Here is a 57,671-nt window from a genome sequence, read left to right as displayed (position 1 = left end):
TTACGATTTTCTAAAGATCAGATTCGAAGTATTGGAAGAATACATGAAAATTACGCCCGGCTACTTACTACGTTTTTTTCTGGTCAATTGCGAACGTATGTAAATATAGCTGTTGCATCTGTTGATCAAATTCCATACGAAGAATTTATTCGTTCGATTCCGAAAATGACCATATTAAATGTATTTAGTATGACGCCATTAGATGGACGGGTCATTATGGAAGTAAACCCCAATATCGCCTACACAATGATGGATCGTGTGCTTGGAGGTAAAGGTGGAACCGAAAATAAAGTAGACGGTTTAACGGAAATTGAAACAATGCTTATGACGCAGTTGTTCGAAAAAACAGGCACAAGTTTACATGAAGCATGGGCTTCATTAATTGACATACAGCCTGAATTGGAGGATTTTGAGGTTAATCCACAGTTTTTACAAATGGTATCCCCAAATGAGACAGTTGTTGTCGTTTCGTTAAATACAACGATTGGAGAAGTAAGCGGGATGATTAATATTTGTATCCCCCACATTGTATTGGAACCAGTTATACCAAAACTATCTGTACATTATCAAATGCAGACAGCAACTAAGAAGCGAGATCCAGATGCTTATGAAAAGCTTACTAAAAATATTCAAAATGCAAAAATCCAAGCAAATGCAATATTAGGACATGCACAAATGACGATACATGAATTTTTGCATCTGAAACAAAATGACGTCATTACTTTAAATCAGTCTATAGATGACCCGTTAATATTGATGTTGAATAAGGAACCGAAGTTTTATGTTCAACCAGGTAAATATAAAAATAGAACTTCTGTTCAAATTCTGGAGGAAATAAAGGGGGGAGATGAGTATGACGAATGATGGAATGCTCTCACAAGATGAAATTGATGCGCTTTTAAATATTGGATCGGATGAAGCGGAAGAAGTAAGTACTGATTCAGCTGAGGAATTAACAAACCTTGAAGAAGACACATTAGGTGAAATTGGTAATATTTCATTTGGTAGTTCCGCTACTACACTATCGACATTATTGAATCAAAAGGTAGAAATTACGACTCCAACCGTTTGTATTATGGATAAAAATAAGCTGATTGAAAAATTTGAAGATGACCATATCAGTGTTGAAGTTAATTATATTGAAGGTTTTATTGGTACAAATGTTTTTATGATTAAGGTGCAAGATGCAGCCATTATTTCCGATATTATGCTCGGAGGAGATGGTTCAGCGCCATCAATGGATTTAAATGAAATCCATCTTAGTGCTGTACAAGAAGCTATGAATCAAATGATGGGTGCAGCTGCAACGAGTATGTCGACTATCTTTAATAAACGGGTTGATATTTCACCACCTAACATTTTAAGTAAAGAGATTGAAGAGGAATTCTTTCAAAAGCAGTTTGCCGATGAACACACCTATGTAAAAGTATCATTTCATTTAAAAGTAGGGGAACTTATCGACTCTAATATTATGCAAATTATGCCATTAGAGTTTGCGAAGGAACAAGCAAATCAATTACTTCGTTTATCTGAAGAAGAAGTGAGTAGTACCATGGTAGTTGAGGAGATTGAACCAATGGAGCAGACGAATATGTATCATGAAAATCAAGTGAAACAAGCGCCGGTTCATGAAGAACCACAATATATCGGTAATCCAGTTGATAAACATCATGCTGTCATCCAAGAAGCGGCATTTTCAGACTTAACACAAGCAGAATTAAATAATAGCGAAAAACGTAATTTAGATATGTTATTGGATATTCCATTAAAAGTTACAGTGGAGCTTGGACGTACAAATCGAACAATCAAGGATATTCTTGATTTAACATCTGGTTCAATTGTTGAATTAGACAAATTAGCTGGAGAGCCGGTTGATATTCTTGTTAATGAAAAGCTTATCGCTAAAGGTGAAGTAGTTGTTATAGATGAAAACTTTGGTGTTCGTGTAACAGATATTGTAAGTCAAATCGACCGTTTGAAAAATCTAAAATAATGAATAAGAGGTGCTTTATTTATGGGAAATAAGATTTTGATTGTAGACGATGCAGCATTTATGAGAATGATGGTTAAAGATATTTTAATAAAAAATGGTTTTGAAGTTGTAGGAGAAGCACAAGATGGTGCCCAAGCCGTTGAAAAATATAAAGAATTGACTCCAGATCTTGTAACGATGGATATTACAATGCCTGAAATGGATGGAATTACGGCATTAAAACAGATAAAAGAAATTAATCCAAGTGCAAAAATTATTATGTGTTCTGCAATGGGTCAACAAGCAATGGTTATTGACGCAATCCAAGCTGGCGCAAAAGATTTTATCGTCAAGCCATTCCAAGCCGATCGTGTTATTGAAGCCATTCAAAAAGCACTTAATTAGGACTGTGACATATGATGAAAAAAATTGGCGTATATTGTTTTGCTATCGTCATTATATTTAACATTTTACCAATTGTTGCACATGCCCAAGATAAAAATATAACGGATTGTTTTAATGATGAGAAAAATTGCGATGACCTCAATCAAGTTCCTGCAAAAGATGATGTTCAGGATAAGGAAAATGCAAAGAGTGAGCAATTTTCTTCTAATCAATCATTGGGATTCGATTTAGTGAAAATGGTATTTGCGCTATTATTTGTTTTAGCACTCATTTATGGTTTGCTAAAATTCCTGAATAAGCGTAATAAAATGTATCAGCAAGTAAAAATGCTTGATAACATAGGTGGTATTTCGTTAGGGGCAAATAAATCTATACAAATTATTCGTATTGATTCAAAGCTATTTTTAATCGGAGTTGGCGACAATGTCGAGTTGTTACAAGAGATTTCGGATGAAGCAGTGAAAACTGCTCTTCTAGAGCAAAAAGAAGAGGAAGTAAGGCAACCGAGCTTCATTTCTTCTTTGCTGTCCCGAAAAAAACCGAGTATAGAAGAAAAGCAAGCGAATAAGTTTTCAAATATATTTAAAGATGAGTTAGATCAAATGATGCATAATCGACGTCAATTAATGACACAGCACAAAGATGAGGTGGATCGCCATGAATGATTTAATAAATACATTTTCCACTACTGATCCATCCTCTGTATCAACATCTGTTAAGTTATTACTCGTATTAACCGTTTTGTCATTAGCCCCTAGCATTCTCATCTTAATGACAAGTTTTACACGTATTGTGATTGTTTTATCCTTTGTTCGGACATCGCTGGCTACACAACAAATGCCACCGAATCAAGTTCTTGTTGGACTAGCACTCTTTCTAACCTTTTTTATTATGGCGCCAACATTTCATCAAGTTTATGATGAAGCTTTACAACCTTTATTTGATGAAAAGATAACATTAGATGAAGCTTACGACAAAGCGAGTGAGCCTATGAAAGAATTTATGGCAAAACATACAAGGCAAAAGGATTTAGCTTTATTTATGAATTATGCACATTTAGATAAGCCTGATTCGGTACAAGAAATTCCACTAACTGCTTTAGTTCCAGCTTTTGCTATTAGTGAATTGAAAACAGCGTTTCAAATGGGCTTTTTAATTTTTGTGCCTTTTTTAATTATTGATATGGCGGTTGCAAGTGTCCTAATGTCAATGGGAATGATGATGCTTCCACCAGTAATGATTTCATTGCCATTTAAAATTTTATTATTTGTCCTGGTAGATGGTTGGTATTTAATTACAAACTCGATATTGCAAGGATTTTAATAATGCTAAATAAGAGGGTGTTTTGCATTGAGTACAGAATTTGTTTTAAGTTTGGCTGAAAAAGGAATTTTTACCATCATTATCATAACTGGTCCATTACTTATTCTCGCCTTAGCAGTAGGACTATTAGTAAGTATTTTACAAGCAACAACTCAAATTCAAGAACAGACACTAGCGTTTATTCCTAAAATAGTTGCTGTTCTCGTTGGGCTAGTATTTTTTGGACCTTGGATGCTGACTAAAATGGTTGAATTCACTATCAATATTTATTCCAATCTCAATCAGTTTGTAGGGTAAAAAATGGAGAATTTATTTAACTTAAGTACCTTTTTACTATTTTTACTCATATTTATTCGTATTCTAGCATTTTTTGCAACACTCCCTTTATTTTCTTATCGAACGATTCCATTACCATTTAAAATTGGGGTAAGCTTCTTTTTAGCATTTATTATGGCACAGACACTAAAAGATTCATATCTCTTTGTGTTTAATGAAACATTTGTACTGCTCATTGTAAAAGAAGCAATTGTCGGTCTATTAATAGGTCTAATTGCTTATATGATACTAGCTGCTGTACAGATTGCAGGTGGATTTATTGATTTTCAAATGGGATTTGCAATAGCAAATGTAGTTGATCCACAAACAGGCGCACAAAGTCCAATTATTGGTCAATATTTTTATATATTTGCACTGCTATTTCTATTATCGGTTGATGGGCACCATTTATTAATAGATGGAATCTATTATAGTTTTCAATTTGTGCCAGTGGACACATTTATACCGTTTGAACATGGTTCTATTATTGATTTTGTTATATCTACATTTAGTAAAATGTTTTTAATTGCATTTCAAATGTCCATCCCAATTGTCGGGTGTTTATTTTTAGTTGATGTGGCATTAGGAATCGTCGCAAGAACAGTTCCACAACTAAATGTATTTGTAGTTGGATTGCCTTTAAAAATAATCGTTAGCTTTTTCGCTTTATTTATCTTTTTTAGTTTATATATCGTGTTAGCAAAGAACTTATTCGGAACAATGTTTCAAACGATGCATCGACTAATGCAATTATTTGGGGGGGCTTAACTTGCAATTAAAATTAGATTTGCAATTTTTTGCAGGTGAAAAGACAGAAAAAGCAACCCCTAAAAAACGGGAAGACGAACGAAAAAAAGGGAAAGTTGCCAAGAGTCAAGATGTTAATACTGGTGTTTTACTATTGTGTTCCTTTCTAATCTTATTTATATTCGGCTCCTATATGAAAGATGGTTTATTGAATCTATTGCAACGATTTTTTACAGTTTTTATTCATTGGGATTTAAATGAACAAACTGTAAGACAGTTATTAAATGGCGCTACGTTGGAAACAGCTAAATTGTTAGCACCAATCATGCTCATTGCAATAGTCGCTGGTTTAGCATCAAATCTGATGCAAATAGGCTTTTTGCTTACGACAGAACCTTTGAAATTTGACTTAAAAAAACTCGATCCTGTACAAGGAGCAAAAAGGATATTTTCTATCCGTGCACTAGTAGAATTATTAAAATCATTATTAAAAATTTCTTGTATTGGTATTGTTACATTCATGATTATTTGGATGTATAAAGATGATATGATGATGCTTGCTTTTGTTGATGTAGAAGCAGCATTAGCCTTTTTTGGGAAAACAACAATCATAATGGGAATTGCAGCGACGATTGCTTTGCTAGTATTATCAGTCTTCGATTATGCATACCAAAGATATGATTATGAAAAAAATATGCGCATGTCAAAACAAGATATTAAGGATGAGTATAAAAATATAGAAGGTAATCCTTTAATTAAATCGAAAATGAGAGAAAAACAACGTCAAATGGCCATGAGCCGTATGATGAGTGAAGTGCCAAAAGCAGATGTTATTATTACGAACCCAACTCATTTTGCGATCGCTTTGAAATATGATGAAGAAAAGGCTATCGCACCATATGTTGTTGCAAAAGGTACGGATCATATCGCCATGAAAATTAAAGAGATAGCAAAGGCGCACGGAATTGTAACGATTGAAAATAGACCGTTGGCACGTTCTTTATATAGCGAAGCAGAAATTGGTGATGTGATACCGGAACGTTTTTATCAAGAAGTTGCTGAAGTTTTAGCATATGTGTATCGAATGGAAAAAAGGCTTGGGAAATAAGGAGAGACAGGAATGAATGCAAAGGATTTATCAGTATTAATAGGTGTAATTTTAATAATTGTCATGCTCGTTATCCCTTTACCAGGGGCACTTTTAAGTGTACTTATCTTGTGTAACATTTCATTGGCATTAATCGTTATTCTTGTATCCATGAACACACAAGAGCCATTACAATTTTCCATTTTTCCATCATTACTCTTATTACTTACGCTATTCCGATTAGCATTAAACGTATCTACTACACGGTCTATTTTATCAAATGGTGAAGCTGGAGGAGTAGTTGAGACGTTTGGAAGTTTTGTTATCGGAAATAATCCACTTGTTGGATTTGTTGTATTTATTATTTTGATTATTATTCAATTTTTAGTAATTACGAAGGGTTCTGAACGTGTTTCTGAAGTTGCAGCTCGTTTTTCATTAGATGCTATGCCAGGGAAACAAATGAGTATCGATGCAGATTTAAATGCAGGATTAATTTCAGAACAAGAAGCGAGAGAAAGACGGGAAAAGGTAGAGAGAGAAGCGGACTTTCATGGTTCAATGGATGGTGCGAGTAAATTTGTTAAAGGGGATGCAATTGCAGGTATCATTATCGTATTAATCAATATTGTATTTGGTTTGATTATTGGTATCGTGCAAATGGGGATGTCTTTCCAAGAAGCAATTGATACATTTATGCGTCTAACAGTTGGAGATGGACTTGTTAGCCAAATACCTGCATTACTTATATCTACTGCAACGGGTATTGTCGTAACGCGCGTATCAACGGATGGTAATTTGGGTAGTGATGTAACGGGTCAGTTATTACAATATCCAAAATTACTTTTTATTGCTGCTGGTACAATATTTTTACTTGGGTTAACTCCAATCAATTTCTTTTTAACAACAGTCATTGCGGCCTTCTTGGCAATCAGTGGATATCTATTATTAAAACAACAAAATGAACCTGAATTAGTACAGGTTGAAGATGAAGATATATCTGAATCTAGCGCCATGAAGTCACCTGAAAATGTCGTTAGTTTAATTAATATGGATCCGATTGAGTTTGAATTTGGCTATGCGTTAATTCCGCTTGTTGACGCCGACCAAGGTGGAGATTTATTAGATCGAGTCGTCATGATTAGAAGGCAGTTAGCAATTGAACTGGGGATTGTCATCCCAGTTGTAAGAATTCGTGATAATATTCAGCTTGGACCAAATGAGTATCGGTTAAAAATAAAAGGGAATGAAGTAGCAGTCGGTGAAGTACTGCTTGAACATTATTTAGCAATGACACCAGATATGGATGAAGACAGTATTGATGGTATTGATACAAAGGAACCAGCTTTTGGGTTACCTGCTAAATGGATTGGTGAAGATGTAAAAGATGAGGCCGAATTACTAGGATATACTGTCGTTGATGCACCTTCTGTTGTTTCGACACATATTACCGAAATTATTAAACGATATGCACATGAATTATTAGGAAGACAAGAAACAAAACAGCTTATCGATCATTTGAAAGAGTCTTACCCAATATTAGTCGACGAAGTTACACCAGAACCTCTGGCAATTGGGGATATTCAAAAGGTTTTAGGAAAGTTACTAAAAGAAAATATATCAATCAAAAACTTGCCGATTATTTTTGAAACATTGGCAGACTATGGAAAAATGACAACTGATCCTGATCTATTAGGGGAGTATGTAAGACAAGCATTGGCAATGCAAATTACAAGGCAATATGCAAGTGATGATATGCATATGAAAGTAATTACTGTATCTGGGAAAGTTGAAAAGATGATTGCAGAAAGTATTCAACAAACTGAACACGGGAATTACTTATCATTAGACCCATCATCCCAACAAGCAATTATTGAAGCAATACATGCGGAAGCTGAAAAACTATCTTTGGAAGAGGAAACGACTATAGTCATTTGTTCTCCAGCAATTCGAATGTATTTAAAACAATTATTAGAACGATTTTTACCACAAGTTGTCGTACTTTCATACAACGAGCTTGATGCAAGTGTACAAGTGCAAAGTGTAGGAGTGGTGAATGTAGCATGAAAATAAAAAAATATGTAGCAAATTCGATGCCTGAAGCGATGAATCAAATACGTAAAGAATTAGGCCCTGATGCAGTCATTTTAAACTCAAAAGAAATATTGCAAGGTGGTTTCCTTGGCTTGTTTAAGAAGAGGAAAATTGAGGTTGTCGCTGTACACGACCCAGATCCTTTTCAGCAAGTTAACCAAAAGTCAAGTAATGACAAAACTCCCGTTTTACAGAAAGAAAGGGAAAAACCACAAGCACATGTTGAGCAGGGGGACGTATTAATAGAATTAAAACAATTAAAAAGACTTATTCAAAGTCAAGCGTTAAATTCCAAAGATGCATTCCCCCCAGATTTTAATATTGTGTATCAATATTTGTTAAAGCAAGAGGTATCAGAAGACTATGCGGCTGAAATTATGCAAAGTGTTGTAGAAGACAGTAAAAATATGCAAGAAATATCCATTCAAGATATAGTTGTGAAAACAAAACGAGAAATCGTGAAACGTCTTCGCTCTCACACGTTTTCAGGTATACAGGATGACAAGAAAATCATTCATTTTGTGGGTCCAACTGGTGTAGGTAAAACTACAACTTTAGCAAAGGTTGCCGGTAATAGCATGTTACAGGATAATAAAAAAATTGCTTTTATTACAATGGATACGTATCGAATTGCGGCGATTGAACAGTTAAAAACATATGCAGAAATATTACAAGTACCAATTAAAGTCGCCTATTCTGCTCAAGATTATGTGCAAGCATTAGATGAATTTGCAGCTTATGATTTAATTTTAGTCGATACGGCAGGTAGAAACTTTCGTGATGAGCGATATATTGAAGAGTTAAAAAAGAATATGTCGGTGGAACACAATACAGAAGTATATTTAGTTTTATCCCTTACTGCAAAACTAACAGATTTATCCGCAATAAAAGATAAATTTGCAACAATACCTGTTAAAGAGTTTATTTTTACAAAACTAGATGAAACGCGACAATATGGCGGTCTATTAACACTCATGCTAGAAAGTGGTAAAGGCATTGGTTACATGACAAATGGCCAATCTGTTCCGGATGATGTGTTACAACCAACTGCGGAACAGATTGCAGAACTCATAATGGGGGATTTTTTCCATGAGTGATCAAGCCGCAAAACTTCGAAAACAATTACTTGAAGATGAAAATAATCATCGTGCAAAAACAATCTCTGTTGTTAGTGGAAAAGGTGGCGTGGGGAAATCAAATATCTCAATTAATTTATCAATTGAACTATTGAAGTTAGGTAAAAAGGTTTTACTTATCGATATGGACTTTGGCATGGGTAATGTGGATGTTTTATTGGGCTTACAAGCTAAACGTACAATCGTTGACTTATTCCAGCATTACGATACCTTCCAAGAAATAATCGAAATAGGTCCACATCATTTGGCTTATATTTCTGGTGGATCGGGACTAACGAATATATTTTCAATCAAACAAGATAGATTAGATTTTTTCTTTGAACAATTTGAACAGGCAGTAACCGAGTATGATTATATATTTTTTGATATTGGTGCGGGGGCTTCAGAAACAAATATGCCGTTTGTACTTGCAGCAGACGAGTGTATTGTTGTAACAACACCTGAACCAACTTCCATTACAGATGCTTACAGTATGATGAAGCATATTATAAACAAAGAGCAAAAAATGCCGATATATATTGTGATGAATCAAGTAGATACAGTTAAGAGTGGTCGGAAAGTTTTTGAGAATCTCCAGCAAGTTGTATCGCGATTTTTAAATGTCAACATTCAGATGTTAGGCATTTTGCCATACGATCGACTCGTCTCACAAGCAGTTATTCGGCAGACACCTTATGTGTTGCTTGATAATAAAGCTGATATATCGCGTGCAATGCAAAAAACAGCTTTCAACTTTATAACCCAATCATCAAGTCGGATAGTAGAAACAGGTACACCTCGTTCATTTATTCATAAGCTAAGACATTTTTTAAGGAAGAGGTAGACGAGATGCGAGATATAAAGGTAGTCGTCATCGATGACTCAGCATTTATGCGAAAAATGATTTTTGATATTTTACAAAGTGACGAACAGATAGAAGTCGTTGCAACTGCTCGAAATGGACTAGAAGGATTGAAAAAAATCGAGAAGTTTTCACCAAATGTCGTCACCCTAGATGTTGAAATGCCTAAGATGGATGGCATTATGACATTAACGGAGATTATGTCCCGTCATCCATTACCGGTTGTCATGTTGGCGAGTACATCAAATGAAGGTACAACAGATAAAACAATTCAAGCAATGGATCGCGGGGCTGTTGATTTTATAAGAAAACCATCTGGGCAAATTTCTTTGGATATTAATACGATAAAAGCAGAAATCATTGCGAAGGTTAAAGCAGCTTCCCAAATTAATATTCCAGTATATAGCCAAGTGAAACATGCTAAAGAATTCAATATCCAGTTACCAGCAAGGTATCATCATACAATCGTGGCCATTGGAACATCAACTGGTGGACCACGAGCTTTACAGACAGTGCTAAGCAACCTACCAGATACGTTTATACCGCCAATCTTAATTGTGCAGCATATGCCACCAAAATTCACAAAATCTTTAGCAGAACGACTGAATAGTACTTCAAAAATTACGGTGAAAGAAGCGGAACAAGGAGAACTGATTCTACCTAAAACAGCCTATATCGCTCCAGGAGATTTTCACATGACGGTTGTAAAACGCGATTCACAATATGTAATAGATTTAACGAAAGAACCTCCTTGTAATGGTCATCGTCCATCTGTTGATATACTATTCCATTCTGTTAAAAAAATGGAAAATAGAAATAAAGTTGCTGTGATACTAACTGGTATGGGAAATGACGGTGCTCATGGAATGAAGATGATGAAACAATTAGATAATAATACGATAACGGTCGCCGAATCAGAACGAACGTCTATTGTTTACGGCATGCCAAAAGCAGCAAAGCAGACGAATATGGTTGATTATATATATGACTTAGAAGATATCGCACCTGCTTTAACAAATATGATAGAAAATTTAGGGGGGAAATAAAAATGGATACAACGCAATACTTAGATATATTCATTGATGAAAGCACAGAACACTTAGACATCTTATCGAAACAATTGTTAGAACTTGAGAAAAATCCAAAAGAAAAGTCTATTATCGAAGAAATCTTTCGCGCAGCACATACATTAAAAGGCATGTCAGCAACGATGGGATACCAAGATTTAGCAAACTTAACGCATAAACTTGAAAATGTTTTTGATGAAATTCGGTATGATCGTCTACAAGTCGAAGCACATATGATTGACGTATTATTTGAAGCTGTGGATCATCTTACAGCGATGGTAGAGGATATATCGGCAGGTGGAAGTGGAAAACGTGATATACAATCAGTCGCTGCACATCTTGAGGGTATTGAAAAAGGAGAAGTACATGTGCCTGCGGAACAAGAAATAAAACCTGTATCTTTAGATGAAAATGAAGAAGCGATGATAAATGACTTAGATGAATTTGAACGGTCTATTTTAAGTGAATCAAGTGAACGTGGATTTAATAATTTCAAAATTACGGTAACGCTACAAGAAGACTGTTTATTAAAAGCAGCGCGTGTATTTATGGTGTTTGATATATTAGAAAAACATGGAGAAGTAATTAAATCTTATCCTTCTGTTCAAGAGTTGGAAGAAGAAAAGTTCTCCAATACTTTTACTGTTCTACATGTATCTAAAGCATCTGCAAAAGTGATGGAAGAAAAGATAAATAAAGTATCCGAGATTGCCAATGTAGACGTAGTCGCATTTTCACTTCTACATGATCAGGATCATCAAGAGCATACGGAAATTAGCAATGAACCAGTACAAACGGAAGTATCCAATACTCAAGAGAACCAAGTAGATGTAAAACCGAAAGTACATAAAGCTTCTAGTAAAACTATTCGGGTAAATATTGAACGTCTTGATGTATTAATGAACTTATTTGAAGAATTAGTTATTGATCGTGGACGTTTGGAGCAAATTTCGAATGATTTGCATCATAAGGATTTACAAGAAACTGTGGAAAGAATGACCCGTGTATCCGGTGATTTGCAAAATATTATTCTTACGATGCGTATGGTACCTGTCGATCAAGTATTCAGTAGATTTCCACGTATGGTAAGACAGTTAACGAGAGATTTAAATAAAAATATTAAACTAGAAATTATTGGTGCGGAAACAGAATTAGATCGTACTGTTATTGATGAAATAGGAGATCCGCTTGTGCATTTATTGCGCAATGCACTTGACCACGGCATTGAAATGCCAGAAGAACGGGTACGTCAAGGTAAGCCTGAACAGGGGACTATCCAATTGAAAGCCTATCATAGTGGCAATCATGTTTTTATTGAAATCGTCGACGATGGTGCTGGCATAAATAAACAAAAAGTTACTAAAAAAGCCATCCAAAACGGCATTATTAACGAACAAGAAGCATCTAGTTTAACGGACCAACAAATATTTGAATTAATAATGGAAAGTGGATTCTCAACTGCAGATCAAGTTTCTGATCTGTCTGGACGTGGCGTCGGATTAGATGTTGTTCGAAATAAAATTGAATCATTAGGTGGACGTATTTCTATTGATTCGACTGAAGGAAACGGTTCTGTATTTTCTATTCAGCTACCGTTAACATTATCGATTATCTCTGTTTTATTGGTTGATTTAAAGAAAGAAAAATATGCAATCCCACTCTCGTCTATTATTGAAACGGCTATTATTCATAAAAGCGATATATTATCCGCTCATCATAAAAAGGTAATGGACTTTAGAGGTACTGTTGTACCGCTAGTTGACTTAAAAGAAGTATTTCAAGTAGAAACGAATGATGCACAGGAAGACGAATATTGCTCAGTTGTCATCGTGAGGAAAGGCGATAAATTAGCTGGGTTAGTTGTTGATTCATTTATAGGGCAACAGGAAGTCGTTTTAAAATCTCTAGGAAATTATTTGTCAAATGTATTTGCTATTTCTGGAGCAACAATCTTAGGAGATGGACAAGTCGCATTAATTATCGATAGTAATGCACTTATTAAATAAAAATGGACTTAAAGGAGGAAAATAGGATGGAACAAGAAAAAATGAACGATCGAAAAGTAATTGTGTTTCAATTAGCCGATGAAGAATATGCCATACCAGTACAACAAGTTAGTAATATTGAGCGAATGGAACCAATTACGAGGGTTCCACAAACTGATGCCTTTGTAAAAGGCGTAATCAATATGCGTGGAGTAGTGACACCGATTATTGATTTAAGAACGAGATTTAATCTTCCAGAAAAAGAGTATAATAACTCTACAAGAATTATTATTGTCCACGTAAACGATTTAGAAGTTGGCTTAATTGTGGATGCGGCAAATGATGTTATCGATATTCCGGAAAGTATGATTGAACCAGCACCTGAAGTAATTGGAACAATCGATGTTGATTATATCGAAGGCGTAGCCAAATTTGAAAAAAGGCTTTTCATATTATTAAACTTACAAAAAGTTTTGTCATTGGATGAAATTGATGAACTGAAAAAAGTGGAAGGTTAAATATGATGGATCTGCAAAATTTAACCGATTTACAGATGGATGTATTGCGAGAAATTGGAAATGTAGGAGCCGGTAATGCTGCAACCTCTATGGCGAAATTAATGAATAAGAAAGTAGATATGAAAGTTCCTGCTATAAAAGTTATCCAATTTGAAGAAGTAATGGATTTAGTTGGTGGTCCAGAAAAAATGATTGCAGCAATTATTTTTCGGATTCAAGGTGAGGCACCAGGAACAGTGTTTTTTATACTAAATCAGCTTGAAGCTAGCGTACTTGTAGACCAAATTACAAATCATGCAGTAGCGTTATTCGATGAGTATGATCAAGTAAATACGATGGCAATATCAGTATTGCAGGAGATAGGTAACATTTTGACTGGATCTTACCTATCTGCACTTTCTGATTTTACAGGCATAAATATGCAACCATCTGTACCATATTTTGGTATGGATATGGCGAGTGCTATTTTGGTTGAAGGATTATTAACACTTGCAAATGTCTCGGATTATGCTTTGATTGTAGATACGCAAATAAATGGTGAAGAGGATGGAACTGAGGTGACAGGTCAGTTTCTATTACTTCCAGATCCGGAATCATTTCCAAAAATGTTTCATTCATTAGGGATTACTGGGTATGAATAAAATCGATACGGTTGTCAAAGTGGGCATTTCTGATTTAAATATCGTGACAGCTCCTTGTGTTATTCGTACTTCTGGTTTAGGATCCTGTGTTGGAGTTGTTATTTTCGACGCACAAAAGAAAATAGCTGGACTAGCACATATTATGTTACCGGAATCTAAAATGACAAAACAAGACAATAGCAATGCATACAAATACGCTGACACTGCAATAGAAATACTAATTCATAAATTAGTAGAAAATGGAGCAAGAAAATTTGCGTTACAGGCAAAAATAGCTGGTGGAGCACAAATGTTTAAACTAACTACTGCAAATGACATGATGCGTATCGGACCAAGAAATGTTGAAGCAGTAGAAAAAAAACTTCATGAACATAAAATTCCAATTATGGCTGCAGATGTTGGCGGTAATAATGGAAGAACCATTGAATTTAATCCAGATACAAATATGTTGAAAATCAGGACTGTAAATAAAGGTGAAACGTTTATATAAATGTACAGAATCAAATAAAAATATGAGGGAGGAGTACCAGGTTGACACAAAATCAATCTCCTCTGGAAAAAGAGCTGTGGAAACAATGGTTGTCATGTAAAAATAGCGAAGTTGCGAATGAACTAATGCAATTTTATATGTATTTAGTGGATTTTCATGTTGAGAGAATAGCAACCCATTTACCTGCAAGTGTAGGTAGGGATGATTTGAAAAGTTATGGATTGCTTGGGTTATATGATGCATTAAATAAATTTGATCAATCACGCGACTTAAAATTTGATACTTACGCGTCTTTTCGAGTTAGGGGAGCCATCATAGATGGATTACGAAAAGAGGATTGGTTACCCCGTTCTATCCGCGATAAAATGAAGAAGATTGATAAAGCAACACAAGAATTAACACAAAAATATATGCGTGAACCAACAGCCTTAGAAATTGCGGAACATGTAAACATGAGTCAAGAGGAAGTAGAAAATGCAGTGAAAAATTCATTGTTTGCTAATGTTTTATCTATTCACGATAAAAATTCGGATCAAGAAACAAATCAAAAAGAAGGAATTTTATATTCAATACCAGACGAACATACACTACAACCAGATGAAAATCTTATTCAAATGGAATTAAAGAAAGAATTAGTGGAAGAGATTAAATCACTAACGAAGAATGAACAATTGATTATTAGTCTTTTTTACCACGAAGAATTAACACTAACAGAAATAGGCCAAATATTAGGTTTAACAACTTCAAGAATTTCCCAGATTCATAAGAAAGCAATCTATAAATTGAAAAACGTACTACAAAAAACGGTTGGTTAAAAGTGGGAGTTTTCAAAAGGGGTGCAGAAGTTGGAGACAAAAGAACAATGTTTTTTTATTGTGTGCAGTCAAGACCGTATGCGAGCTGAACTTCATTGTATAGAAGGTTATAAACCAGAGATGGATCAATCTACAATTCATGAGATCCAAGCGTTATTAGCAGAAAATAAGATTGTACATGGTATTGATAACGCGAATATCGAGAAATTGATTCATCATGACAAAGGCATAGAATTTCCATTGCTCATTGCTGAAGGAACATATCCTGAGCATGGACAAGATGGTGTCATAACTTACACTTACCAAATAGATAAGGATATGAAAAAAGGTGAGAATTGGAATTTTCGTGAAGTGATGCAAATTCCATCTGTAAAAAAAGGCCAAAAGCTTGCAACAATTACACCACCAACAAACGGAAAGCCTGGAGAAAATATATTTGGCGATACCGTATCACAGAAAAAAGGTACGCCAGTAAGTAAGAAACCAGGTAAAAATGTCGTATATAGTAAAAGTGAGCGGACATTTTATGCCGATGCTGATGGTGAAATAAGCCTGACAGAACATTATATTCATATTCATAGTCTTTATGAAATTCACGAAACAATTTCCATGAAAGTAGGAAATGTTGATTTTGTAGGATCGATAACAATCCACGGTGATGTTCCATCCGGTTATACGATAAAAGCAGGTGGAGATATTAAAATTTTCGGTATGGTCGAAGCGGCCACTATTATTAGTGGTGGCTCCATTACAATTTCGGAAGGTTTATCCGGGATGAAAAAAGGAAATCTGCATGCAAAAGAAAATATATATGTTGGTTATATTAATCAAGGTATTGCTCATGCTGGAAATAATTTATATGTAGAGAACTCTATTTTACATAGTGAATGTTTTGCAAAGAAACAAGTTTTTTGTCAAAAAGGGAATATCATTGGTGGTGCAACATCAGCAGGTAGAGCAATTGAAGCAAAAGATATTGGAAATCGGATGAATACAAAAACGGAATTGTATTTTGGAATTGAAAAAGATAAGTTACAACAAGAAAAGAAATTGCGTTCTGAGAAGGAAAAATTAGAAGATACATTGCGTAAATTAGCGCTTATAAAAGAAAAACTTGCAACAAATATTGAAAAGATGCAAGATCCAAAGATTCGTATTACCATGTTAAGGCAAAGGCATTCTTGGGAAAAAGCGAGGGAACAATTAGCAGGTGTAGAAGAAGAACTCCGGCAGTTAAATAATGAAAATAATCATTTAGATTTAGCGAAACTGCTTGTCAATCATGCATTGTATCCAAATACAATGGTTACATTCGGAAAATATAAACGTCTTATTTTGCAAGATCATAAGCAAGTGAAAGTGTCGTTAAGAAATAATGAAATCATCGTCCAGTCATTGTCTTCTTAACGATACTAAAATGGAGGAAGTGATCAATTGAGCTGGAAATCAATTGAAATGCAAGTTGCACTCCCAAGAACACAGGATGCCGGAAAAATACAAGAGCATATGACAAAGCAGCAACAACAATTCCAAGATACAATAGCGCAAAACCAACTAAAAGAGACAGAGATAAAGCGCACACAAGTTAACGAATTCGAAAAAATTCGCGATGCAAAAATTAGACGTGAAGACCCACAGCATGAGGATAAAAATTTTAATGATGAAGAAAATCAAAAACAAGATAGGGAAAATCATGAAGAGAAGCAAGGATTACAACATCCTTATCTTGGTAAAAAAATAGATGTAAGTAGATAGAAGGGATTGCCATGACAGGATTTTTGCTTACCATTAGTTTTATATTACATGCTATTTCTTTATTCGCCATTTATGTGTTAGTAAAGCGCGGTTCAATAGTAGAAAAGACACCGTCAAAAGAAGAAATAATACAATTGTTTGATCAGTATCTTGCTGAAATTAAAGAAGAGAATCAAAAATTGCAACAAAATATTCAGTATAAAGAGAATGTGCGCAAACATCCTTCTTTTACCCAATCTAAGACATCAGTGCGTCCTACAGAGGAAATAACTTTCCAAGATGAGTTACCTATAGAAGAAAATGTAGATGAAATAGAAACCTCTTTACAAGCTAAAGTATTACAGCTATATAATCAAGGTAAAACAATTGAAGAGATTGCAAGTAAATTAGGTTGTGGCAAAACAGAGGCGGACCTTATTGTAAAATTTAATAAAAAAATGTAAAAAAAACTTGATTGACAATGCTTGTTATGTTATATTAATTTTTGGTGTAATACATAGATACATGAAGTGTCTTTGTAAATAAAACACACGCATGTTAATTTGTAAAATGGGTGCCTCATTATAAGTTGAAGGTCTTTTTACAAAAATGATATATGCGGAGGATAAAACCAGAGGAGGAAGTAATATGTCAGTAATTTCAATGAAACAATTACTAGAAGCTGGTGTACATTTTGGTCACCAGACACGCCGTTGGAATCCGAAAATGAAAAAATACATTTTCACGGAACGTAACGGTATTTATATCATTGACCTACAAAAAACGGTCAAAAAGGTAGAAGAAGCGTACAATGTTGTGAAAAACATTGCAGCTGAAGGTGGTACAGTACTATTTGTTGGTACAAAAAAACAAGCACAAGATTCAGTGCGCGAAGAAGCAATCCGTTCAGGTATGTACTTTGTTAACCAACGTTGGTTAGGTGGTACTTTAACAAACTTCCAAACAATTCGTAAACGTATTAACCGTTTGAAAGATATTGAACGTATGGAAGAAGATGGAACATTTGATGTTCTACCTAAAAAAGAAGTAGTTGATTTATTAAAAGAGAAAGATCGTTTAATTAAATTCCTTGGTGGAATTAAAGATATGAAAAAACTTCCAGATGCATTGTTTGTAGTGGATACTAGAAAAGAAAGAATTGCTATTGCGGAAGCACGCAAATTAAATATTCCAATTATCGGTATCGTGGATACAAACTGTGATCCGGATGATGTTGATTTCGTAATCCCAGCAAACGATGATGCAATTCGTGCTGTTAAATTGCTTACAGCAAAAATGGCAGATGCAATCCTTGAAGTAAATCAAGGAGAAGAGCAAGAAGTTGTTGCAGAAAACGTAAAAGAAGTAACGGATACGAAAGAAGAAGTAGTTGAAAAAGCAGAAACAAACCAAGCGTAATGTGGTATAGATTAGGTGATAAGGGGATATACCTTTTATCACCTTTTTTAAAGAAATGACAGGATACATAAAACAAATCAAGGAGGAAACAAAAATGGCAATTACTGCAAAAATGGTAAAAGAACTACGTGAAAAAACTGGTGCAGGTATGATGGATTGTAAAAAAGCACTACAAGAAACTGATGGTAATATTGAAAAAGCAATAGATTATTTACGTGAAAAAGGAATTGCAAGTGCTGCTAAAAAAGCTGGACGTATTGCCGCTGAAGGTTCAGCATATGTAGAAATCGAGAATAATACAGCAGTTCTTTTTGAAGTGAATTGTGAGACGGACTTTGTAACTAAAAATGACCAATTTAAGCAATTACTTGATCAAATTGGTAAACATCTTGTTAAACACACACCTGAAAATGTTGAAGAAGCATTGCAACAAAAAACAGACAATGGCGAGACTTTAGAAGTAGTAATCAATTCAGCAGTCGCTAAAATTGGTGAAAAATTATCGCTACGCCGCTTTACAATCATGACTAAAACGGATCAAGATGTATTTGGTTCATATTTACATATGGGTGGCAGTATCGGTGCTCTAACATTACTTGAAGGTACATCTGATGAAAGTGTTGCAAAAGACGTTGCAATGCATGTAGCAGCTGTAAACCCTCGTTATGTATCTCGTGATGATGTTGCAGCCTCAGAAGTGGACCGTGAGCGTGAAGTACTTAAAACACAAGCCTTAAACGAAGGTAAGCCTGAGCATATTGTTGAAAAAATGGTAGAAGGACGTTTAGGGAAGTTCTTCGAAGAAATTTGCCTATTAGATCAGAGTTTTGTTAAAGATCCAGATACAAAGGTGAAAAAGTTTGTTGCAAATCATAACGCAACTGTAAAAGCTTTTGCACGTTATGAAGTAGGCGAAGGAATGGAAAAACGTGAAGAAAACTTTGCTGAAGAGGTAATGAGCCAAATTAAAAAATAATGTGAATAGGGAACAAATTTGTTCCCTATTCTTTCAAATGTCGAATGTTTAGAAAAAAATTTGAGTTATTTTTGGAGGTTACTATGACATTAGCTCGTTATCAGCGAATTGTACTTAAATTAAGCGGTGAAGCTCTTAGTGGAAAACAAGGTTACGGGATTGACCCAACAATTATTCAATCAGTCGCTAGACAAGTGAAAGAAGTTGTTGAATTAGACGTAGAAGTTGCTGTCGTTGTTGGTGGAGGTAATATTTGGCGTGGAAAGACAGGCAGTGAAATGGGGATGGATCGTGCGACAGCCGACTACATGGGCATGTTGGCAACGATTATGAATTCCTTAGCATTACAAGATAGCCTTGAAAACATTGGGATTCCGTCAAGAGTTCAGACTTCTATTGAAATGCGCCAGGTGGCTGAACCTTATATTAGAAGAAGAGCCATTCGTCATTTAGAAAAGAAACGAGTCGTTATTTTTGCTGCTGGGACAGGAAATCCGTATTTTTCTACGGACACAACTGCTGCATTACGTGCCGCTGAAATAGAAGCAGAAGTTATTTTAATGGCTAAAAATAATGTTGATGGCGTTTATACTGATGATCCTAAGCTAAATAAGGATGCCACAAAATACGATGAACTATCGTTTATGGACATGTTAAATGAAGGCTTGGGTGTAATGGATGCAACTGCATCTTCACTATGTATGGATAATGATATACCACTTATCGTATTTTCAATAATGGAAGAAGGAAATATTAAAAAAGTTGTACAAGGAGAAACAATCGGTACAACAATAAGGGGGAAATAAAGTATGGTTGCAGATGTAATGAAAGAAATGCGAGACAAAATGGAACAAGCAATTCAAGCATTTTCAAGAAACCTAGCTACGGTTAGAACAGGACGTGCAAATCCTAGCCTATTGGATAATGTATATGTTGATTATTATGGCGCATCAACACCATTAAACCAATTGGCAACTGTTTCAGCTCCTGAAGCAAGAATGTTGCTTATTACTCCTTATGACAAATCTGTAGTCGGTGATATTGAAAAGGCTATTCAAAAAGCAGATCTTGGCTTATCTCCTTCAAACGACGGTAATGTAATCAGAATTAATATTCCAGCACTAACAGAAGAGCGTCGTAAAGATCTTGTTAAAGTTGTAGGAAAGTTTGCTGAAGAATCAAAAATACAGGTTAGAAATATTCGCCGTGATTCGAATGATGATTTAAAAAAGGCAGAAAAAAATGGTGAATTAACTGAAGATGAACTACGTGTATCACAAGATGATGTACAAAAAGAAACTGACAAATATATTGCTGAGATTGACAAATTAATGAAAATTAAAGAAAACGATATAATGGAAGTATAGAAAAACGAATCTAATTATAAAATGAAGGCATTTTTTAGCGCGAAGTTGAATATCATGATACAGCCCTCTTATATAAGAGGGTTTTTCTTTTCTGCACTTCTTTTAGTGGAAAAATAATGAGAGACATGACTTCTTGCTTTGTTGCAATGATCAACTAGCTAGGAATGACGTGTACTGTATTTGTAAGATAATCACTGAATGAAGCTTTTATTTATTTCGCTAAAAACAAAAAGACGTATATTATGACGTTCTTTTTATAAAAAATAGATGTTTGATGATATAATTAATGTTCATTAAAATAATCCTTGCTATGTCGTTACATATTCTTTACTATGATAGTTGTATGTCTTTAGTACAAACATCGATGGAGGACAAATTATGTCAATAAGACTTCCTTTTTTTAAAAGAAAATCATCTACTGAAACTAAACAACAATATAAACTAAAAAATGTGCCAAATCATGTAGCTATCATTATGGATGGTAATGGTCGCTGGGCAAAAAAACGTGGGTTACCTCGAATAGATGGTCATAAAGAGGGGATGGACGCTGTTCAAAATACGGTAAGAGCAGCTACTGACCACGGAATTAAGATATTAACATTATTCGCATTTTCTACTGAAAATTGGAAACGACCAAAATTAGAAGTAGATTACTTGATGCGATTACCTAAAGAATATCTGCAAACCTATTTACCTGAACTAATCGAAAAAAATGTCCGCGTTGAAACGATAGGTGATTTTGATGCATTACCACAACATACGAAAGAAGCGGTACTAGACGCTAAAGAAAGAACGAAAGATAATGATGGATTATTATTAAATTTTGCTATAAACTATGGTTCTAGACATGAAATTGTAGAGGCGCTCAAGCAAATTGTACATGATGTCAACGAGAATAAAATAGATGTTGATCATATTAACGATAATATTTTAGAAGACTATTTATACACAAAGGGATTAGTTGATCCAGACTTATTGATTCGCACAAGCGGTGAAAAACGATTAAGTAATTTCCTGTTATGGCAATGCGCTTATTCTGAGTTTTGGTTTACAGATGTATTATGGCCTGATTTTAATAAAGAAGTTTTTATTCAAGCGTTGTTAGATTATCAAAATAGAGTGAGACGTTATGGAGGTATTAAATAAGGTGATGAACCTAAGATGAAGCAACGAATTATAACTGCAACGATAGCATTACTTGTATTTCTGCCGTTTGTCATCTACGGAAATTGGCCATTTGTTAGTTTTATTTATATACTTGCATCAATTGGTTTATTTGAATTGCTACGTATGAAAAAAATAACAGTCATTTCTTTTCCTACTATAGTAGCTATGATTGCATTATGGGTGTTATTATTACCTAAGTCAATCAAGTTACCAATTGAAAGTACCGACATTATTGTGTTATTCGTTATTCTAATGTTGTCGTATTCGGTATTAAAGAAAAATAAATTTACATTTCAAGATGTTGGATTTGTCGTTTTATCCACAATTTATGTAACAATGGGCTTTTTTTACTTTATCGAAACACGACTTGATGGTCTTTCACAAATTTTTTACGTATTATTTGTTGTATGGGCTACTGATACTGGTGCCTATTTTGTCGGACGGGCTTTTGGGAAAAATAAACTGTGGCCAGAGATTAGCCCAAACAAAACAATTGAAGGTGCGTTTGGCGGTATCCTGATTGCAACAGTAGTCGGTGTTATTTTCCATATCGTTTATCCCTTCCCCTATTCAATAATTATGGTATTATGTATTACAGTGTTAATATCTATATTTGGTCAAATAGGTGATTTAGTTGAATCAGCATATAAACGACATTTTAATGTGAAAGATTCAGGTACCTTGTTACCCGGACATGGTGGGATATTAGATCGTTTTGATAGTTTATTGTTTGTCTTTCCTATCTTACATTTATTTCAATCTTTATTTTTATAAGTTTTGATTGATTTATTTTATTTCATTGTTTGAGTGTAACAGAAAAGCAAAACGTTAATTTGAAGTGAGGAAGGTGCTTAAATTTGAAGACTGTTATTGCTTTTATCTTCATGTTTGGTTTGCTCGTATCAATTCATGAGTTCGGGCATCTCATATTTGCTAAAAGAGCAGGGATGCTTGTTCGTGAATTTGCTATTGGATTTGGTCCTAAAATCTTTTCCTTTGTTAAAAATGAAACGTTATATACGATACGATTACTACCAATAGGTGGATATGTACGTGTCGCCGGAGAAGATCCAGAGATTATTGAATTAAAACCTGGTCAACATATTGGTCTAGAGTTTAATGAAGAAGGTAAAGTATCTAGTCTTATCGTGAATAACAAATCAAAACATCCAGATGCGATGGTTATTGAAGTAGATCACGTAGACTTAGATCATGACTTGGTTGTGACAGGGTTTGAAATCGGAGAACATGAAGAGAAGCTAACCTTTCAAGTTGATCGTAAAGCTTTTTTCATTATGGATGAAAACAAAACTCAAATTGCACCGTATGATCGTCAATTTGCTTCAAAAACGGTCGGACAACGTGCAATGCAGTTGTTTGCTGGCCCCATGATGAATTTTGTACTAGCCATCGTGCTATTCTTTATTCTTGGCATTATTCAAGGGGTTCCATCTGAACAAGCCCTTGTTGGTCAAGTGCAACCGAATAGTCCAGCAGAGCAGGCCGGTTTTGAGGCTGGAGACACCATCATTCAAATTGATGGAACGGCAATCTCAACTTGGGAAGAATTTAGTCAAATTGTACAACAATATCCTAATGAAGAGTTAACAATGGTTGTAAACCGCGATGGAAATACAGAGGAATTGGCCGTAACACCTAAGAAAATAGAACGTCAAGGTGAGGAAGTAGGACAAATAGGTATAAGTTTAGGATTTGAAAAGTCTCTATTTAAAACCGTTACATATGGTTTTGAACAAACGTATACAACTACTAAATTAATACTAACGAATTTAGCCATGCTTGTCACAGGGCAATTTTCAATTGATCAATTAGCGGGTCCAGTGGGAATATATGATATTACTGATCAAGTAGTACAAACTGGATTTAATAGCTTTCTGTTGTGGACTGCTATGTTAAGTATTAACTTGGGTATTGTGAATTTACTTCCATTACCTGCACTTGATGGCGGACGTCTGTTGTTTGTAGGTTTAGAGGGGCTCAGAGGTAAGCCAATTGATCCACAAAAAGAAGGTATTGTACATTTTGTCGGATTTGCCTTGTTGATGTTACTTATGATTATTGTAACATGGAACGACATTCAACGATTATTTTTATAATATTAGTATGAACCCTTGTCTAATAGTTGACAGGGGTTTCCATCTTTAAAATGATTGAGGAATTATCAGGGGGAACATGTAATGGATCTATCTAAGCAGCAAAAAATGATAATCTTGTTGGAACAGATTCAACTACCAAATGATTATAAACTATATTTCGAAGGTAGTGAGTTAAACAAACTTGACATATTCAAACAAGAGAAAAAATGGCATTTTCATATTCAAATAAAAGAAGTATTGCCAGCTCCAGTTTATCAATTTCTCCTTCAACAATTACAAAAATCTTTTACACATATTGCAAAAGTAGATGTATCCTTATATCCAAGCACAAATAGTAGTAATGAGAAACTTATTCAAGAATATTGGCAATTATTCTTACATGAAAATGAATTATCTCCAGCATATCGTGATTTAATACTAAATCAGATACCAGAAATAACCAATCAAAAATTACAACTTACCGCTAGAAATGATGCAGAAGCAAATGCATTAAGGAAGCGGTTGGAGAATCGCTTTCAGGTCTTTTGTAAAAAGATTGGTTTACCACCATTTACAATCGATGTTACTGTGAAAACAGAAGCTTTAGAACTGGAAAAATTCCGGGAACAAAAAGCATTAGAGGATAAACAACTAGTAATAAAGACAATGCAAGAAATGGAAAAGCGAGACACTGCGAAACAGAAGAATGAACAGCATTTGCCATTTATGGTTGGATATCAAATTCAAGATGATATCGTGAATATGGAAAATATTTTAGAGGAAGAACGAAGAATTACCGTACAAGGATATATATTTGCCATCGATATTCGAAAACTCCGTTCTGGTAGAAGCTTATTAATTATTAAAGCAACAGATTATACAGATTCTCTTGCTATTAAAGTGTTCTCGAGAAATGATGAAGATGCGGAAAAGTTTGAACAACTAAAAACAGGAATGTGGGTAAAGGCTAGAGGCTCTATTCAAACGGATATGTATTCCAATGAATTATCGATGATGGCAAATGATATTAATGAAGTAAACATTTCGTTAAGAAGTGATACGGCTCCAGAAGGGGATAAACGAGTAGAATTACATGCACATACGACAATGAGCCAATTAGATGCAGTTGTTTCTCCCGGAAGACTTGTTGAACAGGCTGCTAAATGGGGACATCAAGCAATTGCGATAACGGATCATGCAGGGGTACAAGGTTTCCCTGAAGCACATCATGCAGGCCAAAAACATGGTGTTAAAGTTTTATATGGCGTAGAGGCAAATTTAGTTGATGATGGGGTACCAATTGCTTATAACGAACAAGATATCGATTTAAATGAAGCTACTTATGTGGTTTTTGACGTAGAGACAACGGGACTATCTGCAGTTTACGATACAATAATTGAGCTTGCCGGTGTAAAAATCTATCAAGGTGAAATTGTGGATCGTTTCGAGTCATTTGCTAATCCACATCACCCATTATCTGAAACAACGATTAATTTAACCGGAATCACAGATGATATGGTACAAAGTGCACCAGAAGTGGCGGAAGTATTACAAAAGTTTCATGAGTGGGCAGAAGATAGTATTCTTGTCGCACATAATGCTAGTTTTGATATTGGGTTTTTAAATCAAGGATATAGTCGCATTGATTTACCGAAAGTTAGCCAACCAGTTATTGATACGTTAGAACTTGGAAGGTTTTTATATCCGGAATTAAGAAATCATCGATTAAATACACTTTGTAAATTATTAGATATTGAATTAACCCAACACCACCGAGCAATATATGATGCAGAAGCAACTGGTTATTTACTTTGGAATTTTGTACAAAGTTTACTTAAAAAGGACATCACAAACCACAATAAATTAAATGACCATATGGGTGAAGGGAATGCATACCAACGTTCAAGACCTTTTCATTGTACTTTGCTAGCCAAAAATGAGGAAGGGCTAAAAAATATTTACAAATTAGTATCTTATGCACATATTCATTATTTTTATCGTGTTCCTCGTATACCTCGCTCCTTATTACAGAAACATCGTGAAGGTATTCTAGTTGGAACTGCATGTGATAAAGGCGAAGTGTTTGAAACAATGATGCAGAAGTCGGCTGATGAAGCCGAAAAAGTAGCAGCTTTTTATGACTATATTGAAGTCCAACCACCCACTAATTTTGTTCATCTCGTACAAAGAGAACTTGTTCAAAATGAAGCACAAATCTTAGATATTATTAGAAAAATAGTGGAGATGGGTAAACGGATAAATAAAAAAGTAGTAGCAACAGGTAACGTTCATTATGTAGAAGAACACGAGAAACTTTACCGACAAATATTGATTGCCTCACAAGCTGGTAATCCATTAAATAGGCAACAACTACCAGATACGCCGTTTCGAACAACGGATGAAATGCTTAAGATATTTCAGTTTTTGGGAGAAGATACAGCAAAAGAAATTGTTGTGGCAAATACACAGGCACTTGCTGAAGAGATTGAAGTGATTTCTCCAATTAAAGATGGCTTGTTTACACCTACAATCGAGGGTGCGGATCAAGAAATCCGGGATCTTTGCTATAATCATGCAGCCAAGATATATGGTGAACAAATCCCTAAAATTGTAACAGATCGTTTAGAGAAAGAACTAACGAGTATTATAGGTCATGGTTTTGCAGTAATTTATCTAATTTCACATAAATTAGTTAAAAAGTCATTAGATGATGGATATTTAGTAGGTTCTCGGGGCTCGGTTGGCTCATCCTTAGTTGCAACGATGACGGAAATAACGGAAGTAAATCCTTTACCACCACATTATGTTTGTAAAAGTTGCCACTATCATGAATTTATTACGGATGGTTCAGTCGGGAGTGGATTTGACTTGCCTGATAAGGAATGTCCAAATTGCCACATTATGTTGACAAAAGATGGACAAGACATACCATTTGAAACATTTTTAGGTTTTAAAGGTGATAAAGTTCCAGATATCGATTTAAACTTTTCAGGCGAATACCAACCCGTAGCGCATAACTACACAAAAGTACTTTTTGGAGAAGAAAAAGTATATCGTGCCGGTACCATTGGTACGATTGCAGAAAAAACAGCTTATGGTTATGTAAAAGGTTATGCTTCTGATAAACAATTACAGTTTAAGGGGGCGGAAGTTGAACGACTCGTGCAAGGATGTACCGGTGTAAAACGGACAACTGGGCAACACCCTGGGGGAATCATTGTTGTCCCAGATGACAAAGAAATTTTTGACTTTACACCAATTCAGTTTCCAGCGGATGACCGGAATAGTGAATGGAAAACAACTCATTTTGACTTCCATTCCATTCATGATAATTTATTGAAACTTGATATACTTGGTCATGATGATCCGACAGTCATTCGTATGTTACAAGACTTAAGTGGAATAGATCCAAAGACAATACCGATTGACGATCCAGATGTCATGAAAATATTTTCTAGTACATCATCACTTGGAGTTACGGCTGATCAAATAAACTGTAGCACGGGCACGTTAGGTGTACCTGAGTTTGGTACAAAATTTGTACGACAAATGTTAGAAGATACAAAACCAACGACGTTTGCAGAACTTGTCATTATTTCTGGGTTGTCGCATGGTACGGATGTTTGGCTTGGAAACGCGCAAGAATTAATTAACAATGGTACATGCACATTACCCGAAGTTATCGGTTGTCGTGATGATATTATGGTTTATTTGATGCACAAAGGTCTTGATGCCTCACTAGCATTTAAAATTATGGAGTCTGTTCGGAAGGGGAAAGGACTTCAAGATGAATGGATAGTTGAGATGAATAAGCACGATGTACCAGATTGGTATATTGAATCATGTAAAAAGATTAAATATATGTTTCCAAAGGCACACGCCGCAGCATATGTTTTAATGGCGGTAAGAATTGCTTATTTCAAAGTGCACCATCCGATTCTATTTTATGCAGCATATTTTACAGTGCGTGCAAATGATTTTGAACTTGATACAATGGTAAAAGGGTCTGCGGCAATTAAAAAACGTATTGAAGAAATACAAGCAAAAGGTAATGATGCTCCACCGAAAGAAAAGAGTTTACTTACAGTACTCGAGATATCATTAGAAATGTGTGAACGTGGATTCTCCTTCGGTAAGGTAGATTTGTACCAGTCTAGTGCAACAGAGTTTATCGTTGATGGAAATTCACTTATTCCACCATTTAATGCAGTAGATGGTCTTGGTACAAATGCAGCTATCAATATCGTGAAAGCACGTGAAGAAGGAGAGTTTTTATCAAAAGAAGATTTACGTGAACGAAGTAAGATTTCAAAAACCGTATTGGAATATCTAGATAACCATGGTTGTTTGGAAGGTATGGCAGAGAAAAACCAATTATCATTATTTTAAAAGAACGGGTGAAAATGTTTAACAGTATGTTGCATGAACACTCGTGAAAGTTTTTTTATGTAAGGGATGCTACTTAAAATTTGTAGCATCCCTTTTTATCGTAGGATAACTGGTGGTAGACCTCACACTGATTGAAGTCTCACTTTATTTCAGATAGGATGTTGTATGTACTTTTGTTTTATTAGAAATAATGTAGACAAAATGAAACTTATAAATGAAGCATTCCGTCAAATAAGTGTAATAAAGCAAGACTGAAAGGGGGTTAAAAAAGCTAATGAAACAACCTTCATTCTTTGAAAATGAAAGGATTGATGATTTATTTTACCATTTAGTTCAGGAATATGGTGAAGAATTAACGCGCTTAGCTTATCTCTATGTGAAAGATAAAAATATATCTGAAGATATCATACAGGATGTATTTATGCGAGCATTTGAACGGATAGACCAATTTGCTGGGAAATCGTCTTATAAAACGTATCTTTATAGAATGACAATTAACCGCTGTCACGATTATTTTCGAAGTTGGTCTTACAAAAATACAGTATTAACTGAAAAAGTATCACATGTTTTTCAAAGTAAAGAAGAAACCGAATCGGCTGTACTTTTAAAACAGGACAAAGAATTTATTTTTACAATTGTAACATCCTTACCTATAAAATATCGAGAGGTTATCATTTTGTACTATTACCATGAATTTTCTAACGAGGAGATTGCGCAACTATTAAAATGCTCCATAAACACGGTAAAGACCAGATTACGTCGAGGACGACTAAGGTTGAAAAAAAAGTTAGCTATTTATGACCAGGAGGGAGGACTGGAACATGGATAAGAGGATTAAAGAAGGCCTACATGCTTACTTTCAAGATAAACAATTATTTACCAAAGATCTTGAGGAGAGGATTATGATGAAATCAAAATCTCGTAGTAAGATTCATAAAGGAAAAAAAACGTTTAAATTCACGCCAATTTTTAGCCTCATTGCGACAGTCGTTATATTTGCTGGGCTTACGATGTTTGCTCTAGCGGAAAATCAGACAACTAAACCAAATACTCCAAATAATCAAGATGAAGTAGCTGGAGTTTCCCAATCTGATGAAGTTGAACAGAAAGAAGCGATTCAACAATATAAAGCGGAAATTGAGAAATATAAAACTGAAGTTAATAAATATATCGAGGAAAACGATAAATTGAATCATGAGTTGGTGGAATTGAAATCTGTTAATAAAGAACTGGTAACTGAAAATGAAAACTATATGAAACAGTTAAAAGAAGAAAAAACAAATGCTAGTAACGAATTATTTAACCATACTGAAAAGTTATTAAAGAACGCTGGATATGATGACGGCATAGCAGGAGTTAGAAAAGATTTAATGAGTAATCCAGATATCATTCCATATGAAGGCGTACTCGGTGGTACGATGAACTTTTATAGTGAAGAAGATATTATCGTATTAAGTCATGAGTGGGTATTTGCTAGTTTTGAAGATGGTCATAATATGGGATTTGCTTTATTGAAATACACGATTGAAAATGGGAAAATAGTAAAATGGGAATTAGTTGATTCGTATTTGTGGGAATAACCATATTAATTACAACAATTTTAATGCTGTTTGTTGCATGTCGTGTATGGTTATGTTATAGTTTTATTGTACGTAATGAATCGTTTGAAAAGAGTGGGTGCTCCCCACTCTTTCTTCATACTTAAGCCCATCTTGAGTTTGCTCCCTTGCCTTTTTGGGCAAGGGTTTTATATTGAATTGTTTCGAGTAAACACACGCTGATGTCTGTCTACTTATCAATAGTTTTTCGATATGTTAATGGAAAATCTACGTATCGTACATAATAAACTAAATAAGATTGCAGCAAAAGGAGGAAAAAACATTGAATTCCGATATTATCCAAACAACAGAGCAAATTGTTTTGCCTATCCTAAAAGATAACAACTTAGAATTAGTCGATATTGAGTTTGTTAAGGAAGGAAATGATTGGTTTTTAAGGGTATATATTGATAAAGAAGGTGGCGTCGATATTTCGGAGTGTGGATTCGTGTCAGAAAAATTAAGTGAAAAGCTTGATGAAATCGACCCAATTAAAGAAGCATATTTTTTGGAAGTATCTTCTCCAGGTGCTGAACGGCCTTTAAAAACGAAGAAAGACTTTGACAATCATGTCAATGAAAATGTTTATATCAAGTTGTATGCGCCAATAGAAGGCGAAAAAGAGTATGAAGGTATTTTAAAACAGTTTGAAAATGATGTGGCAACTATATCATATCGCTTCAAATCACGTACAAAAGAAGTTGAAATACCATTTGATAAAATTGCAAATGCGAGGCTAGCAGTTGTATTTTAAAGGGGGAATAAAAAGTGAGCAATCAACTGTTTGATGCAATTGAAATGTTAGCGGTTGAAAAAGGAATAAATAAGGAAGTTTTATTAGAGGCATTGGAAGCAGCACTCATTTCAGCCTATAAGAAAAACTTTAAATCTGCAACGAACGTTCGAGTAGATCTAGATGAACAACAAGGTAAAATGCGGGTATATTCACGCAAAAATGTTGTAGATGATGTGATGGATCATCAACAAGAAATTTCGTTAGAAGAAGCGAAGAAAATCGATCCCAATTATGAATTGGAAGATGTAATTGAGGTTGAAGTAACACCAAAAGACTTTGGTCGAATTGCTGCACAAGCTGCAAAACAAGTTGTAACTCAACGTGTACGCGAAGCTGAAAGAGGTGTCATCTACGAGGAGTATGTAGATCGTGAAGAAGATGTTATGACAGGAATTGTCCAACGTAAAGACCCTAGATTTATTTATGTTGATTTAGGAAAAATTGAGGCAAAATTACCGGAACAAGAGCAAATCCCAACTGAAACATATAACATTCATGATCGAATTAAAGTTTTAGTTACAAAAGTAGAGAATACAAGTAAAGGTCCACAAATCTTTATATCACGTTCTCACCCTGGTTTATTGAAACGTTTATTTGAAATGGAAGTACCAGAAATATATGATGGAACTGTAGAAATTAAATCAGTTGCTCGTGAAGCTGGAGATCGTTCAAAAATCGCAGTATATGCAGAAAATCCAGAAGTTGATCCCGTTGGCTCTTGTGTTGGGCAAAAAGGACAACGAGTACAAGCGGTTGTAAATGAATTAAAAGGTGAAAAAATTGATATTGTGGAATGGTCTGAAGATCCGACCGTTTATGTTTCCAATGCTTTAAGCCCATCAAAAGTGGTTGAAGTCATTGTAAATGAAGAAGAAAAAGCTACAACCGTTATTGTGCCAGATTATCAATTATCTCTAGCAATAGGAAAGCGTGGACAAAATGCACGTCTTGCTGCAAAATTAACAGGTTGGAAAATTGATATTAAAAGTGAAACAGAAGCAAAAAATGAAGGAATATTACATGCTGAAACCATTTTTGCTGAAGATGAACTAGTAGAAGAGAAATCCGATTCATTTGGAGACTTATTTGAATAAGGGGGATTTTAGATGGTACGACAAAGAAAAGTTCCTTTACGCAAATGTGTCGTCACACAGGAAATGAAGCCGAAGCAATCGTTAATTCGTATTGTACGTAATAAAGATGGCGAAGTATCCGTTGACCTTACTGGTAAGATGAATGGACGCGGGGCTTATGTATCTAGGGATTTGCAAACAATATTAAAAGCTGAAAAATCAAATGTATTGGCGCGCCATCTCAATACAGAAATTGATTCCTCTGTCTATGAAGAATTAAAGCAACTGGTTGATAGCGATGAATAGTAACTATTTAAATTTGTTAGGGCTAGTATATCGTGCAAGAAAATGCTCGCTTGGAGAGGGAAATATCATTAAAGACATCCAAAAGAAAAGAGCAAAGTTGGTACTACTAGCAAATGATATCGGACAACAAACGAAAAAGAAAATGATGGATAAATGCCAAACATATGACATACCACTTATCGTCCTAGATGTGGATCGGAATACATTATCACAGGCAATAGGTAAACAACAAAGAGTAGCAATTGCTATCCTTGATGATGGATTTGCAAACAAAGTATTATCGCTGCTCGAGTAATTAAATGTGGGGGTGAACATATGCGTAAAATGCGTGTATATGAATATGCAAAAGAAAACAATGTTACGAGTAGAGAAGTGATTGAGAAATTAAAACAGCTTAATATAGAAGTATCAAACCATATGTCGACAATAGATGAGGACGATATGAAAAAATTACAAGGAAAAGTTACTGAAAATCAGAAAGATACAAATCAAAAGAAAGAAACAAAACAGCAAACCGTGGAAGGAAAGAAACAAAACGATAACCGTCAGGATAAAAAAGGTAATCAATCAAAACAAACTAAACAATCAAAACCAAATTTTCCACAAAAAAATCAAAACGCTAAACATAATAAAAAGCAATCAAAAGGTGGAAGAAAAGGTAAAAAGGAAAATGTAGTTAATTCACAACAGCAAAAAGAAACTAAAATGGAGTCACCAACAAAAATCACGTATAGCAGTACGCTAACAGTTAGTGAATTGGCTAGTAAACTACACAAGGATGCATCTGAAATTATCAAACACCTATTATTTTTAGGAGTTATGGCTACAAAAAACCAAGATCTCGATGATGATGCAATTGAATTAATCTGTAGTGAGTTTAATGTTGAGGTAGAAAAGGAAATTATTTTAGAAGATACGGACTTTGATAAGTACGTACAGGAAGACGATGAAAAAGATTTAATTGAAAGACCTGCTATTGTGACAATTATGGGGCATGTTGACCATGGAAAGACAACGTTGCTTGATGCGATACGTGAATCAAAAGTAACGGCAGGTGAAGCAGGTGGAATTACACAGCATATAGGTGCATACCAAATAAAAGTAGATAATAAGAAAATCACATTTTTAGACACACCAGGTCATGAAGCTTTCACAAGCATGCGTTCTCGCGGAGCCCAAGTGACAGATATTGCTATTTTAGTTGTTGCAGCTGACGACGGTGTAATGCCACAAACTGTAGAGGCACTAAATCATGCGAAAGCTGCTGAAGTACCGATAATTGTTGCTGTTAACAAAATGGATAAAGAAACAGCAAATCCAGATCGTGTCATGCAAGAATTAACAGAATACGAACTTATCCCTGAGGACTGGGGCGGCGAAACAATATTTGTTAACTTATCAGCTTTACAACATGAAGGTATTGATGATTTGTTAGAAATGATTTTACTCGTTGCGGAAGTGGAAGAATTAAAAGCTAATCCGAAAGCTAGTGCATTTGGTACGGTGATTGAAGCAGAACTTGATCGTGGTAAAGGATCAGTTGCTACATTACTTGTACAAAATGGTACACTTCAAGTAGGTGATGCGATTGTTGTTGGAAGTACGTATGGTCGTGTACGTGCAATGGTAAATGACCTTGGTAGACGAATTAAGTCTGCTGGTCCATCAACTCCAGTAGAGATTACAGGATTAAATGAAGTACCACAAGCTGGTGATCAGTTCCTAGTATTTAAAGACGAAAAGAAAGCCCGTCAAATAGGTGAAGCACGTCAACAAAAGTCAATCCAAGAAAATCGTAGTGAACAAACAAAAGTTAGCCTTGATGACCTATTTGAGCAAATAAAACAAGGTGAAATGAAAGAAATTAATATTATTATTAAGGCCGATGTTCAAGGTTCAGCGGAAGCATTGTCATCTTCTCTTCAAAAAATAGATGTAGAAGGTGTCAAAATTAATATTATTCACGCTGGTGTTGGAGCAATTAATGAATCAGATATTATACTAGCTTCTGCATCAAATGGGATTGTAATTGGCTTTAATGTACGCCCAGACGTGAATGCTAAAAAAGCAGCGGAATCTGAAAACGTTGACGTTCGTTTACATCGTGTTATATATAAAGCAATTGAAGAAATAGAAGCAGCAATGAAAGGACTACTTGACCCGGAATTTAAAGAAAAAGTAATAGGTCAGGCAGAAGTTAGAGAAACATTTAAGGTTTCAAAAATTGGTACGATTGCAGGTTGCTATGTAACAGATGGAAAAATAACACGTAATGCTGGTGTTAGACTTATACGTGATGGTGTCGTTCTTTACGAAGGCGAAATTGACACATTAAAACGATTTAAAGATGATGTGAGAGAGGTTGCACAGAACTACGAATGTGGAATTACAATCAAAAACTTTAATGATATAAAAGAAGGCGATGTAATCGAAGCATTTGTGATGGAGGAAATTAAACGAGTATGATTATATACGCAGAAGTAGAGTGTATGTTCTATGATGGTCATTCATTAAAACAAAAACGTGCTGTACTTAAAAAGGTCATGTCAAGACTGCAAAATGATTTTAATGTAGCAATTACAGAACTTGATTATCATGACTTGTGGCAACGTACAAAGTTTGGAATTGTGACTATTTCAAATGAACGATTACATGCAGAAAAAGTGATACAAGAAGTATTGCGTGTAATTGATACGTTTACGGAGATAGAAAGAACAATTACAAACATAGAGCATGTATAAGCGTGAGAGTAAAAAAGTAGATGAAATACAGCAAGTGGTATCATGTGTTATTTTATCGGGCTTTTTTGAACATCATTTTATAGTAGCATATATTTTGCTTCCGCATTTAAACACAAAAAGGAATTTGGGCTTTGATGATAATGAGGTGAAAAGATGGCAAACATACGTTCGAATCGCGTGGCAGAGCAGATGAAAAAAGAGCTAGGGGAAATACTCACCAAGAAATTAAAAGATCCCAGAGTAGGATTCGTGACCGTAACGGATGTTGAAGTAACAGGTGATTTACAACAAGCGACAGTATTTATTTCTGTTTTAGGTAGTGAAAAGGAAAAACAGGATACGTTATTAGGGCTTGCGAAAGCAAAGGGATTTATTCGCTCTGAAATCGGTTCAAGAATTCGTTTGAGAAAAACACCGGAAATTATATTTGAATTTGATGAAGCGTTGGAATACGGTAACCGAATTGACGCCATATTACGTGATTTAAATAAATAAAATGGTTTATCAAAATCTGACTTAAGCTTCTTGCTAAGTCAGATTTTTTAGGTTAGGAAATATATACGACGAGTTGAAAGAAGTGATGATAAAGATGGATGGTATCTTACCGCTATGGAAGCCAAAAGGAATGACATCCCATGATTGTGTCATGAAAGTTCGCAAGTTATTGCATACAAAAAAAGTAGGTCACACAGGAACGTTAGACCCAGAAGTAGAAGGAGTATTACCAATTTGTATTGGACAAGCTACTAAAATTGTCCCTTTTCTAACTGATACAAAGAAAACATATATTGCTGAAATCTGTTTAGGGAGCGCGACAGATACAGAGGATAGCTACGGAAAGGTTATTGCAGAAAAACCTGTTATTCCCTTATCAGATGAACAAATTAACAGCGCTATACAATCATTTCATGGTACAATAACACAAGTACCGCCCATGTATTCTGCCGTCAAAGTAAAAGGAAAAAAGCTTTATGAGTATGCGCGTGAAAATATTGAAGTAGAACGTCCAAAACGACTTGTTACGATACATCAAATTGAAAGATTAGAACAAGCGGAACCATCTATTAACCGGATTAGATTTAAAGCAGTTTGTTCAAAAGGTACGTACATACGAACACTTTGTGTCGATATTGGAAAAAAATTAGGATATCCCGCACATATGTCGTATTTAGTTCGTATAAAGACAGGCTCATTCAGTGAAGAAAATACGGTTAATTTTGATGATATTGTACTTGCCAAAGAAAAAGGACAAATTGGAAATTTATTAATGCCAATTTCATGTGGAGTAGACCATTTACCAACGCTAAAGGTTGATGAGATAACGCAGCAAAAAGTACGGTATGGTCAAAAAATTAAATGGCCAGTAGAAGAACTTCCTTCTACACCATTTAAAGTGGTATTTGGAGAAGGAGAATTACTAGCTATTTATAAAATTGATCCTGAACAGCCAAACCAGATTAGGGCGGTTCGCGTGTTCAATTGATGATAATGAATGAAGGTGAAAAAATGAGAACGATAGAATTAATGTACCCTCATATATTACAACAGCAGGAATTACCAGAAACTGTTGCGGCTATCGGATTCTTTGATGGTATACATAAAGGACATCAAAAAGTAATCAAAACAGCAGTATCTGAAGCGAAGAAACGTGGGATGGAAAGTGCTGTTATTACCTTCCATCCTCATCCATCAGTTGTATTAAAAGCAGACGCAAAAGATGTAAAATACATTACACCAATTCGAGAGAAACAAGAAATATTGCAACAAATGAATGTGGATCGTCTATATTTAATTACATTTAATAAGGAATTATCAGGATTATCACCGCAAGCCTTTCTTGACCATTTTATTATTGGATTAAACATCAAACATGTTGTCGCGGGATTTGATTTTACTTTCGGTCATAAAGGAAAAGGCAATATGCAAACTATTGGTCAATTAACGAGAGGCTTTTTTACGCATACGGTGATTGATAAAGTAGAATATGATGCGGAAAAGATTAGTTCAACCAAAATTCGGGAACTTTTAGCTACAGGAGATGTCACAACGGTACAGCAGCTTTTAGGTCGACCTTTATATTTACATGGCACGGTTATTGATGGTGCAAAGCGTGGTAGAAAATTAGGGTTTCCAACTGCTAACTTGCAATTTGATTCAGAAATACTATTACCTAAAACGGGTATTTACGCCGTTAAGGTTATTTATAAGAATGAGTCCTATGATGCGATGGCTAGTTTAGGGTTCAATCCAACTTTTCATGATGAAAATCAGCAAAGAACATTGGAAGTGAATATTTTAGATTATAGTCATGATATTTATGGAAAAGAGTTAAAATTAGAATGGTATGCCTTTATACGTGAAGAAAAGAAATTTTCTTCAGTTGAGGATCTAATCGAGCAAATGAAAAAAGACGAAGTGCAAATTCGTCAATATTTTAAGGAAAGCCATTAAGTTTTATTTGATAATCATGATTGACTTTATGTAAGGAAGTAGTCAAGTAAATAAATGTTTTATTTACTTGCATTTTTCATCAAAAAAGTGTACGATTAAAAACGTAAAACCATCGCTTGGCAAATCGTAACTCCGACGTTTGCTAGGGGAATGGGGATTCTAAAAATAATTGGAGGTGCAACACATGGCTATTACGAAAGAACGTAAAAATGAGATTATCAACGAATTCAAAGTACATGAAAATGATACTGGTTCTCCAGAAGTACAAATTGCTGTATTAACGGAGGAAATTAATAATCTTAACCAACACTTACGTATACACAAGAAAGACCACCACTCTCGTCGTGGACTAATGAAAATGGTTGGTAAGCGTCGTAATTTACTAACATATTTACGTAATAATGACGTTACACGTTACCGTGATCTTATTCAAAAACTCGGCCTACGTAGATAATTTGTTTAAAAAAGCAGGAGTAATCCTGCTTTTTTTTGCAATGTTTTTAAGTGTTCATAAGCATTAAAATAAATACTTACATAAAAAAACAACACTGTTTGTAAACTAAGAGAAAACGAATCATGTAAGATGAAAGGAGTACTATTTATTCATGTCAGATGATAAACATGTATTTTCCACGGAAATATCAGGTAAAACATTTACAGTAGAAATAGGGGAACTGGCAAAACAAGCTAATGGTGCTTGTATGGTACGTTATGGTGATTCTTCAGTTCTTTCGGTAGCAACTGCTTCAAAAGAACCAAAAGATCTACCTTTCTTCCCACTAACTGTCAATTATGAAGAAAGATTATATGCAGTTGGTAAAATTCCAGGAGGTTTTATAAAAAGAGAAGGTCGACCAAGTGAAAAAGCTATTTTAGCTTCTCGACTCATTGACAGACCATTACGTCCGTTATTTCCAGATGGATTTCGTAATGAAGTACAAGTTATTAGTACTGTAATGAGTGTCGATCAAGATTGTTCAACTGAAATTGCTGCAATGATTGGATCTTCTATTGCTTTAAGTATTTCTGATATCCCATTCGCAGAACCTATTGCTGGGGTTCATGTTGGTAGAATTGAAGGAGAATTTATTATTAATCCAACAATTGAACAACATGAAAAAAGTGATATTGAATTAACGGTTGCTGGAACTAAAGATGCGATTAACATGGTAGAAGCAGGTGCAAACGAAGTACCCGAAGAAGTGATGTTAGAGGCTATCATGTTTGGTCATGAAGCCATTAAGCAACTCGTTGCATTTCAAGAGGAAATTGTTCAGACAGTTCATCAAGATAAAATGGAAGTTATTTTATTTGAGGTTGATGATAAGTTACAAGAGACAGTAGAACGTGCTGCGAAGGATAAACTTATCGAAGCTATTCAAGTAAAAGAAAAACACGCAAGAGAAGAAGCGATTAATCATGTGAAAGAAGAAGTTCTCGCACAATATGACGAAGAAGATACAGATGTCATAAAAAAAGTGAAATCTGTATTGGACCATATTGTAAAATCAGAGGTTAGACGCTTAATTACACAAGAAAAAGTACGTCCAGATGGTCGGAAACCTGATGAAATTAGACCTTTATCATCTAAAGTAAGTATTTTGCCACGTACACACGGTTCAGGATTATTTACACGCGGACAGACACAAGCGTTAAGTATCTGTACGTTAGGCGCTTTAGGTGACGTACAAATTTTAGATGGACTAGATTTAGAAGAATCAAAACGCTTTATGCATCATTATAATTTCCCACAATACAGTGTCGGAGAAACGGGCCCAATACGTGGACCAGGTCGTCGGGAAATTGGACATGGTGCACTAGGGGAACGTGCATTAGAAGTTGTAGTTCCAAGTGAAAAAGACTTTCCGTATACAATTCGTCTTGTTTCAGAAGTATTGGAATCAAATGGTTCGACATCACAAGCTAGTATTTGTGCAAGTACATTGGCTATGATGGACGCAGGGGTTCCAATTAAAGCACCAGTAGCAGGAATTGCCATGGGACTAGTTACAGATGGTAACGATTATACAATCTTAACTGATATTCAAGGCATGGAAGATGCGTTAGGCGATATGGACTTTAAGGTTGCTGGAACGGAAAAAGGTGTAACAGCACTACAGATGGATATTAAGGTAGAGGGTTTATCAAAGGAAATTTTGGCAGAAGCTCTTACACAAGCTAAAAAAGGACGCATGCAAATTTTAGAATCAATGATGCAAACGATAAAAGCGCCAAAAGATGAACTTTCACCATATGCACCAAAAATATTAACAATGCATATCAAACCTGAGAAAATCCGTGATGTCATCGGCCCAAGTGGAAAGCAAATTAACCAAATTATTGATGAAACTGGTGTGAAGATAGACATTGAACAAAACGGAGATATTTTCATTTCCTCTACTGATGAGGCAATGAATAAAAAGGCACAAAAGATTATTGAAGATATTGTGCGCGAAGTTGAAGTCGGTCAAATCTATTTAGGAACTGTAAAAAGAATTGAAAAATTTGGTGCTTTTGTTGAATTGTTCAAAGGAAAAGATGGCCTTGTTCATATCTCTGAACTAGATGAAAAGCGAACGAATAAAGTTGAGGATGTTGTAAAAATCGGTGATCAAATAATGGTAAAAGTGAAAGAAATTGATTCACAAGGTAGAGTTAATTTATCACGAAAGGCTGTTTTAGCCGAGCAAAACCAAAATCAATGATGTTCGTCTTAATGAAGAAGCTGGAAAACCAGTTTCTTTTTTATGTTACGATTCTTTTGAAAGAAATCAAATGTACATACACTTAGAGCAAATACAGTAAGAAAAACATAACATATCTTGTCCAACCCCCTCATACAAATAGAATGAGGGAGGGGCATGTATGAAACGTTATCAAGGAATTATTCATCTTATTGTATTTGTTTTTATTGTAGCTTTAGTTTGGGATATGCAATACAATCCTTTTACAGTCCATGATTTTCAAAGTGGCTCTTTTGTCGAGGTAGTAAATGCAGAAGATCCTCTTTTTAAAGAAATTAAAAATAAAAGTGATCAATATAAAGAAGAACCTACAGATGCGTATATCGATCGAGTATGGAAGAAAACACCTGGACGTAATGGCAGAAAGGTAAATATAAACAAATCGTATGAGTTAATGAAGGGATCCGGTAATTTCGATGAGAAAAAGCTCGTTTTTGACCAGGTAAATCCAGAAACTTCATTAGAAGATTTACCTGCAGCTCCTATTTATCGGGGACATCCGGATAAAGATATGGTTGCCTTTTTAATTAATGTTTCATGGGGGACAGAACATATTCCAACGATTTTAAAAACGTTAAAGGCCAATGAAGTAAAAGCAACTTTTTTTATAGAAGGAAAATGGGCAAAGGAAAATGTTGAATACGTAAAAATGATTGCAGAGGAAGGGCACTCATTAGGTAATCATGCTTATAATCATCCTGATATGGCACATCTTAATAATGAGGAAATTGAAAAACAAATTGTACAGACAAATGAAATTATTAAGGCTATTACTGGGGAAACTCCAAAATGGTTTGCACCACCGAGTGGAAGCTTTACTGATCAAGTAGTCAAGGTTGCGCATGAGCATCAGATGCAAACCATACTATGGACGGTTGACACAATAGATTGGAAGAAACCATCTGTATCTGTTATGATGAACCGGGTAATGAATAAAGTGCATCCTGGCGCAACAATTTTAATGCATCCAACTCCGCCTGTCGCTCAAGGAATGGATCAAATGATAAAGGAAATACTGAGAAAAGGATATAAAATTGGTACAATAGATAAACTATTATCTGAAGAACGTTAATAATTATTCGGATTTTCAAGGTTTAAAGGTTTAAGGAGGTAAACCCGTTATGCTTACAAAACATACATGTAAAAATGGACTACGAATCGTACTAGAACAAATCCCATCAGTGCGTTCTGTATCAATGGGTATTTGGGTATTAACTGGATCAAGAAACGAATCCAAAGAATTAAACGGAATTTCGCACTTTTTGGAACATATGTTTTTCAAAGGAACGAAAACGCGGTCAGCACAAGATATTGCGGAAGCATTTGATTCGATAGGTGGTCAAGTGAATGCTTTTACTTCAAAAGAATATACATGCTATTATGCTCGTGTAATGGATACACATAAAGAGTATGCATTCGACATTTTAGCAGACATGTTTTTTAATTCTACCTTTGATGGAAAAGAAATGCAACGTGAGAAAAAAGTTATTTATGAAGAAATCAAAATGTATGAAGATACACCTGACGACATCGTACATGATCTACTAGCCCGTGCGTCATTCGGAGAACATCCACTAGGCTATCCAATTCTAGGAACAGAAGAGCAGTTAGCTTCCTTTGATGAGGAGACATTACGTGCGTATATTAAGAAGCACTATATTCCAGAAAATATTGTTATCTCTGTTGCAGGTAACGTTGATAGTTCATTCCTTACTTTTGTAGAGGATTTGTTTGGTTCTTTTCAATACGACAATCATGAAACACCAATTGAAAAACCAACATTTATCGGTAACCAAATACAAAGAAGCAAAGATACAGAACAAGCCCACATATGTTTAGGTTATAATGGGTTTTCTGTAGATGACGCACAAATTTATAGTATGATCGTCATGAACAATGTACTCGGTGGAAATATGAGCTCAAGATTGTTTCAAGAGGTAAGAGAAAAACAAGGCCTTGCATATTCTGTTTTTTCTTATCATACATCCTATTTAGACAGCGGGTTATTAACAATTTATGCTGGAACTGGTAAAGAACAGTTATCACACCTTAGAGAAACGATTCAAAATACAGTTCAAACATTTGTTGAAAAAGGAATCACAGAGAAAGAATTAAACAATAGTAAAGAACAATTAAAAGGTAGTCTCATGTTAAGTTTAGAAAGTACGAACAACAGGATGAGTCGTAACGGCAAGAACGAACTACTATTACAACGTCACCGTACATTAGATGAAATGATCCAGGAAATTGACACGGTAAGCGATTCATCTGTTCAAGACGTTATAGATTTTGTTTTCAAACATGATTATTCTACTGCTATCATCGCACCGGAACATACCTAATAGATGATACATATTCCTTCTTTCCTTGAATATATATGTGTACAACATATGAATTGGAGGGAATGCATTGCGATATAGGGATATTAGTGGAAAAGAAATTGTTAATATACACCACGGTACAAGACTCGGAATCCTTGGACAAACAGATTTGGAGATAGATACGACAACTGGACAAATACGTGCATTTATTATTCCGGATTACAAATGGTTTGGGTTGAAAAAACAAGGAGAAGAAACGAAAATCAATTGGAATGCAATAAAGAAGATCGGCGAAGATATGATCATGGTGGATATGAAATAATCTAATAAAAAAGCATTATACAAATAAAAAAGAATAATAATGGATCATGTTGCTTGTAGAGATAGTAGTTTTCTCTACAAGCTTTTTTTATTCCAAAATTACTCCAAAATAAGTCTTAATCAATCATGGAAACGATTATTTTTTACTTACTTAATCACTCTCTTTTCAATATGACATAAGCTATATAGAAAATAATTTTTACGGGGGCTTTCACTATTCGTTAAAACCGATAAGAAACAGCATGGAGGTAGTTATTTGCATGAATCAGATCATTGCGATTATTGGTGGGGATGCAAGATATATTGAGTTAATCCGACAATTAAACGCACTTTCACATATCACAACCATTATTACAGGGTTTAACAAATTAGAACAAGGTTTTACTGGTTCAAAACAAATGGATTTTGAGGATTTAGAGCTTAAAACATTAGACGCTATCGTACTACCGATAACTGGTACAAATGGAGCAGGTAAAGTGGAAACTGTTTTTTCTGATGAAAAGATTAGTTTGTCAAAAGAATGGTTTCAAAAACTTTCCAAACCTACGCCTATTTTTACAGGTATAACAAACGAGTATTTAAATAATATTACGAAAGATACAAACGCCGTTCTTATTCCTTTATTAAATCGAGATGATGTTGCAATTTATAATTCAATCCCTACAGCCGAAGGAACCATTATGATGGCAATGGAACACACCGATTACACCATCCACTCATCAAGGGTTATTGTTGCTGGCTTTGGTAGGGTAGGTCATACTGTAGCAAATAAATTTTCCGCATTAGGTGCAAAAGTATCGGTGGCTGCAAATCATATTCGTGACTTAGCTAGGGTTACCGAAATGGGATTAACAGCAATACCATTAGATAAACTAGCTGATCATACGGGAAGCTGTGATATTTTGATTAATACAATTCCGGCACCAGTTATTCATAAAGAGGCAATTAAGTATCTTCCTCCGCATGCTTTAATATTTGATTTAGCTTCTAAACCTGGGGGAACAGATTTCGAATATGCTGAAAGGCGCGGCATAAAAGCCATTTTGTCAGAAAGCCTACCAGGAGTTGTAGCCCCAAAAACTGCTGGGAAAATATTAGCTGATGTCATTATTCAAATTTTACAAGAGCGAAAGGGTGGATTAAAATGAATTTTGAAGGAAAGAGAATTGGATTTGGTTTAACAGCTTCACATTGCACTTATGAGGCGGTCTTTCCACAAATAGAACGGTTAATGGAATTAGGAGCGGAAGTTTATCCAGTCGTGTCGTATAATGTGAAGAATGTAGATACAAAGTTTGGAAAAGCAAAGGATCATATTGAAAAAATTGAGACAATCACTGGTAAAAAGGTGATTGCAACAATCCCAGATGCGGAACCTCTAGGACCTATTACGCCACTAGATTGTATGGTTATTGCACCTTTGACGGGAAATTCAATGAGTAGGCTAGCCAATGCAATTACAGATTCTCCTCCTCTAATGGCCGCAAAAGCAACGATGCGCAATCAAAAACCAGTAGTACTAGGTATCGCTACAAATGATGCTTTAGGTTTAAACGGGGTAAATTTGATGCGTCTAATGGCTAGTAAATTAGTTTACTTTATTCCATATGGGCAAGATGCACCATTTAAGAAACCAAATTCATTAGTATCCAATATGGAATTACTGTCTGAAACAGTGGACCATGCATTACAAGGAAAACAGTTGCAACCAGTACTCATTCCATTTATTGATTAAGCAATATGTGGTAAAATAAGAACATTGAATGATATAAGTAAAAAAAGCAGAGTGATAGTGAAAGGGAGAATACAAATGTCTAATAAAACATATAACGTCGCAGTAGTAGGTGCTAGTGGTGCAGTTGGTCAAACGATTGTCCGTGTATTGGAGAAACGGAATTTTCCAATTAACACCTTAAAGCTGTTATCTTCAAGTCGTTCCGCTGGTAGAGTAGTAGAATTTGCTGGAAAAGAAATTGTGCTAGAAGAAGCAACTCCTGACAGCTTTGCTAATATAGATATAGCACTGTTTTCCGCTGGTGGGGCAATATCTAAAAAACTCGCTCCAGAAGCAGTAAAAAGAGGCGCGGTAGTCATTGATAATACAAGTGCTTATCGAATGGATGAAGATGTTCCGTTAATCGTTCCGGAAGTAAATGAAATAGATATCAAAAAACATAAGGGAATTATTGCAAATCCTAACTGTTCGACAATTCAAATGGTAGCTGCATTAAAACCAATTCAAGAAGCGTTTGGTCTAAATCGTATTATTGTTTCCACATATCAAGCAGTTTCTGGAGCAGGTTCATTAGCTAGTGATGAGCTAAGAACAGAGTCAATGGACTATTTAACTGGAAAACCAATTGAACCGAAAATTTTACCTGTTAGTGGTGATAAAAAGCATTATCAAATAGCTTTTAATGCACTACCACAAATTGACCTTTTCCAAGAAAATGGATATACCTTTGAAGAATTGAAAATGATAAACGAGACGAAGAAAATTATGCATGCTCCTAACTTAAAAGTTGCAGCTACATGTGTACGAATTCCCGTTTTTACTTCCCATGCAGAGAGTGTATATGTGGAAATAGACAAAGCGGGTGTCACTGTTGCAGACTTCCAAGAAGTGATAAAAAATGGAAATGGCATTACCTTACAAGATCAACCTAAAACACAAACGTATCCATCCCCTTTAGCGGCTGCAGATAAAGATGAAGTGTTTGTTGGTCGAATTAGAAAAGATTTAGATTGTGATAATGGCTTTCATTTGTGGATTGTAGCTGATAACTTATTAAAAGGTGCTGCTTTAAATACAGTACAAATTGCGGAGAGTGTCATCCGAAATAATTGGCTTACATTATAACTTGAGGAGTTTACGTCATCATGCAGATATTAGTACAAAAATTTGGAGGTACTTCTGTTCAAAATGATTCGAACAGGAAACATGTCATCCAACATATAAAAAATGCATTGCTACAAGAATATAAAGTGATAGTTGTCGTTTCTGCATTAGGTAGAAAGCCGGATCCATATGCAACAGATACTTTACTCGATTTAGTAAACTATCCAGCCACATATACCTCAAATCGAGAACTTGATCTGCTTATGTCGTGTGGAGAAACAATTGCATCTGTCGTGTTATCAAATGAGTTACAAAAGAATCACGTGCGTTCAATTGCGTTAACCGGCGCACAAGCCGGTTTTTTAACAAGCGATGATTTTAATCAAGCAAAAATTAAACATGTACATCCGGAACGTGTATTGAAAGAATTCGAAACACATGATGTCGTTGTAGTGGCAGGATTTCAAGGGCAATCAGAGGCAGGCGATATTACAACTATTGGCAGAGGCGGAAGTGATACGACCGCTGCTGCCATTGGTGCTGCTACAAATGCAGAACGTATTGAAATTTTTACGGATGTGAATGGAATTATGACAGCAGATCCACGCGTAGTGGAATCTGCTTGTCCTTTGGATGTTGTAACGTATACGGAAATATGTAATCTAGCATACCAAGGAGCAAAAGTCATTCATCCACGAGCAGTAGAAATTGCTATGCAGGCAAAAATTCCGATGCGAGTTCGTTCCACATATGCAGAAGACGGTGGGACATTGGTAACTTCTTCACGAGCGGCTGAATTAGGTATGGATATTACAGATCGGTTAATTACAGGAATTGCTCACATTGCAAATATTGCACAAATAAAAGTAAACATGAAAGAAGGTTCTAGTCGTCAATCGGATGTCTTCAAGGCGATGGCTGATGCTGGAATTTCAGTTGACTTTATCAACATATCTCCTACAGGTGTTGTTTATACAGTTCCGAATACGCATCGAGAAAAAGCAATATCTATTTTAAAAACATTAGGCTTTGAATCAGAAACGACAGATAATTGTGCAAAGGTTTCTGCAGTAGGTGCTGGGATGACTGGTGTACCTGGAGTAGCATCTCGTATTGTTCAAGCATTAACAGAGGCGGATGTACAAATTCTTCAGTCTGCAGATAGTCACACAACAATTTGGGTTTTAGTGAAAGAAGAAGATTTAAAGACTGCTGTAAACGCACTACATGAAGAATTTGAACTAGGTAAAATAAATAAAAAAGAGCTTCATGAAAGGTAGGAAAAAAATGAACTTTGGTAATGTATTGACGGCCATGGTTACCCCGTTTGATAAAGATGGAAATGTGGACCATAATCGAACGAACGATTTAATTGAACATTTATTAGCGAATGGGACAGACGCTTTAGTTGTTGCAGGTACAACAGGTGAGTCTCCAACCTTATCGCACGATGAGAAAATTGCATTATTTAAACATGTCGTAGCAGTAGTGAACAAACGGGTTCCTGTTATCGCAGGTACTGGAAGTAACAATACGAAAGAATCGATACTTTTAACAAAAGAGGCCGAAGCTTGTGGTGTAGATGGGATCATGTTAGTTGTACCTTACTACAATAAACCAAATCAATTGGGAATGTATGAACATTTTAAAGCAATCGCACAAGAAACAAAACTACCCATTATGTTGTACAACATACCTGGGCGTTCAGCAGTGAAAATGAGTGTGGAAACAATCATAAGGTTAAGTGAAATTGAAAATATTGTTTCAGTCAAAGAAGCAAGTGGAGACTTAGACCAAGTTTCGGAAATAATTGCACATACTTCAGAAGACTTTTCTTTATACTCTGGAGATGATGGATTGACGTTACCAATGCTTGCAATTGGAGCTGATGGAGTTGTTTCTGTTGCATCGCATATAATAGGAAATGAGATGCAAACGATGATTAAGGCATTTCAATCTGGTCAAAATAAAGAGGCTGCAGCGATTCATCGAAAAGTACTTCCGGTTATGAATGGGCTTTTTTCTGCACCATCCCCAACGCCTGTTAAAGCTGCCTTAAAACTATATGGTGTCGACTGTGGTTCTGTACGATTACCTTTAGTTGAATTGACGAACCAAGAGGAACAATTTATTAAATCTTTATTAAATAAGTAAAAAATCGGCGAATGAGCCGATTTTTTTATTTACACTTTTCTTCAAAAGTCAGGGAACCATTAATTTAACGCATGTATCCAGATAATATAGAACATACTAGTTGTAGAGGATGATTATTTGCCATGTTCGATTACCTATAAAAGGTGTGGAACATGAGAAAAGGAGTTGCATGTAGAAATGGAAAAGGATAACGAAAAAAAAGCGGAAGAACAACCGCAGGAAGAATCACCAAATAATGCATCATCTTTAGTAGAAAAAATTCAGCAGCTTGGTCAAACGAACGTACCACAAGCACCTGATTCCAATATTCATGTCTTATCCATTATTGGGCAAGTAGAGGGACATATTCAATTACCTCCACAAAATAAAACTACAAAGTATGAGCATCTTTTACCACAACTAATAGCGATAGAACAAAATCCAAAAATAGAAGGATTAATTATCTTACTTAATACAGTTGGGGGAGACGTGGAAGCGGGATTAGCATTAGCTGAAATGATTGCTTCTATGTCAAAACCAACCGTCTCCATTGTGCTTGGAGGTGGACACTCAATTGGTGTACCTATTGCAGTTGCATCAAATTACAGTTATATTGTACCGACAGCTACGATGACAATTCACCCAATTCGTTTAACTGGATTAGTAATTGGTGTACCGCAAACATTTGAATACTTAGAAAAAATGCAGGATAGAGTTATCCAGTTTGTTGTATCTCATTCCAATATTAAAGAAGATAAGTTTAAAGATTTAATGTTTGCAAAAGGTAATTTAACGAGAGACATTGGAACGAACGTTGTTGGGACAGATGCGGTGGAATTTGGGCTGATTGATGAGGTAGGTGGTGTGAAAGAGGCAATGGAAAAAGTTACAGAATTAATTAATGCAAATAAAGATGGAACAGAGGGGGTTGTGCAATGATTTTGTATACACCTTTATCAGAGTCAGATATTTTTCCGCAAGATGAAAATGAATTTGGCAAGCGACATTGTGTTTCCCACGGTGGGAAAACACTTTATGTGGAAGAACAAGCGGATGGGTCTTTTCAACTATTACAGCTATTATCAACCGATCCGAATGACTTTTTAGATCAACAATACAATCCAGGAACAATATTAAAATAAATTAATCGAGAATAATTTACAATATGGTATACTAAGAAGAGACATCAGTCACCCTTGTCAGAATTACGACAAGGGTTTATGATTGTTTAAAATAGGAATCTATTACATATTGCTATAAACTATATTGATATCACATGTCATATTTAGTGGCTTCAACGGATGCTAGGACGCTCTTTTGCGTGGTAATTTTCCAGCTATCTTCAGAGATAATGAAGGGATTTGCCGTATGATAAGGGGTTAACAGTAATGGATTATGTAAAACAAATAACCATACATATAAAGAAAGAGGCCGACCTGGAGGTGTTTAAGGATGGCAAGAAAGAGAAAAAAACGCAAGAAAAAATTGCAACAAAAAATAAAACTAGAGTTGCTCGGGATATTATGTATCTTTTTGGCGATTTTTGGAAGTGGCGCAAGTGCAATAAGTGAAGGTTTTATTCCAGGTGGATTAGATCATATATTTCGGTTTTTCTTTGGAATATGGTATTTTATCGCATCTATCTTTCTATTGTTTACAGGTATCATTCTCGTTGTAAAACGTCGCTACCCTGATTTTACGCATCGGAAAATGATTGGTATTTATATTATCATCGCTGGATTACTACTGTTGACACACATTCAAACGTTAGAGAGTTTACTAGTATTAACAAAAGACGTTTCGATTATAAAAACGAGCTGGCAGCACTATTTTGCTTTTGTAAATGGACAAGGTACAGCAGTCCAAACCGGTGGTGGAATGGTGGGGGCAATATTACTTGTATTTTGTTACTTTTTATTTTCATCTATTGGTACAAAAATTGTCGCTATATTTTCTATGATTATTGGTATGATTTTTATTACAGAATTATCAATTGGCGATATATTTATGAAGTTAAGTAAAATAGGTAATCAAGTTTATGCAAAGGTAGTAGAAAAGTTGAAACAGTGGAAAACAGATAAATTGAAGGCTGAGGAACCACAAATTGATGTAACGTATCCAACTGATCATCAGGTACCACCACCTATTGAAGCGGAACTGGAGCCCATTATCCAAGACTTTACAGATACTGCATATACTACACATGATGCTAATATGAGTGATGAGCCGAAACAACAACGAACTGAGACATCAGCTGAAGAACTAGTTCATGATGAAGTAGAATCAATGGCGATGGCTGAAACGGAAAATTATGAATACATATTACCATCACCACAATTACTAGCTGAGCCAGTTGTAAACACACAACAGCAGGAAAAATCTCAGCTTCAAGCTACTGTAAAGAAGTTAGAACGTACATTTCAAAGTTTTGGCGTACGGGCGAGAGTGACAAAAGTTCATGTAGGACCAGCCGTTACAAAATATGAAATATATCCTGAAGCAGGTGTAAAGGTTAGCAGGATTGTTAATTTGCATGATGATTTAGCACTTGCTTTAGCTGCAAAGGATTTGCGCATTGAAGCACCAATACCCGGGAAATCGGCAGTCGGTATTGAAGTACCAAATAAAGAAGTCGCGATGGTATCTTTACGTGAAGTAATAGATAATATATCTGGAAATCATCAGTCCAAGTTACTCGTTGCGCTTGGTCGTGATATTTCAGGAGATGCTGTTGTTGCGGAATTAAATAAAATGCCCCACTTGTTAATTGCGGGTGCAACGGGTAGTGGGAAAAGTGTATGTGTCAATGGCATTATTACGACAATATTAATGCGCGCTAAACCCCATGAAGTAAAAATGATGATGATTGACCCGAAAAAAGTGGAGCTAAATGTTTATAATGGTATTCCCCATTTATTAGCGCCTGTTGTTACCGATCCAAAGAAAGCATCACGAGCATTAAAAAAAGTAGTGTCTGAAATGGAACGTAGGTATGATTTGTTCTCAGAAACAGGTACAAGGAATATTGAGGGCTATAATGAATATGTCAGCAAACATAATCAAATTACCGATGACGAACAACCTAACCTTCCATATATTGTTGTAATTGTGGACGAGCTTGCAGATTTAATGATGGTTGCATCAAGCGATGTGGAAGATGCAATTACAAGATTGGCACAAATGGCGCGTGCTGCTGGTATTCATCTTATTATTGCAACACAACGCCCATCTGTAGATGTAATAACTGGTGTCATTAAAGCGAATATACCTTCAAGGATTGCTTTTAGTGTATCTTCACAGACTGATTCACGTACAATTTTAGATGCTGGTGGAGCTGAAAAATTACTTGGACGTGGTGATATGCTCTTTATGCCTGTAGGTTTTTCAAAGCCTGTTCGTGTGCAAGGTGCATTCTTATCTGATGATGAAGTTGAGCGTATTGTACATCATTGCATTGAACAACAAAAGGCTTCCTACCAGGAGGAAATGATACCAGAAGATCATGATGAAGTACTGGAGGAAGTGGATGATGAAATTTATGATGATGCTGTGCAACTCGTAATTGAAATGCAAAGTGCGAGTGTATCGATGTTACAGCGTAGATTTCGAATTGGATATACACGAGCTGCACGTTTAATTGATGCTATGGAAGATAGAGGAATCGTTGGTCCATATGAAGGTAGCAAACCACGCACAGTATTAATATCCCAAAAACCAGAAGAATTAACAGTGAATGAGGGATGAAAAGTAGAGAATTAAATTTTTTGTTTGAACCATGCTATATTAATAAATACTCAGCAGTTGTAACGTGCATAATTTCAATGTCGCAACTGCCTTTTTTTGGTCAATAATCGACATGTTTTGTCACAAAGTATGAAAGAACTTAAAAAAAATGTAGAAACCTATTTATTTATCTGCTTAAGAATGATATATTTAAAATGGAAATGTCAGAGGTCTGATCTTTTAAAGAAAGCGGCAAGGGGGGACGTTATGTCTATAAAGGCTGATTCTCGCCACTTATATTTACAAGTAATTGATAAATTAAAAATGGATATTGAAAACGGTAAATATCAGGCAAAGGAAAAGTTACCGTCAGAATTTCTTTTATCCAAACAATTAGGCGTTTCTCGGGCAACATTAAGAGAGGCATTGCGTATTCTAGAAGAGGAAAATATTGTTGTTAGAAGGCATGGGGTTGGTACTTTTGTGAATCCTAAACCTATTTTTTCTTCCGGAATCGAGCAATTACGTAGTGTTACATATATGATTGAGGAATCTGGAAAAGTGGCTGGATCTCAATATTTATCTACGGAAGTTTATCAACCGACAACAGAGGAAATAAACTCTTTTGCACCCGTTAAAATTAATGAAATTGTAAAAATAGAACGTGTCCGGACAGCAAATGGTGAGCCGGTAGTTTTTTGTATTGATAAATTACCATCTGGTATTATTCCAATCGAGTTGCTACATAAAGAGGACTCGTTGTTTAAACTTATCGAAACATATTCTCATAAACGTGTTGCCTATGCGGTTACATACATAGAACCAATTTCATATCACAATCGTATTTATAATATTTTAAACTGTAGCTCAGACCAGGCAATGTTGTTATTAAGACAAATGCATTATACAAGTAACGATGAACCTGTCTTGTATTCAGCTAATTATTTTCGTTCTGATATATTTAGTTTTCATGTGCTACGAAAAAGAATGTAAGGGGTTGCATTCATTTGAGGGGGTGATGCAAAAATATAATTGGACGTGCAATGCTAATGGTAGCAAACTATATTTTAATTTAAAAACAGGGAGGTAATTTAGTTGAAAAAGAAATTTACATTATTAACAGTCATCCTTTTAACTTTAGGTTTAGTTCTTGCTGCTTGTGGTAGCGGTGATACAAAAAAAGGATCTGATGAAGGTAAATCTGGAGATGCAGATAAAAAATCTGATACAGATTTTAAAGTAGCAATGGTTACAGACATAGGTGGAGTAGACGATAAGTCATTTAACCAATCTGCTTGGGAAGGTTTACAAGCATGGGGTGATGAACATGGTGGAGAAAAGGGCGAAAATTATAATTATGCACAATCAAATGCAAAATCTGATTACATGCCTAACCTTACACGTTTAATCCGTGATGATTATGATTTGATATTTGGTATTGGTTTTGAATTACTTGAAGATTTAACAAAGGTTGCGAAACAATATCCTGATAACCATTTTGCAATTGTTGACGATGTTATTGAGGAGCCAAACGTTGCAAGTATTACATTTAAAGAGCATCAGGGTTCATTCTTAGTTGGTGTTGCGGCTGCAATGAAAACTAAAACAAACAAAGTTGGGTTTGTTGGTGGAATTGATTCTCCGCTAATTAATAAGTTTGAGTCAGGCTTCATTGCAGGTGTTAAATCTGTAAATCCTGATATTGATGTAGATGTTCAATATGCTGAATCTTTTGGTGCAGCAGACAAAGGTAAAGTTATTGCAAAAGATATGTATAACAAAGGCGTAGATATCATCTACCATGCAGCAGGTGGAACTGGTAACGGTGTATTTAACGAAGCGAAAGACATTAAACAAAATGACCCTGATAAAGAAATTTGGGTAATTGGTGTTGACCGTGACCAACATGATGAAGGACAAATTGGCGACCATAACATTACATTAACTTCAATGGTAAAACGAGTTGATGTAGCTGTACAGGACGTTGCAAACCAAGCAGTTAAAGGTTCACATCATGGTGGTGACCACTTAGAGTATGGTCTTGAAGAAGATGCTATTTCTGTAGCAACTACAAATAAAGAAGCAATGAGTCAAGACATTATTGATGCTGTTGAGGATTATCAAAAGAAAATTCTTGCAGGCGAAATTGATGTACCTAAAACTCGTGACGAAACGGAGCAATTTTTGAAAAACCTTTAAAAAATAGTTGGAAAAGGCTGTACATATCAGCCTTTTCCAAAGTTTAAATTTCTCAATTGAAGAGGATAAATTGATTATCTTTTTCACTTGGTAAATTTAATACTTTATATTAAATAAAAAAAGTAAAAACTTCTTTATAAGAGGGGTGATTGACAGATGAAATCTGAATACGTTATTGAAATGTTGAACATTCGCAAAGAATTTCCGGGGATTGTAGCGAATGACAACATAACGGTTCAATTAAGAAAAGGTGAGATTCACGCTTTATTAGGAGAAAATGGGGCCGGAAAATCCACATTAATGAACGTGCTATTTGGGCTTTATCAGCCAGAAGCAGGGGAAATTAAGGTGAAAGGGAAACAGGTTGAAATTACAAATCCTAATATTGCTAATGACTTAGGTATTGGAATGGTTCATCAACACTTTATGTTAGTCGAACCATTTACAGTTACACAAAATATCATTTTAGGTAGCGAACCAAAAACAAAAACCGGAACAATTAATATAAAGAAAGCAGAAAAGGAAATACAAAAACTATCTGATCAATATGGCTTAAAAGTTGATCCAAGAGCAAAAATTCGCGATATATCTGTAGGTATGCAGCAACGTGTAGAAATATTAAAAACATTGTATCGCGGAGCTGAAGTATTAATATTTGACGAACCAACAGCCGTATTAACACCGCAGGAAATTGCTGAATTAATGGAAATTATGCGTTCCCTTGTAAAAGAAGGAAAATCTATTATTTTAATCACGCATAAATTAAAAGAAATTATGGAAGCGGCAGATAGATGTACGGTCATTCGAAAAGGAAAGGGAATTGGCACAGTAGAAGTAGCAAATACAAATCCGAATGAATTGGCCTCTTTAATGGTTGGTAGAGAGGTTAGCTTTAAGACAGATAAAAAACCTGCTCAACCAAAAGATGTTGTTGTTAAAATTGAAGACTTACGGGTGAAAGATTCCCGAAAAGTTGATCTAGTAAAAGGCTTAAGTCTTGAGTTACGGGCTGGCGAAATTGTTGGTATTGCGGGAATTGACGGGAATGGTCAAACTGAGTTAATCGAAGCAATTACTGGGCTAAGAAAGGCAGAGGCAGGAAAAGTATTACTAAATGGAAAAGATATTACGAATCTTACGCCACGAAAAATTACGGAGAGCGGTGTAGGGCATATTCCGCAGGATCGGCATAAATTTGGTTTAGTCCTTGACTATTCAATTGGAGAAAATATCGTTCTACAAACGTATTATCAGGCGCCTTTTTCGAAACACAAAATATTAGATTATAAGAAAATATATAGTAAGGCAAACGAAATAATCAAGGAGTATGATGTGCGTACCCCAACTGAATTTACGAAGGCCCGTGCTTTATCAGGTGGAAATCAACAAAAGGCAATTATTGGACGCGAAATAGATCGGTCTCCTGATTTATTAATAGCCGCCCAGCCAACAAGAGGACTAGACGTTGGTGCAATAGAATTTATTCATAAAAAGCTAATTGAAGAAAGAGATAAAGGACGTGCGGTATTGCTTATTTCATTTGAACTCGATGAAATATTAGATGTTAGTGATCGAATTGCCGTTATGTTTGATGGGCAAATCGTTGCAGATCTAAAACCAGAAGATACCAATGAGCAAGAACTAGGATTGCTTATGGCAGGAAGTAAAGCACAAAAGGCGGGTGAAGTATGATGACATCATCCAATAATCGGTTATTCGGGATTTTAGTGCCTGTTATATCAGTCATACTTGGACTAATAGCTGGAGCAATTATTATGTTAGTTTCTGGCCATAATCCAATCACTGGTTACCAAGCATTATGGCGTGGTGCGTTTGGAGATGCTTATGCAATCGGGGAAACAATTAGAAGAACTACACCATATATCTTATCTGGACTTGCAATTGCTTTTGCTTTTCGAGCTAATTTATTTAATATTGGTGCCGAAGGTCAAGTAATTGTAGGTTGGTTAGCCGCAGTCTGGGTAGGTATGACCGTTGAAGCACCTATGATCATTCATTTACCACTTGCGTTAATTGCTGCAATGATTGCTGGTGCGTTTTGGGGATTTATCCCAGGGATTTTAAAAGCTAAGCTAGGAGTTCATGAAGTAATCGTAACAATTATGTTGAATTATGTTGCATTGTATTCTACAAATGCTATCATACGTGATGTATTAACGGACCATAAAACAACAACAGACGATATTCATAGCACGGCTTCATTAGCCTCTGAATGGTTACAAAGTATAACTTATTTTTCTCGTGTTCATTATGGAATTATTATTGCTTTAATAGCCGCAGTTATTGTTTGGTTTCTCATCGAGCGAACGTCATTGGGTTATGAAATTAAATCAGTCGGATATAATCAACACGCCTCAAAGTATGCCGGAATGAATGTTAGTAAAAATATTATTCTTGCTATGATAATTGCGGGTGCTCTTGCAGGTTTAGGCGGAGCTATGGAAGGACTAGGCACATATGGTAACATATCGGTTATGTCTGGTAATACAAACATTGGCTTTGATGGAATTGCCGTTGCGCTACTTGGTGCAAATACCCCGTTTGGAGTGGTGCTTGCTGCATTTTTATTTGGTGCTTTAAAAGAAGGTGCAGGAGAAATGCCTACAGGAGCAGGTGTTCCTACGGAGCTTGTTGATATTATTATTGCATTGATTATATTCTTTGTAGCATCTAGCTACATCATTCGATGGTTTTTACTTCGTTTTTCGAAGGGGGGAAATAAATAATGATTGATATTTTACAATCAATTATCCCGACCACTTTATTCTTTTCAGCACCTCTGATATTTACAGCACTTGGTGGAGTGTTCAGTGAGCGATCTGGTGTTGTTAACATTGGATTAGAAGGTTTAATGGTAATGGGGGCATTTGTTGGGATTGTTTTTAACCTTACTTTTGCTGATGTTCTAGGTGCGTGGACACCTTGGGTATCCATATTAGTTGCAACGATTGTAGGGGCACTCTTTTCAATTATTCACGCTGTTGCGTCTATATCGTTTCGGGCAGATCAAGTTGTAAGTGGTGTTGCGATAAACTTCCTAGCATTGGGCTTGGGTGTCTTTCTAACAAAACAATGGTATGGAAAAGGGCAAACTGATATGGTTTCCCAACCATTTTATACAAAAAGTATAAAAGGACTTTCAGATATACCTGTTATCGGTCCAATGTTCTTTGATGGTATTTATTTAACCTCATACTTAGCAATTATTGTAGCTTTCATAGCTTGGTTTGTATTATACAAAACACCGTTTGGTCTTCGTTTAAGAGCAGTAGGGGAACACCCAATGGCTGCAGATACAAATGGCATTAACGTTTATAAAATGCGTTATATTGCAGTTATTATCTCAGGTGCATTAGGTGGTCTAGGTGGTTCTGTATTTGCTTTAACAATTGTGGACAATTTCTCGCACTCCACAATTGTTGGACAAGGTTTTATGGCCCTTGCTGCAGTAATTTTTGGTAAATGGCATCCTTTAGGAGCAATGGGTGCAGCGTTGTTTTTTGGCTTTGCACAAAGTTTAAGTGTAGTAAGTGCAAGTATTCCCTTTTTACAAGGTGTTCCACCGATATTCTTGCTTATTGCACCGTATGTGTTAACTATTTTGGCGTTAGCAGGATTTATCGGTCGTGCGGAAGCGCCGGCTGCTAATGGTGATCCATATATTAAAGGTGGCCGTTAAGAAGTGTAAAACAAAGCGACATGCAATTTGCATGTCGCTTTGTTGGCTCTTTGTCAAATAGTGTTGGTGGCTGAATTAAGGTCGCTAAAATATTAATGATTCGGGATCTGTTTATCCTGCCACTTAAGCGGCAGGATAAACA

Annotated in this window: 57 protein-coding genes (1 of these 57 running past the window's edge); all 57 read left to right on the top strand. The window is 35.4% G+C overall.

The window, feature by feature from the left end; genetic code table 11:
* A protein-coding gene (fliM, locus tag ACFFIS_RS11380) for a flagellar motor switch protein FliM (protein ID WP_390187599.1) crosses the window boundary here: on the top strand, nucleotides 1-864 show its 3' portion. The gene continues 135 nt to the left of window position 1, outside the view; only the last 864 of its 999 coding nucleotides appear in the window; its start codon lies off the left edge, out of view; it ends in the stop codon at nucleotides 862-864.
* Nucleotides 854-1,993 carry a flagellar motor switch phosphatase FliY gene (fliY, locus tag ACFFIS_RS11375; RefSeq protein WP_390187597.1) on the top strand — a complete coding sequence of 380 codons (1,140 nt, stop codon included), beginning with the start codon at nucleotides 854-856 and terminating at the stop codon, nucleotides 1,991-1,993. Before fliM ends, fliY begins: the two co-directional genes overlap by 11 nt.
* 21 nt (nucleotides 1,994-2,014) lie before the next feature.
* A complete protein-coding gene (locus ACFFIS_RS11370; protein WP_320378926.1) occupies nucleotides 2,015-2,377 on the top strand; it encodes a response regulator in 363 nt (120 codons plus the stop codon).
* Between the two features lie 11 nt (nucleotides 2,378-2,388).
* Nucleotides 2,389-3,042, top strand: a complete 654-nt coding sequence (locus tag ACFFIS_RS11365) for a flagellar biosynthetic protein FliO (protein ID WP_320378927.1) — start codon at nucleotides 2,389-2,391, stop codon at nucleotides 3,040-3,042.
* A complete protein-coding gene (gene fliP, locus ACFFIS_RS11360; RefSeq protein WP_320378928.1) occupies nucleotides 3,035-3,700 on the top strand; it encodes a flagellar type III secretion system pore protein FliP in 666 nt (221 codons plus the stop codon). Before ACFFIS_RS11365 ends, fliP begins: the two co-directional genes overlap by 8 nt.
* 27 nt (nucleotides 3,701-3,727) lie before the next feature.
* Nucleotides 3,728-3,997, top strand: a complete 270-nt coding sequence (gene fliQ / locus ACFFIS_RS11355; RefSeq protein ID WP_320378929.1) for a flagellar biosynthesis protein FliQ — start codon at nucleotides 3,728-3,730, stop codon at nucleotides 3,995-3,997.
* Nucleotides 3,998-4,000: 3 nt separating this feature from the next.
* Complete coding sequence (gene fliR / locus ACFFIS_RS11350) at nucleotides 4,001-4,783, top strand: flagellar biosynthetic protein FliR (protein ID WP_390187595.1); 783 nt, start codon at nucleotides 4,001-4,003, stop codon at nucleotides 4,781-4,783.
* 1 nt (nucleotide 4,784) lies between these two features.
* Nucleotides 4,785-5,870, top strand: a complete 1,086-nt coding sequence (flhB, locus tag ACFFIS_RS11345) for a flagellar biosynthesis protein FlhB (protein WP_320379788.1) — start codon at nucleotides 4,785-4,787, stop codon at nucleotides 5,868-5,870.
* 12 nt (nucleotides 5,871-5,882) lie between these two features.
* The gene (gene flhA / locus ACFFIS_RS11340; protein WP_390187594.1) at nucleotides 5,883-7,916 is read left to right on the top strand and encodes a flagellar biosynthesis protein FlhA; all 2,034 of its coding nucleotides are present in this window, start codon (nucleotides 5,883-5,885) and stop codon (nucleotides 7,914-7,916) included.
* Nucleotides 7,913-9,040 carry a flagellar biosynthesis GTPase FlhF gene (flhF, locus tag ACFFIS_RS11335; protein WP_390187593.1) on the top strand — a complete coding sequence of 376 codons (1,128 nt, stop codon included), beginning with the start codon at nucleotides 7,913-7,915 and terminating at the stop codon, nucleotides 9,038-9,040. The genes flhA and flhF overlap by 4 nt, the downstream gene beginning before the upstream one ends.
* The gene (locus ACFFIS_RS11330) at nucleotides 9,033-9,902 is read left to right on the top strand and encodes a MinD/ParA family protein (RefSeq protein WP_390187591.1); all 870 of its coding nucleotides are present in this window, start codon (nucleotides 9,033-9,035) and stop codon (nucleotides 9,900-9,902) included. The genes flhF and ACFFIS_RS11330 overlap by 8 nt, the downstream gene beginning before the upstream one ends.
* 5 nt (nucleotides 9,903-9,907) lie before the next feature.
* Nucleotides 9,908-10,966 (top strand): protein-glutamate methylesterase/protein-glutamine glutaminase, encoded by a 1,059-nt coding sequence (locus ACFFIS_RS11325; RefSeq protein ID WP_390187590.1) that lies wholly within the window; start codon nucleotides 9,908-9,910, stop codon nucleotides 10,964-10,966.
* A 2-nt stretch (nucleotides 10,967-10,968) separates the two neighbouring features.
* A complete protein-coding gene (locus tag ACFFIS_RS11320; RefSeq protein WP_390187589.1) occupies nucleotides 10,969-12,993 on the top strand; it encodes a chemotaxis protein CheA in 2,025 nt (674 codons plus the stop codon).
* Between the two features lie 26 nt (nucleotides 12,994-13,019).
* The gene (locus ACFFIS_RS11315) at nucleotides 13,020-13,490 is read left to right on the top strand and encodes a chemotaxis protein CheW (protein ID WP_320378934.1); all 471 of its coding nucleotides are present in this window, start codon (nucleotides 13,020-13,022) and stop codon (nucleotides 13,488-13,490) included.
* Between the two features lie 2 nt (nucleotides 13,491-13,492).
* The gene (locus tag ACFFIS_RS11310) at nucleotides 13,493-14,131 is read left to right on the top strand and encodes a chemotaxis protein CheC (protein WP_320378935.1); all 639 of its coding nucleotides are present in this window, start codon (nucleotides 13,493-13,495) and stop codon (nucleotides 14,129-14,131) included.
* Nucleotides 14,124-14,621, top strand: a complete 498-nt coding sequence (locus ACFFIS_RS11305; protein WP_390187587.1) for a chemotaxis protein CheD — start codon at nucleotides 14,124-14,126, stop codon at nucleotides 14,619-14,621. The genes ACFFIS_RS11310 and ACFFIS_RS11305 overlap by 8 nt, the downstream gene beginning before the upstream one ends.
* A gap of 41 nt (nucleotides 14,622-14,662) precedes the next feature.
* Nucleotides 14,663-15,436: a FliA/WhiG family RNA polymerase sigma factor gene (locus tag ACFFIS_RS11300; RefSeq protein WP_390187585.1), complete on the top strand. Its 774-nt coding sequence runs from the start codon at nucleotides 14,663-14,665 to the stop codon at nucleotides 15,434-15,436.
* 30 nt (nucleotides 15,437-15,466) lie between these two features.
* Complete coding sequence (locus ACFFIS_RS11295) at nucleotides 15,467-16,843, top strand: flagellar assembly protein A (RefSeq protein WP_390187584.1); 1,377 nt, start codon at nucleotides 15,467-15,469, stop codon at nucleotides 16,841-16,843.
* 27 nt (nucleotides 16,844-16,870) lie between these two features.
* Nucleotides 16,871-17,191, top strand: coding sequence for a hypothetical protein (locus tag ACFFIS_RS11290; RefSeq protein WP_320378937.1), 321 nt, complete (start codon nucleotides 16,871-16,873; stop codon nucleotides 17,189-17,191).
* Between the two features lie 11 nt (nucleotides 17,192-17,202).
* On the top strand, nucleotides 17,203-17,634 hold the full coding sequence (locus tag ACFFIS_RS11285) for a DUF6115 domain-containing protein (protein WP_320378938.1): 432 nt from the start codon (nucleotides 17,203-17,205) through the stop codon (nucleotides 17,632-17,634).
* 184 nt (nucleotides 17,635-17,818) lie between these two features.
* Nucleotides 17,819-18,589 (top strand): 30S ribosomal protein S2, encoded by a 771-nt coding sequence (rpsB, locus tag ACFFIS_RS11280; RefSeq protein WP_390187582.1) that lies wholly within the window; start codon nucleotides 17,819-17,821, stop codon nucleotides 18,587-18,589.
* Between the two features lie 94 nt (nucleotides 18,590-18,683).
* Complete coding sequence (tsf, locus tag ACFFIS_RS11275) at nucleotides 18,684-19,565, top strand: translation elongation factor Ts (protein WP_390187581.1); 882 nt, start codon at nucleotides 18,684-18,686, stop codon at nucleotides 19,563-19,565.
* An 83-nt stretch (nucleotides 19,566-19,648) separates the two neighbouring features.
* Nucleotides 19,649-20,371: a UMP kinase gene (gene pyrH, locus ACFFIS_RS11270; RefSeq protein WP_390187579.1), complete on the top strand. Its 723-nt coding sequence runs from the start codon at nucleotides 19,649-19,651 to the stop codon at nucleotides 20,369-20,371.
* Nucleotides 20,372-20,374: 3 nt separating this feature from the next.
* On the top strand, nucleotides 20,375-20,932 hold the full coding sequence (gene frr, locus ACFFIS_RS11265) for a ribosome recycling factor (protein ID WP_320378941.1): 558 nt from the start codon (nucleotides 20,375-20,377) through the stop codon (nucleotides 20,930-20,932).
* A gap of 378 nt (nucleotides 20,933-21,310) precedes the next feature.
* On the top strand, nucleotides 21,311-22,078 hold the full coding sequence (gene uppS / locus ACFFIS_RS11260; protein ID WP_390187578.1) for an undecaprenyl pyrophosphate synthase: 768 nt from the start codon (nucleotides 21,311-21,313) through the stop codon (nucleotides 22,076-22,078).
* Nucleotides 22,079-22,093: 15 nt separating this feature from the next.
* Nucleotides 22,094-22,873: a phosphatidate cytidylyltransferase gene (locus tag ACFFIS_RS11255; protein WP_390187577.1), complete on the top strand. Its 780-nt coding sequence runs from the start codon at nucleotides 22,094-22,096 to the stop codon at nucleotides 22,871-22,873.
* Between the two features lie 83 nt (nucleotides 22,874-22,956).
* Entirely contained in the window at nucleotides 22,957-24,216 is a 1,260-nt protein-coding gene (rseP, locus tag ACFFIS_RS11250) for an RIP metalloprotease RseP (RefSeq protein WP_390187576.1), read from the top strand.
* Nucleotides 24,217-24,297: 81 nt separating this feature from the next.
* Nucleotides 24,298-28,584, top strand: a complete 4,287-nt coding sequence (locus ACFFIS_RS11245) for a PolC-type DNA polymerase III (RefSeq protein ID WP_390187574.1) — start codon at nucleotides 24,298-24,300, stop codon at nucleotides 28,582-28,584.
* Nucleotides 28,585-28,858: 274 nt separating this feature from the next.
* Nucleotides 28,859-29,413, top strand: a complete 555-nt coding sequence (locus ACFFIS_RS11240; protein ID WP_390187573.1) for a sigma-70 family RNA polymerase sigma factor — start codon at nucleotides 28,859-28,861, stop codon at nucleotides 29,411-29,413.
* Complete coding sequence (locus ACFFIS_RS11235; RefSeq protein WP_320378943.1) at nucleotides 29,406-30,164, top strand: hypothetical protein; 759 nt, start codon at nucleotides 29,406-29,408, stop codon at nucleotides 30,162-30,164. Before ACFFIS_RS11240 ends, ACFFIS_RS11235 begins: the two co-directional genes overlap by 8 nt.
* Nucleotides 30,165-30,465: 301 nt before the next feature.
* Nucleotides 30,466-30,936 carry a ribosome maturation factor RimP gene (gene rimP / locus ACFFIS_RS11230; RefSeq protein ID WP_320378944.1) on the top strand — a complete coding sequence of 157 codons (471 nt, stop codon included), beginning with the start codon at nucleotides 30,466-30,468 and terminating at the stop codon, nucleotides 30,934-30,936.
* A gap of 14 nt (nucleotides 30,937-30,950) precedes the next feature.
* On the top strand, nucleotides 30,951-32,072 hold the full coding sequence (gene nusA / locus ACFFIS_RS11225) for a transcription termination factor NusA (RefSeq protein ID WP_390187571.1): 1,122 nt from the start codon (nucleotides 30,951-30,953) through the stop codon (nucleotides 32,070-32,072).
* Nucleotides 32,073-32,084: 12 nt separating this feature from the next.
* Complete coding sequence (gene rnpM / locus ACFFIS_RS11220; protein WP_320378945.1) at nucleotides 32,085-32,357, top strand: RNase P modulator RnpM; 273 nt, start codon at nucleotides 32,085-32,087, stop codon at nucleotides 32,355-32,357.
* Nucleotides 32,350-32,652, top strand: a complete 303-nt coding sequence (locus ACFFIS_RS11215) for a L7Ae/L30e/S12e/Gadd45 family ribosomal protein (protein WP_320378946.1) — start codon at nucleotides 32,350-32,352, stop codon at nucleotides 32,650-32,652. Before rnpM ends, ACFFIS_RS11215 begins: the two co-directional genes overlap by 8 nt.
* Before the next feature lie 20 nt (nucleotides 32,653-32,672).
* Nucleotides 32,673-34,823, top strand: a complete 2,151-nt coding sequence (infB, locus tag ACFFIS_RS11210; protein ID WP_390187569.1) for a translation initiation factor IF-2 — start codon at nucleotides 32,673-32,675, stop codon at nucleotides 34,821-34,823.
* Complete coding sequence (locus ACFFIS_RS11205; RefSeq protein ID WP_320378948.1) at nucleotides 34,820-35,098, top strand: DUF503 domain-containing protein; 279 nt, start codon at nucleotides 34,820-34,822, stop codon at nucleotides 35,096-35,098. Before infB ends, ACFFIS_RS11205 begins: the two co-directional genes overlap by 4 nt.
* A 153-nt stretch (nucleotides 35,099-35,251) precedes the next feature.
* The gene (gene rbfA / locus ACFFIS_RS11200; RefSeq protein WP_390187566.1) at nucleotides 35,252-35,593 is read left to right on the top strand and encodes a 30S ribosome-binding factor RbfA; all 342 of its coding nucleotides are present in this window, start codon (nucleotides 35,252-35,254) and stop codon (nucleotides 35,591-35,593) included.
* 94 nt (nucleotides 35,594-35,687) lie between these two features.
* Nucleotides 35,688-36,581 (top strand): tRNA pseudouridine(55) synthase TruB, encoded by an 894-nt coding sequence (gene truB, locus ACFFIS_RS11195; RefSeq protein ID WP_390187889.1) that lies wholly within the window; start codon nucleotides 35,688-35,690, stop codon nucleotides 36,579-36,581.
* 23 nt (nucleotides 36,582-36,604) lie between these two features.
* Nucleotides 36,605-37,549: a bifunctional riboflavin kinase/FAD synthetase gene (locus ACFFIS_RS11190; RefSeq protein WP_390187564.1), complete on the top strand. Its 945-nt coding sequence runs from the start codon at nucleotides 36,605-36,607 to the stop codon at nucleotides 37,547-37,549.
* A 184-nt stretch (nucleotides 37,550-37,733) separates the two neighbouring features.
* The gene (rpsO, locus tag ACFFIS_RS11185) at nucleotides 37,734-38,003 is read left to right on the top strand and encodes a 30S ribosomal protein S15 (protein WP_320378949.1); all 270 of its coding nucleotides are present in this window, start codon (nucleotides 37,734-37,736) and stop codon (nucleotides 38,001-38,003) included.
* 151 nt (nucleotides 38,004-38,154) lie between these two features.
* On the top strand, nucleotides 38,155-40,254 hold the full coding sequence (locus ACFFIS_RS11180; protein WP_320378950.1) for a polyribonucleotide nucleotidyltransferase: 2,100 nt from the start codon (nucleotides 38,155-38,157) through the stop codon (nucleotides 40,252-40,254).
* Between the two features lie 160 nt (nucleotides 40,255-40,414).
* Nucleotides 40,415-41,365, top strand: coding sequence for a polysaccharide deacetylase family protein (locus ACFFIS_RS11175; RefSeq protein WP_320378951.1), 951 nt, complete (start codon nucleotides 40,415-40,417; stop codon nucleotides 41,363-41,365).
* A 49-nt stretch (nucleotides 41,366-41,414) separates the two neighbouring features.
* Nucleotides 41,415-42,635 carry a M16 family metallopeptidase gene (locus ACFFIS_RS11170; RefSeq protein WP_390187559.1) on the top strand — a complete coding sequence of 407 codons (1,221 nt, stop codon included), beginning with the start codon at nucleotides 41,415-41,417 and terminating at the stop codon, nucleotides 42,633-42,635.
* Nucleotides 42,636-42,702: 67 nt separating this feature from the next.
* On the top strand, nucleotides 42,703-42,936 hold the full coding sequence (locus ACFFIS_RS11165) for a YlmC/YmxH family sporulation protein (RefSeq protein ID WP_320378952.1): 234 nt from the start codon (nucleotides 42,703-42,705) through the stop codon (nucleotides 42,934-42,936).
* A 259-nt stretch (nucleotides 42,937-43,195) separates the two neighbouring features.
* A complete protein-coding gene (dpaA, locus tag ACFFIS_RS11160; protein WP_390187556.1) occupies nucleotides 43,196-44,083 on the top strand; it encodes a dipicolinic acid synthetase subunit A in 888 nt (295 codons plus the stop codon).
* Nucleotides 44,080-44,670, top strand: a complete 591-nt coding sequence (dpaB, locus tag ACFFIS_RS11155; RefSeq protein WP_320378953.1) for a dipicolinate synthase subunit B — start codon at nucleotides 44,080-44,082, stop codon at nucleotides 44,668-44,670. Before dpaA ends, dpaB begins: the two co-directional genes overlap by 4 nt.
* A 75-nt stretch (nucleotides 44,671-44,745) precedes the next feature.
* Nucleotides 44,746-45,795: an aspartate-semialdehyde dehydrogenase gene (gene asd, locus ACFFIS_RS11150; RefSeq protein WP_390187553.1), complete on the top strand. Its 1,050-nt coding sequence runs from the start codon at nucleotides 44,746-44,748 to the stop codon at nucleotides 45,793-45,795.
* 20 nt (nucleotides 45,796-45,815) lie between these two features.
* On the top strand, nucleotides 45,816-47,054 hold the full coding sequence (gene dapG / locus ACFFIS_RS11145) for an aspartate kinase (RefSeq protein ID WP_390187552.1): 1,239 nt from the start codon (nucleotides 45,816-45,818) through the stop codon (nucleotides 47,052-47,054).
* Between the two features lie 7 nt (nucleotides 47,055-47,061).
* Nucleotides 47,062-47,928: a 4-hydroxy-tetrahydrodipicolinate synthase gene (dapA, locus tag ACFFIS_RS11140; protein WP_320378955.1), complete on the top strand. Its 867-nt coding sequence runs from the start codon at nucleotides 47,062-47,064 to the stop codon at nucleotides 47,926-47,928.
* 177 nt (nucleotides 47,929-48,105) lie between these two features.
* The gene (locus ACFFIS_RS11135; RefSeq protein ID WP_390187551.1) at nucleotides 48,106-48,846 is read left to right on the top strand and encodes a ClpP family protease; all 741 of its coding nucleotides are present in this window, start codon (nucleotides 48,106-48,108) and stop codon (nucleotides 48,844-48,846) included.
* Nucleotides 48,843-49,049, top strand: a complete 207-nt coding sequence (locus ACFFIS_RS11130) for a YlzJ-like family protein (protein ID WP_390187550.1) — start codon at nucleotides 48,843-48,845, stop codon at nucleotides 49,047-49,049. Before ACFFIS_RS11135 ends, ACFFIS_RS11130 begins: the two co-directional genes overlap by 4 nt.
* A 310-nt stretch (nucleotides 49,050-49,359) precedes the next feature.
* Complete coding sequence (locus ACFFIS_RS11125) at nucleotides 49,360-51,651, top strand: FtsK/SpoIIIE family DNA translocase (protein ID WP_390187549.1); 2,292 nt, start codon at nucleotides 49,360-49,362, stop codon at nucleotides 51,649-51,651.
* Nucleotides 51,652-51,897: 246 nt separating this feature from the next.
* Nucleotides 51,898-52,623: a GntR family transcriptional regulator gene (locus ACFFIS_RS11120; protein WP_390187548.1), complete on the top strand. Its 726-nt coding sequence runs from the start codon at nucleotides 51,898-51,900 to the stop codon at nucleotides 52,621-52,623.
* A gap of 102 nt (nucleotides 52,624-52,725) precedes the next feature.
* Nucleotides 52,726-53,829, top strand: a complete 1,104-nt coding sequence (locus ACFFIS_RS11115) for a BMP family lipoprotein (RefSeq protein WP_320378958.1) — start codon at nucleotides 52,726-52,728, stop codon at nucleotides 53,827-53,829.
* A 156-nt stretch (nucleotides 53,830-53,985) separates the two neighbouring features.
* Nucleotides 53,986-55,521 (top strand): ABC transporter ATP-binding protein, encoded by a 1,536-nt coding sequence (locus ACFFIS_RS11110; RefSeq protein ID WP_390187546.1) that lies wholly within the window; start codon nucleotides 53,986-53,988, stop codon nucleotides 55,519-55,521.
* Nucleotides 55,521-56,576 carry an ABC transporter permease gene (locus ACFFIS_RS11105; protein ID WP_390187888.1) on the top strand — a complete coding sequence of 352 codons (1,056 nt, stop codon included), beginning with the start codon at nucleotides 55,521-55,523 and terminating at the stop codon, nucleotides 56,574-56,576. Before ACFFIS_RS11110 ends, ACFFIS_RS11105 begins: the two co-directional genes overlap by 1 nt.
* The gene (locus tag ACFFIS_RS11100; protein WP_320378959.1) at nucleotides 56,576-57,529 is read left to right on the top strand and encodes an ABC transporter permease; all 954 of its coding nucleotides are present in this window, start codon (nucleotides 56,576-56,578) and stop codon (nucleotides 57,527-57,529) included. The genes ACFFIS_RS11105 and ACFFIS_RS11100 overlap by 1 nt, the downstream gene beginning before the upstream one ends.
* Nucleotides 57,530-57,671 lie beyond the last annotated feature (142 nt).

Source organism: Paracerasibacillus soli, from assembly GCF_042432965.1.
Taxonomy (GTDB): domain Bacteria; phylum Bacillota; class Bacilli; order Bacillales; family Amphibacillaceae; genus Paracerasibacillus; species Paracerasibacillus soli.
Note: the sequence above shows the minus strand (reverse complement) of the source record. Positions and strands in the feature narration are given on the sequence as shown.

Excerpts from the sequence above, each read along its gene's own strand:
- fliY (WP_390187597.1), top strand. The coding sequence starts at position 854 with ATGACGAATGATGGAATGCTCTCACAAGATGAAATTGATGCGCTTTTA.
- ACFFIS_RS11370 (WP_320378926.1), top strand. The coding sequence starts at position 2,015 with ATGGGAAATAAGATTTTGATTGTAGACGATGCAGCATTTATGAGAATG.
- ACFFIS_RS11365 (WP_320378927.1), top strand. The coding sequence starts at position 2,389 with ATGATGAAAAAAATTGGCGTATATTGTTTTGCTATCGTCATTATATTT.
- fliP (WP_320378928.1), top strand. The coding sequence starts at position 3,035 with ATGAATGATTTAATAAATACATTTTCCACTACTGATCCATCCTCTGTA.
- fliR (WP_390187595.1), top strand. The coding sequence starts at position 4,001 with ATGGAGAATTTATTTAACTTAAGTACCTTTTTACTATTTTTACTCATA.
- flhA (WP_390187594.1), top strand. The coding sequence starts at position 5,883 with ATGAATGCAAAGGATTTATCAGTATTAATAGGTGTAATTTTAATAATT.
- flhF (WP_390187593.1), top strand. The coding sequence starts at position 7,913 with ATGAAAATAAAAAAATATGTAGCAAATTCGATGCCTGAAGCGATGAAT.
- ACFFIS_RS11330 (WP_390187591.1), top strand. The coding sequence starts at position 9,033 with ATGAGTGATCAAGCCGCAAAACTTCGAAAACAATTACTTGAAGATGAA.
- ACFFIS_RS11325 (WP_390187590.1), top strand. The coding sequence starts at position 9,908 with ATGCGAGATATAAAGGTAGTCGTCATCGATGACTCAGCATTTATGCGA.
- ACFFIS_RS11320 (WP_390187589.1), top strand. The coding sequence starts at position 10,969 with ATGGATACAACGCAATACTTAGATATATTCATTGATGAAAGCACAGAA.
- ACFFIS_RS11315 (WP_320378934.1), top strand. The coding sequence starts at position 13,020 with ATGGAACAAGAAAAAATGAACGATCGAAAAGTAATTGTGTTTCAATTA.
- ACFFIS_RS11310 (WP_320378935.1), top strand. The coding sequence starts at position 13,493 with ATGATGGATCTGCAAAATTTAACCGATTTACAGATGGATGTATTGCGA.
- ACFFIS_RS11305 (WP_390187587.1), top strand. The coding sequence starts at position 14,124 with ATGAATAAAATCGATACGGTTGTCAAAGTGGGCATTTCTGATTTAAAT.
- ACFFIS_RS11285 (WP_320378938.1), top strand. The coding sequence starts at position 17,203 with ATGACAGGATTTTTGCTTACCATTAGTTTTATATTACATGCTATTTCT.
- rpsB (WP_390187582.1), top strand. The coding sequence starts at position 17,819 with ATGTCAGTAATTTCAATGAAACAATTACTAGAAGCTGGTGTACATTTT.
- tsf (WP_390187581.1), top strand. The coding sequence starts at position 18,684 with ATGGCAATTACTGCAAAAATGGTAAAAGAACTACGTGAAAAAACTGGT.
- pyrH (WP_390187579.1), top strand. The coding sequence starts at position 19,649 with ATGACATTAGCTCGTTATCAGCGAATTGTACTTAAATTAAGCGGTGAA.
- frr (WP_320378941.1), top strand. The coding sequence starts at position 20,375 with ATGGTTGCAGATGTAATGAAAGAAATGCGAGACAAAATGGAACAAGCA.
- uppS (WP_390187578.1), top strand. The coding sequence starts at position 21,311 with ATGTCAATAAGACTTCCTTTTTTTAAAAGAAAATCATCTACTGAAACT.
- ACFFIS_RS11255 (WP_390187577.1), top strand. The coding sequence starts at position 22,094 with ATGAAGCAACGAATTATAACTGCAACGATAGCATTACTTGTATTTCTG.
- ACFFIS_RS11245 (WP_390187574.1), top strand. The coding sequence starts at position 24,298 with ATGGATCTATCTAAGCAGCAAAAAATGATAATCTTGTTGGAACAGATT.
- ACFFIS_RS11240 (WP_390187573.1), top strand. The coding sequence starts at position 28,859 with ATGAAACAACCTTCATTCTTTGAAAATGAAAGGATTGATGATTTATTT.
- ACFFIS_RS11235 (WP_320378943.1), top strand. The coding sequence starts at position 29,406 with ATGGATAAGAGGATTAAAGAAGGCCTACATGCTTACTTTCAAGATAAA.
- rnpM (WP_320378945.1), top strand. The coding sequence starts at position 32,085 with ATGGTACGACAAAGAAAAGTTCCTTTACGCAAATGTGTCGTCACACAG.
- ACFFIS_RS11215 (WP_320378946.1), top strand. The coding sequence starts at position 32,350 with ATGAATAGTAACTATTTAAATTTGTTAGGGCTAGTATATCGTGCAAGA.
- infB (WP_390187569.1), top strand. The coding sequence starts at position 32,673 with ATGCGTAAAATGCGTGTATATGAATATGCAAAAGAAAACAATGTTACG.
- ACFFIS_RS11205 (WP_320378948.1), top strand. The coding sequence starts at position 34,820 with ATGATTATATACGCAGAAGTAGAGTGTATGTTCTATGATGGTCATTCA.
- rbfA (WP_390187566.1), top strand. The coding sequence starts at position 35,252 with ATGGCAAACATACGTTCGAATCGCGTGGCAGAGCAGATGAAAAAAGAG.
- truB (WP_390187889.1), top strand. The coding sequence starts at position 35,688 with ATGGATGGTATCTTACCGCTATGGAAGCCAAAAGGAATGACATCCCAT.
- ACFFIS_RS11190 (WP_390187564.1), top strand. The coding sequence starts at position 36,605 with ATGAGAACGATAGAATTAATGTACCCTCATATATTACAACAGCAGGAA.
- rpsO (WP_320378949.1), top strand. The coding sequence starts at position 37,734 with ATGGCTATTACGAAAGAACGTAAAAATGAGATTATCAACGAATTCAAA.
- ACFFIS_RS11180 (WP_320378950.1), top strand. The coding sequence starts at position 38,155 with ATGTCAGATGATAAACATGTATTTTCCACGGAAATATCAGGTAAAACA.
- ACFFIS_RS11175 (WP_320378951.1), top strand. The coding sequence starts at position 40,415 with ATGAAACGTTATCAAGGAATTATTCATCTTATTGTATTTGTTTTTATT.
- ACFFIS_RS11170 (WP_390187559.1), top strand. The coding sequence starts at position 41,415 with ATGCTTACAAAACATACATGTAAAAATGGACTACGAATCGTACTAGAA.
- dpaA (WP_390187556.1), top strand. The coding sequence starts at position 43,196 with ATGAATCAGATCATTGCGATTATTGGTGGGGATGCAAGATATATTGAG.
- dpaB (WP_320378953.1), top strand. The coding sequence starts at position 44,080 with ATGAATTTTGAAGGAAAGAGAATTGGATTTGGTTTAACAGCTTCACAT.
- asd (WP_390187553.1), top strand. The coding sequence starts at position 44,746 with ATGTCTAATAAAACATATAACGTCGCAGTAGTAGGTGCTAGTGGTGCA.
- dapG (WP_390187552.1), top strand. The coding sequence starts at position 45,816 with ATGCAGATATTAGTACAAAAATTTGGAGGTACTTCTGTTCAAAATGAT.
- dapA (WP_320378955.1), top strand. The coding sequence starts at position 47,062 with ATGAACTTTGGTAATGTATTGACGGCCATGGTTACCCCGTTTGATAAA.
- ACFFIS_RS11135 (WP_390187551.1), top strand. The coding sequence starts at position 48,106 with ATGGAAAAGGATAACGAAAAAAAAGCGGAAGAACAACCGCAGGAAGAA.
- ACFFIS_RS11130 (WP_390187550.1), top strand. The coding sequence starts at position 48,843 with ATGATTTTGTATACACCTTTATCAGAGTCAGATATTTTTCCGCAAGAT.
- ACFFIS_RS11125 (WP_390187549.1), top strand. The coding sequence starts at position 49,360 with ATGGCAAGAAAGAGAAAAAAACGCAAGAAAAAATTGCAACAAAAAATA.
- ACFFIS_RS11120 (WP_390187548.1), top strand. The coding sequence starts at position 51,898 with ATGTCTATAAAGGCTGATTCTCGCCACTTATATTTACAAGTAATTGAT.
- ACFFIS_RS11110 (WP_390187546.1), top strand. The coding sequence starts at position 53,986 with ATGAAATCTGAATACGTTATTGAAATGTTGAACATTCGCAAAGAATTT.
- ACFFIS_RS11105 (WP_390187888.1), top strand. The coding sequence starts at position 55,521 with ATGACATCATCCAATAATCGGTTATTCGGGATTTTAGTGCCTGTTATA.
- ACFFIS_RS11100 (WP_320378959.1), top strand. The coding sequence starts at position 56,576 with ATGATTGATATTTTACAATCAATTATCCCGACCACTTTATTCTTTTCA.